At 70.5% G+C, this 54383-nt stretch carries 62 protein-coding genes (1 of these 62 only partly in view); 21 read left to right on the forward strand and 41 right to left on the reverse strand.

What is annotated here, in order from left to right; genetic code table 11:
* Window positions 1-133, reverse strand: partial view of a HAMP domain-containing protein gene (locus M3Q35_RS23060; RefSeq protein WP_476408946.1) — the beginning only. Its footprint begins 3377 nt before the window's first position; the window shows 133 of its 3510 coding nt (coding positions 1-133); the start codon lies at window positions 131-133; the stop codon falls past the left edge of the window.
* A gap of 5 nt (window positions 134-138) precedes the next feature.
* The gene (locus M3Q35_RS49145) at window positions 139-714 is read right to left on the reverse strand and encodes a HAMP domain-containing protein (protein WP_476408947.1); all 576 of its coding nucleotides are present in this window, start codon (window positions 712-714) and stop codon (window positions 139-141) included.
* A 232-nt stretch (window positions 715-946) separates the two neighbouring features.
* On the opposite strand from M3Q35_RS49145, the gene M3Q35_RS23065 reads away from it, so the two are divergent.
* On the forward strand, window positions 947-2503 hold the full coding sequence (locus M3Q35_RS23065) for a PP2C family protein-serine/threonine phosphatase (protein WP_273944104.1): 1557 nt from the start codon (window positions 947-949) through the stop codon (window positions 2501-2503).
* Between the two features lie 84 nt (window positions 2504-2587).
* Here the strand turns inward: M3Q35_RS23065 and M3Q35_RS23070 are convergent, their stop codons facing one another.
* The 4 genes from M3Q35_RS23070 to M3Q35_RS23085 are packed head-to-tail and all read right to left on the reverse strand — an operon-like array spanning window position 2588 to window position 7425.
* Window positions 2588-3793 (reverse strand): D-alanyl-D-alanine carboxypeptidase family protein, encoded by a 1206-nt coding sequence (locus M3Q35_RS23070; protein WP_273944105.1) that lies wholly within the window; start codon window positions 3791-3793, stop codon window positions 2588-2590.
* Between the two features lie 35 nt (window positions 3794-3828).
* A complete protein-coding gene (locus M3Q35_RS23075) occupies window positions 3829-5292 on the reverse strand; it encodes a hypothetical protein (protein ID WP_273944108.1) in 1464 nt (487 codons plus the stop codon).
* A complete protein-coding gene (locus tag M3Q35_RS23080) occupies window positions 5289-6344 on the reverse strand; it encodes a DUF917 domain-containing protein (protein ID WP_273944110.1) in 1056 nt (351 codons plus the stop codon). Before M3Q35_RS23080 ends, M3Q35_RS23075 begins: the two co-directional genes overlap by 4 nt.
* 37 nt (window positions 6345-6381) lie before the next feature.
* Window positions 6382-7425, reverse strand: a complete 1044-nt coding sequence (locus M3Q35_RS23085; protein WP_273944112.1) for an aldo/keto reductase — start codon at window positions 7423-7425, stop codon at window positions 6382-6384.
* A gap of 91 nt (window positions 7426-7516) precedes the next feature.
* On the opposite strand from M3Q35_RS23085, the gene M3Q35_RS23090 reads away from it, so the two are divergent.
* Window positions 7517-8071: a TetR/AcrR family transcriptional regulator gene (locus tag M3Q35_RS23090; protein ID WP_273944114.1), complete on the forward strand. Its 555-nt coding sequence runs from the start codon at window positions 7517-7519 to the stop codon at window positions 8069-8071.
* Window positions 8072-8132: 61 nt separating this feature from the next.
* On the opposite strand, the gene M3Q35_RS23095 is transcribed toward M3Q35_RS23090, so the two are convergent.
* The gene (locus M3Q35_RS23095) at window positions 8133-8417 is read right to left on the reverse strand and encodes a hypothetical protein (RefSeq protein WP_273944116.1); all 285 of its coding nucleotides are present in this window, start codon (window positions 8415-8417) and stop codon (window positions 8133-8135) included.
* A gap of 135 nt (window positions 8418-8552) precedes the next feature.
* Between M3Q35_RS23095 and M3Q35_RS23100 the strand changes: the two genes are divergently transcribed.
* Complete coding sequence (locus M3Q35_RS23100) at window positions 8553-8891, forward strand: hypothetical protein (protein ID WP_273944119.1); 339 nt, start codon at window positions 8553-8555, stop codon at window positions 8889-8891.
* On the opposite strand, the gene M3Q35_RS23105 is transcribed toward M3Q35_RS23100, so the two are convergent.
* Window positions 8878-9306, reverse strand: a complete 429-nt coding sequence (locus M3Q35_RS23105) for a CBS domain-containing protein (protein ID WP_273944120.1) — start codon at window positions 9304-9306, stop codon at window positions 8878-8880. The two genes, M3Q35_RS23100 and M3Q35_RS23105, sit on opposite strands and share 14 nt — an antisense overlap.
* A gap of 60 nt (window positions 9307-9366) precedes the next feature.
* Complete coding sequence (gene nudC, locus M3Q35_RS23110) at window positions 9367-10161, reverse strand: NAD(+) diphosphatase (protein WP_273944121.1); 795 nt, start codon at window positions 10159-10161, stop codon at window positions 9367-9369.
* Window positions 10162-10185: 24 nt separating this feature from the next.
* Here nudC and M3Q35_RS23115 point away from each other — a divergent pair, with 24 nt between their 5' ends.
* Window positions 10186-11196: a DUF2293 domain-containing protein gene (locus M3Q35_RS23115; RefSeq protein ID WP_273944126.1), complete on the forward strand. Its 1011-nt coding sequence runs from the start codon at window positions 10186-10188 to the stop codon at window positions 11194-11196.
* On the opposite strand, the gene M3Q35_RS23120 is transcribed toward M3Q35_RS23115, so the two are convergent.
* The 7 genes from M3Q35_RS23120 to M3Q35_RS23150 form a co-directional block, all read right to left on the reverse strand.
* A complete protein-coding gene (locus M3Q35_RS23120) occupies window positions 11180-11977 on the reverse strand; it encodes a helix-turn-helix domain-containing protein (protein ID WP_273944128.1) in 798 nt (265 codons plus the stop codon). The two genes, M3Q35_RS23115 and M3Q35_RS23120, sit on opposite strands and share 17 nt — an antisense overlap.
* 10 nt (window positions 11978-11987) lie before the next feature.
* Complete coding sequence (locus M3Q35_RS23125) at window positions 11988-12476, reverse strand: GNAT family N-acetyltransferase (protein ID WP_273944130.1); 489 nt, start codon at window positions 12474-12476, stop codon at window positions 11988-11990.
* Entirely contained in the window at window positions 12476-13546 is a 1071-nt protein-coding gene (locus M3Q35_RS23130; RefSeq protein WP_273944135.1) for a nucleotide disphospho-sugar-binding domain-containing protein, read from the reverse strand. Before M3Q35_RS23130 ends, M3Q35_RS23125 begins: the two co-directional genes overlap by 1 nt.
* Before the next feature lie 144 nt (window positions 13547-13690).
* Window positions 13691-14554: an ADP-ribosylglycohydrolase family protein gene (locus tag M3Q35_RS23135; RefSeq protein ID WP_273944137.1), complete on the reverse strand. Its 864-nt coding sequence runs from the start codon at window positions 14552-14554 to the stop codon at window positions 13691-13693.
* A complete protein-coding gene (locus tag M3Q35_RS23140) occupies window positions 14551-14754 on the reverse strand; it encodes a hypothetical protein (protein WP_273944140.1) in 204 nt (67 codons plus the stop codon). Before M3Q35_RS23140 ends, M3Q35_RS23135 begins: the two co-directional genes overlap by 4 nt.
* Window positions 14755-14908: 154 nt before the next feature.
* Window positions 14909-15640: an SDR family oxidoreductase gene (locus M3Q35_RS23145; protein WP_273944142.1), complete on the reverse strand. Its 732-nt coding sequence runs from the start codon at window positions 15638-15640 to the stop codon at window positions 14909-14911.
* 143 nt (window positions 15641-15783) lie between these two features.
* On the reverse strand, window positions 15784-16362 hold the full coding sequence (locus M3Q35_RS23150) for a TetR/AcrR family transcriptional regulator (protein WP_273944143.1): 579 nt from the start codon (window positions 16360-16362) through the stop codon (window positions 15784-15786).
* 96 nt (window positions 16363-16458) lie between these two features.
* On the opposite strand from M3Q35_RS23150, the gene M3Q35_RS23155 reads away from it, so the two are divergent.
* Complete coding sequence (locus tag M3Q35_RS23155) at window positions 16459-16833, forward strand: DUF4267 domain-containing protein (protein WP_273944144.1); 375 nt, start codon at window positions 16459-16461, stop codon at window positions 16831-16833.
* Between the two features lie 5 nt (window positions 16834-16838).
* Here the strand turns inward: M3Q35_RS23155 and M3Q35_RS23160 are convergent, their stop codons facing one another.
* Window positions 16839-17999 (reverse strand): NAD-dependent formate dehydrogenase, encoded by a 1161-nt coding sequence (locus M3Q35_RS23160; RefSeq protein ID WP_273944146.1) that lies wholly within the window; start codon window positions 17997-17999, stop codon window positions 16839-16841.
* A gap of 102 nt (window positions 18000-18101) precedes the next feature.
* Window positions 18102-19019, reverse strand: coding sequence for a LysR family transcriptional regulator (locus tag M3Q35_RS23165; protein WP_273944148.1), 918 nt, complete (start codon window positions 19017-19019; stop codon window positions 18102-18104).
* 59 nt (window positions 19020-19078) lie between these two features.
* Here M3Q35_RS23165 and M3Q35_RS23170 point away from each other — a divergent pair, with 59 nt between their 5' ends.
* Together M3Q35_RS23170 and M3Q35_RS23175 are read left to right on the forward strand one after the other, a co-directional pair.
* Entirely contained in the window at window positions 19079-20056 is a 978-nt protein-coding gene (locus M3Q35_RS23170; RefSeq protein WP_273944149.1) for an aldo/keto reductase, read from the forward strand.
* A 61-nt stretch (window positions 20057-20117) separates the two neighbouring features.
* Window positions 20118-21104, forward strand: coding sequence for a glutathione S-transferase family protein (locus M3Q35_RS23175; protein WP_273944151.1), 987 nt, complete (start codon window positions 20118-20120; stop codon window positions 21102-21104).
* A gap of 2 nt (window positions 21105-21106) precedes the next feature.
* Here the strand turns inward: M3Q35_RS23175 and M3Q35_RS23180 are convergent, their stop codons facing one another.
* From M3Q35_RS23180 to M3Q35_RS23190, 3 genes are all read right to left on the reverse strand, one after another.
* Window positions 21107-22126: an aminoglycoside phosphotransferase family protein gene (locus tag M3Q35_RS23180; RefSeq protein ID WP_273944152.1), complete on the reverse strand. Its 1020-nt coding sequence runs from the start codon at window positions 22124-22126 to the stop codon at window positions 21107-21109.
* 98 nt (window positions 22127-22224) lie between these two features.
* Window positions 22225-23211: an ADP-ribosylglycohydrolase family protein gene (locus tag M3Q35_RS23185; protein WP_273944154.1), complete on the reverse strand. Its 987-nt coding sequence runs from the start codon at window positions 23209-23211 to the stop codon at window positions 22225-22227.
* Window positions 23212-23221: 10 nt separating this feature from the next.
* Window positions 23222-23710, reverse strand: coding sequence for a MarR family winged helix-turn-helix transcriptional regulator (locus tag M3Q35_RS23190; RefSeq protein WP_273944155.1), 489 nt, complete (start codon window positions 23708-23710; stop codon window positions 23222-23224).
* Window positions 23711-23779: 69 nt separating this feature from the next.
* Between M3Q35_RS23190 and M3Q35_RS23195 the strand changes: the two genes are divergently transcribed.
* From M3Q35_RS23195 to M3Q35_RS23205, 3 genes are all read left to right on the forward strand, one after another.
* Window positions 23780-24256: a cupin domain-containing protein gene (locus M3Q35_RS23195; protein WP_273944157.1), complete on the forward strand. Its 477-nt coding sequence runs from the start codon at window positions 23780-23782 to the stop codon at window positions 24254-24256.
* Window positions 24257-24592: 336 nt separating this feature from the next.
* The gene (locus M3Q35_RS23200; RefSeq protein WP_273944159.1) at window positions 24593-25315 is read left to right on the forward strand and encodes a GNAT family N-acetyltransferase; all 723 of its coding nucleotides are present in this window, start codon (window positions 24593-24595) and stop codon (window positions 25313-25315) included.
* A 16-nt stretch (window positions 25316-25331) separates the two neighbouring features.
* Entirely contained in the window at window positions 25332-26351 is a 1020-nt protein-coding gene (locus M3Q35_RS23205; protein WP_273944161.1) for a hypothetical protein, read from the forward strand.
* Between the two features lie 48 nt (window positions 26352-26399).
* Here M3Q35_RS23205 and M3Q35_RS23210 read toward each other — a convergent pair whose 3' ends face one another.
* From M3Q35_RS23210 to M3Q35_RS23240, 7 genes are all read right to left on the reverse strand, one after another.
* Window positions 26400-26828: a cytotoxic translational repressor of toxin-antitoxin stability system gene (locus tag M3Q35_RS23210; protein WP_273944163.1), complete on the reverse strand. Its 429-nt coding sequence runs from the start codon at window positions 26826-26828 to the stop codon at window positions 26400-26402.
* Window positions 26825-27241 carry a type II toxin-antitoxin system HicB family antitoxin gene (locus M3Q35_RS23215; RefSeq protein ID WP_273944166.1) on the reverse strand — a complete coding sequence of 139 codons (417 nt, stop codon included), beginning with the start codon at window positions 27239-27241 and terminating at the stop codon, window positions 26825-26827. The genes M3Q35_RS23210 and M3Q35_RS23215 overlap by 4 nt, the downstream gene beginning before the upstream one ends.
* 74 nt (window positions 27242-27315) lie before the next feature.
* Window positions 27316-27861 (reverse strand): PIN domain-containing protein, encoded by a 546-nt coding sequence (locus tag M3Q35_RS23220; RefSeq protein ID WP_273944169.1) that lies wholly within the window; start codon window positions 27859-27861, stop codon window positions 27316-27318.
* On the reverse strand, window positions 27858-28931 hold the full coding sequence (locus M3Q35_RS23225; RefSeq protein WP_273944170.1) for a helix-turn-helix domain-containing protein: 1074 nt from the start codon (window positions 28929-28931) through the stop codon (window positions 27858-27860). Before M3Q35_RS23225 ends, M3Q35_RS23220 begins: the two co-directional genes overlap by 4 nt.
* Window positions 28932-29054: 123 nt before the next feature.
* Window positions 29055-31838, reverse strand: coding sequence for a vitamin B12-dependent ribonucleotide reductase (locus M3Q35_RS23230; protein WP_273944171.1), 2784 nt, complete (start codon window positions 31836-31838; stop codon window positions 29055-29057).
* Window positions 31839-31922: 84 nt separating this feature from the next.
* Complete coding sequence (gene nrdR / locus M3Q35_RS23235; RefSeq protein ID WP_273944172.1) at window positions 31923-32396, reverse strand: transcriptional regulator NrdR; 474 nt, start codon at window positions 32394-32396, stop codon at window positions 31923-31925.
* A gap of 234 nt (window positions 32397-32630) precedes the next feature.
* Window positions 32631-33056, reverse strand: a complete 426-nt coding sequence (locus M3Q35_RS23240; RefSeq protein WP_273944173.1) for a hypothetical protein — start codon at window positions 33054-33056, stop codon at window positions 32631-32633.
* A 204-nt stretch (window positions 33057-33260) separates the two neighbouring features.
* Here M3Q35_RS23240 and lexA point away from each other — a divergent pair, with 204 nt between their 5' ends.
* Window positions 33261-33977, forward strand: a complete 717-nt coding sequence (gene lexA / locus M3Q35_RS23245) for a transcriptional repressor LexA (protein ID WP_379794341.1) — start codon at window positions 33261-33263, stop codon at window positions 33975-33977.
* A gap of 63 nt (window positions 33978-34040) precedes the next feature.
* On the opposite strand, the gene tatA is transcribed toward lexA, so the two are convergent.
* The 3 genes from tatA to M3Q35_RS23260 form a co-directional block, all read right to left on the reverse strand.
* A complete protein-coding gene (tatA, locus tag M3Q35_RS23250; protein ID WP_273944174.1) occupies window positions 34041-34310 on the reverse strand; it encodes a Sec-independent protein translocase subunit TatA in 270 nt (89 codons plus the stop codon).
* Between the two features lie 67 nt (window positions 34311-34377).
* Window positions 34378-35823 carry a GTPase HflX gene (gene hflX / locus M3Q35_RS23255; protein WP_273944175.1) on the reverse strand — a complete coding sequence of 482 codons (1446 nt, stop codon included), beginning with the start codon at window positions 35821-35823 and terminating at the stop codon, window positions 34378-34380.
* Window positions 35824-35865: 42 nt separating this feature from the next.
* Complete coding sequence (locus M3Q35_RS23260; protein ID WP_273944176.1) at window positions 35866-36381, reverse strand: ArsR/SmtB family transcription factor; 516 nt, start codon at window positions 36379-36381, stop codon at window positions 35866-35868.
* 53 nt (window positions 36382-36434) lie between these two features.
* On the opposite strand from M3Q35_RS23260, the gene M3Q35_RS48550 reads away from it, so the two are divergent.
* Both M3Q35_RS48550 and M3Q35_RS23265 read left to right on the forward strand, forming a co-directional pair.
* On the forward strand, window positions 36435-36695 hold the full coding sequence (locus M3Q35_RS48550; protein WP_337960622.1) for a hypothetical protein: 261 nt from the start codon (window positions 36435-36437) through the stop codon (window positions 36693-36695).
* Complete coding sequence (locus tag M3Q35_RS23265; RefSeq protein WP_337960623.1) at window positions 36659-37663, forward strand: MFS transporter; 1005 nt, start codon at window positions 36659-36661, stop codon at window positions 37661-37663. The genes M3Q35_RS48550 and M3Q35_RS23265 overlap by 37 nt, the downstream gene beginning before the upstream one ends.
* Window positions 37664-37725: 62 nt before the next feature.
* Here M3Q35_RS23265 and M3Q35_RS23270 read toward each other — a convergent pair whose 3' ends face one another.
* Genes M3Q35_RS23270 through M3Q35_RS23280 form a run of 3 tightly spaced genes read right to left on the reverse strand, consistent with a single transcriptional unit; the run spans window position 37726 to window position 39479 of the window.
* A complete protein-coding gene (locus M3Q35_RS23270) occupies window positions 37726-38574 on the reverse strand; it encodes a hypothetical protein (protein WP_273944177.1) in 849 nt (282 codons plus the stop codon).
* Between the two features lie 46 nt (window positions 38575-38620).
* A complete protein-coding gene (locus M3Q35_RS23275) occupies window positions 38621-38890 on the reverse strand; it encodes a hypothetical protein (protein WP_273944178.1) in 270 nt (89 codons plus the stop codon).
* 1 nt (window position 38891) lies between these two features.
* Window positions 38892-39479 carry a TetR/AcrR family transcriptional regulator gene (locus M3Q35_RS23280; RefSeq protein WP_273944179.1) on the reverse strand — a complete coding sequence of 196 codons (588 nt, stop codon included), beginning with the start codon at window positions 39477-39479 and terminating at the stop codon, window positions 38892-38894.
* A 78-nt stretch (window positions 39480-39557) separates the two neighbouring features.
* Between M3Q35_RS23280 and M3Q35_RS23285 the strand changes: the two genes are divergently transcribed.
* The 4 genes from M3Q35_RS23285 to M3Q35_RS23300 all read left to right on the forward strand — a co-directional run bounded on the left by M3Q35_RS23285 (window position 39558) and on the right by M3Q35_RS23300 (window position 43159).
* Window positions 39558-40277 (forward strand): patatin-like phospholipase family protein, encoded by a 720-nt coding sequence (locus tag M3Q35_RS23285; protein WP_273944180.1) that lies wholly within the window; start codon window positions 39558-39560, stop codon window positions 40275-40277.
* Between the two features lie 172 nt (window positions 40278-40449).
* Entirely contained in the window at window positions 40450-41919 is a 1470-nt protein-coding gene (locus M3Q35_RS23290; RefSeq protein ID WP_273944181.1) for a flavin-containing monooxygenase, read from the forward strand.
* Window positions 41916-42761: an SDR family oxidoreductase gene (locus M3Q35_RS23295; RefSeq protein ID WP_273944182.1), complete on the forward strand. Its 846-nt coding sequence runs from the start codon at window positions 41916-41918 to the stop codon at window positions 42759-42761. Before M3Q35_RS23290 ends, M3Q35_RS23295 begins: the two co-directional genes overlap by 4 nt.
* 26 nt (window positions 42762-42787) lie before the next feature.
* Window positions 42788-43159 (forward strand): DUF5958 family protein, encoded by a 372-nt coding sequence (locus tag M3Q35_RS23300; RefSeq protein WP_273944183.1) that lies wholly within the window; start codon window positions 42788-42790, stop codon window positions 43157-43159.
* A gap of 15 nt (window positions 43160-43174) precedes the next feature.
* Here the strand turns inward: M3Q35_RS23300 and dapF are convergent, their stop codons facing one another.
* From dapF to M3Q35_RS23315, 3 genes are read right to left on the reverse strand one after another with little or no spacing between them, the layout of a single operon-like run.
* The gene (gene dapF, locus M3Q35_RS23305; RefSeq protein WP_273944184.1) at window positions 43175-43990 is read right to left on the reverse strand and encodes a diaminopimelate epimerase; all 816 of its coding nucleotides are present in this window, start codon (window positions 43988-43990) and stop codon (window positions 43175-43177) included.
* A gap of 4 nt (window positions 43991-43994) precedes the next feature.
* Window positions 43995-44927, reverse strand: a complete 933-nt coding sequence (miaA, locus tag M3Q35_RS23310; RefSeq protein ID WP_273944185.1) for a tRNA (adenosine(37)-N6)-dimethylallyltransferase MiaA — start codon at window positions 44925-44927, stop codon at window positions 43995-43997.
* Window positions 44924-45631 (reverse strand): class III extradiol ring-cleavage dioxygenase family protein, encoded by a 708-nt coding sequence (locus M3Q35_RS23315; protein WP_273944186.1) that lies wholly within the window; start codon window positions 45629-45631, stop codon window positions 44924-44926. Before M3Q35_RS23315 ends, miaA begins: the two co-directional genes overlap by 4 nt.
* 177 nt (window positions 45632-45808) lie before the next feature.
* On the opposite strand from M3Q35_RS23315, the gene M3Q35_RS23320 reads away from it, so the two are divergent.
* Window positions 45809-47188, forward strand: a complete 1380-nt coding sequence (locus M3Q35_RS23320; protein ID WP_273944187.1) for a DUF349 domain-containing protein — start codon at window positions 45809-45811, stop codon at window positions 47186-47188.
* Between the two features lie 49 nt (window positions 47189-47237).
* Here the strand turns inward: M3Q35_RS23320 and M3Q35_RS23325 are convergent, their stop codons facing one another.
* On the reverse strand, window positions 47238-47711 hold the full coding sequence (locus M3Q35_RS23325) for an Rv2732c family membrane protein (protein ID WP_273944189.1): 474 nt from the start codon (window positions 47709-47711) through the stop codon (window positions 47238-47240).
* Window positions 47708-49171: a tRNA (N6-isopentenyl adenosine(37)-C2)-methylthiotransferase MiaB gene (gene miaB, locus M3Q35_RS23330; RefSeq protein WP_273944190.1), complete on the reverse strand. Its 1464-nt coding sequence runs from the start codon at window positions 49169-49171 to the stop codon at window positions 47708-47710. Before miaB ends, M3Q35_RS23325 begins: the two co-directional genes overlap by 4 nt.
* Before the next feature lie 67 nt (window positions 49172-49238).
* Between miaB and M3Q35_RS23335 the strand changes: the two genes are divergently transcribed.
* A complete protein-coding gene (locus M3Q35_RS23335; protein WP_273944192.1) occupies window positions 49239-50186 on the forward strand; it encodes a TAXI family TRAP transporter solute-binding subunit in 948 nt (315 codons plus the stop codon).
* 47 nt (window positions 50187-50233) lie between these two features.
* Here M3Q35_RS23335 and M3Q35_RS23340 read toward each other — a convergent pair whose 3' ends face one another.
* Both M3Q35_RS23340 and M3Q35_RS23345 read right to left on the reverse strand, forming a co-directional pair.
* Window positions 50234-51637, reverse strand: a complete 1404-nt coding sequence (locus M3Q35_RS23340) for a sensor histidine kinase (RefSeq protein ID WP_273944193.1) — start codon at window positions 51635-51637, stop codon at window positions 50234-50236.
* 1 nt (window position 51638) lies between these two features.
* Window positions 51639-52337: a response regulator transcription factor gene (locus tag M3Q35_RS23345; protein ID WP_273944194.1), complete on the reverse strand. Its 699-nt coding sequence runs from the start codon at window positions 52335-52337 to the stop codon at window positions 51639-51641.
* Window positions 52338-52744: 407 nt separating this feature from the next.
* Between M3Q35_RS23345 and M3Q35_RS23350 the strand changes: the two genes are divergently transcribed.
* Window positions 52745-53473, forward strand: coding sequence for an amino acid ABC transporter ATP-binding protein (locus M3Q35_RS23350; RefSeq protein ID WP_273944428.1), 729 nt, complete (start codon window positions 52745-52747; stop codon window positions 53471-53473).
* 29 nt (window positions 53474-53502) lie between these two features.
* Window positions 53503-54348, forward strand: a complete 846-nt coding sequence (locus M3Q35_RS23355; RefSeq protein WP_273944195.1) for a glutamate ABC transporter substrate-binding protein — start codon at window positions 53503-53505, stop codon at window positions 54346-54348.
* Window positions 54349-54383 lie beyond the last annotated feature (35 nt).

Consider the following 54383-nt stretch of genomic DNA (forward strand, 5'->3'; position numbering starts at 1 on the left):
TGTTCACGGTGTCCTTGAGGCCGAGCATCTCCCCGGAGACCTCGACGGTGATCTTCCGGCTCAGGTCGCCGTCGGCCACCGCCGTTGTCACCTGGGCGATGTCGCGCACCTGGGCGGTGAGGTTGCCCGCCATCAGGTTCACGTTGTCGGTGAGATCCTCCAGATTCCGGCTACTCCGGGCACGACGGCCTGGCCACCGAGCTTGCCCTCGGTGCCCACCTCCCGGGCTACCCGCGTCACCTGCTCGGCAAACACGGAAAGTTGCTCGAGCAGCCCGTTGACCGTCGCGCAGAGCTGAGCGGCCTCGCCGCGCAGCGGTTGTCCGTTGCGGTGCGAGGACATTCGCTGCGACAGGTCACCCTGGGCGACCGCCGCGAGCACGCGCGACAGCTCGGTCGTGGGGTGCAGCAGGTCCTCGAGCACCAGGTTCACCGACTGGCGGGCCACCGCCCAGCCGCCGGTGAACGCCTCGGTCGACAACCGCTCGCCGACCCCGCCCCGCAGCGTGGACAGCTCGCCGACCAGGTCCTGGTTGCGTTCCACGATCTCGTTGAAGACCTCGGCGACCCGGGCGGCCGTGCCGTCGCCGACCGGGGTCAGGCGTCGGCGGAAGTTGCCGTCCCGCACGTCGCGCATGGCGCTGAGCAGGCGGTCAAGGAACGCGTCTTCGCCGGCGGACTGCTTGGTCCCGACCGGCAGCGAGGTGGTGTCCATCTCGGCCTCCCTCGAATCGGCTGCCATCGAATAGCGTGTCGGTGACAGCTAGCCTGCCACGAGACCAGCCAGGGAGTGCAGGCGAGTGAGCAGCCGAGCGCGCCGGGCTAGTCTGAGAACGTCAACCGGCCAGGAGTCTGGAGGTGGCGCGGTGGTCGACCGACACTCCGCACCCGGGATTTCTGAGCCGACCAGAGCGGGCGCGACGCGATCGGGGTCGACCGGAACGGGGTTGGACGGAATACCGCTGAGCAGGCAGGAAACCGTCGGCGTCGCCGTGTGGCAGGCGCTGCTGGACGCTGCCGACGGGGCGGTGCTCGTCCACGACGCCCGGGGCGTGGTGCGGGTGGTGAGCCGCCGCGCGGCCGAGCTCTTCCCCGAGTTGCGGCCCGGTGTCGAGCTGGCCGGTGTGGCCGGATTCACCGGTTCGGAGCAGGGCGAGGTCGAGACCACGTGCCAGGGCCTGCCGTGGCGCTGGGTTTCCACCCGATTGGACGCAGACCATGTGGCGTGGCATGGTGATGCGGCCGAGGCCGACGAGCCCTGGTGTGAAAAGTGCGCGCAGTCACGGTTTCTGGTCAACAGCAGCCGGCTGTTGGGCAGTTCCCTGCGCCGGGACCAGACTTTGCGCAGTATCGTGCAGCTGGCCGTGCCGACGCTGGCCGACTGCTGTGCCGTTGTGCTGCCGGCCAAGCGGGGCCGGGTCGAGTGGTGGCGGTACACCCGTGGCGGCGACACCGAGCACGGGCGGATGGGTCAGCACGTGCTCCGGTCCGTGACGGCGCTGAGTGAGGCTTTCTCGGGTTCGACGACCAAACCCATGCCCGGGCACCCCGTGGCCGGCGCGCGGCTGGACTGGCTGCTCGGCGGCGATTCCGCCGTGCCGGCCAGCGTCGTGGTCGTGCCGCTGCGGCACGAGGACCTCAACGCCGGCGCTTTGGTGTTGGCCAGCAACGACTCTCGCGGTGCCGAATCCCTTGGGGATCAACTGGACGTCCTCCGCGACTACGCCGGCCGGGCCGCCGCCGCGTTGAGCTCCGCGCATTCGTTCAGCGAGCAGGCCCGGGCCACCGAGGCGTTGGAGTCCAGCCTGCTGCCCACGCCGCTGCCCGACATGCCCGGCCTCGCCTGGGCCTCGTGCTACCGGCCGGCGCAGAGCACCATCCGCGTCGGCGGCGATTTCTACGATGTGTTCCCGGAATCCGACGGCCGGGCCCTGTTCCTGCTCGGCGACGTCTGCGGCAACGGCGTCGAGGCCGCGACCCTGGCCGGCCGCATCCGGCACACCGTCGAGGCGCTTCGACTCGTCGAGACCGAGCCCACGAAGCTGTTGCACCTGTTGAACAAGGCCATCCTGACCAGCTCCGACAACCGCTTCGCCACGCTCGTCGTCGGCGCCCTGGAACGCCTCGACTCCGGCGCCGTGCGTTTGCGGCTGGCCTCCGGCGGCCATCCCTCGCCCCTCGTCCTTCGGGCCTCCGGCGCCGTCGAGGAGATCGCCGTGCCCGGCACCCTCGTCGGCGTGCTGCCCGATCCCCACTTCGGCGAGGCCGGCGTCACCCTGTCCGCTGGGGACGTCTGCCTGCTCTACAGCGACGGTGTCACCGAGGCCCGTGGCGGCGGCGACGGCCGGGAGCAGTTCGGCACCCACCGCCTCACCGAGGCCATCGCCGCCGGCGCCGGCCTACCCGCCGCCGACCTCACCCGGCACGTCGAGCACCGCCTCAACGACTGGCTCACCGGCCGCGACCACGACGACGTAGCCCTCCTTGCCCTGCAAGCCATCTAGCCCCCGCGAGTCCCGTTCACAGTCACACCGAACTGCTGAATCCGTTTCACGCATTCGGTGTGACGCTGGGCGGGACTCGCGGGGTCAGCCGATGCGGCGGCGGCGCATGCCGACGTAGACGACTCCTCCGATGACCAACAGCAGGGCCGCTACCGCAACAGCCGTGGCGAAGGAGAAGCCGGAGTCCTCGGACTTGCCGGAGGCGAGGACGTGCTGGGACTCGCCGGGCGGGACGGCGGTGGTGACGGCGGGCCGGGCGGTGGGGTCGGCGTCGACGAGCTGGCCGACGGGCTGGGCGCCGGAGGACTTGAGGGTGAAGCCGTAGTCCATCATCGGCGCGGACTGGCTGTACATCTGCGTCACGGGGCTCATGGTGCCGCGCATGCCGACGAACACGATGCGGGATCCGTTGCGCTGCGCGGCATTGATGTAGGTGTGCAAGGCATCGTCGGTGTAGCCGGTCTTGCCGCCGAGGTCGCCGTCGTAGTTGTAGAGCAGCGGATTGTCGTTGCCGACGACGAAGCCGGGCTTGTCGCCCCAACCGGGGAACGGGATCTGCTGGGTGGCCACGGCGTCGGCGAAACGCTTGTCCTGCATGGCCAAGCGGAACAACACGGCCAGGTCGTAGGCCGACGACACCATGCCGGGCCCGTCGAGCCCGGCGGGAGTGGCGGTGCGGGTGTCCAACGCGCCGACGCTGTGGGCCAACGCGTTCATCTTGGCCACGGTCTTGTCGACGCCACCCAACTGGGTGGCGAAGGCGAAGGCGCAGTCGTTGCCGGAATGCATGAGCAGCGCGTGGAAGATCTGGTCGTTGGTGTACTTGCCGTCGGGCCCGATGCCGACGCGGGTGCCGTCCTGGTTGGCGTCGTCCCAGGTGCCGGTGACGGCGGTGTCCATCTTCAGCTCACGCAGGACGACGAGAGCCAGCAAGACCTTGATCAACGAGGCCGGGCGCTGCCGGGCGTGCGGGTCGCGAGCGGCCAGCACCTGGCCGGTGTCGAGGTCGGCCAGCACCCACGACTCGAACTGGTTGTTCGGCGGGGCAGCGGCGCCGGGCGGGATCACGGGGCCGCACTCGGCCATCCGCGAGCCGCCGACGGGCTGGGCCGGCACGGGCAGCGGCGCGGGCGGCTGCTGACCGGGCGCCGGTTTTTCGGACGAGTCGACGGGCGGCGGCGGCGCGGTGCGGAAGTCACAACCGGCCGGGTCGGCGGCCGCTGTGGGTGCCGCAATCGTGCAGATCAGCACGAACAGGGCAACCAGCAGGCGCAGCAGTCGTCGGGGCACACGGCAGCGTAGCCGGAAATCCGGTCGCGTCGGTGTCAACTCCGCTCGTACGTACGCCGCCAGCCGACGCGCGGCGGACCCTCGGCACGGGCCCGCAGCAACACCGTCGGCTCGGTGACGTACGGGACGGTCGACTCCTCGAAATCGGTCACCGCAACCGTGACCGGATCGGCCCCGGCGTGCACGGCCGCGGCGCGGGCCTGCTCCCTGGTCCGGTGCCGGATGTCGTCGCCGTGCGCGCTGTTGGCGCTGAACATCCGCACCGCCTCACCGCTGATCGGCGCGACGGCCACGCCGACCGCCGCGGCGGCGTCGGCCCGCGGCGGGCAGCACACCAACGTCGTCCCCGGCAACGGCCCCGGCAGCGTGTCGACAAGCTTCTCCGCGCCCGGCCCGATCACCAGCAGCGGCAGGTCACGGGGCGAGCTCTTGGCCCGGTCGACCGCCGCCGCCAGCTGCGGCAGCCCACAGCCGGAACCACCGATCGGCGGCGTCGTCGGCACGAGCGCCACGGTCCGCAACCCGGTCTGCACGCCGGCGATCGCCGTGGGCCCAGCGGCGAGCTGCGCCGAGCCGGCGGTCACGGAGCACACGGCCGTCGGCTCGCCGTCAACGTCGGTGAAGGCGACGAGCGCCTCCGGCTCACCAGCCAGCAACGCCGCCCCGCGCGCACCAAGCGCCGCCGCAGCACCGTGCATGAGCAGCGGCCGGGTCAGGGCGTAGTCCACGGTCATGATGGAGCCGTCGTTACGGGCGAGGAACGGCTCCGCGTGCGACAGCCCCACGTCGACCAGCGACCGACGCAGCCGGTGCGCCGCGCCCCAGGCCCGACGGATCAGCGCCGCCTGCAACACGGTGGCGTTCTCCCGCTCCAACAGGCCGGAGCCGCCCATCTCGTGCGACAGCAGGATGGGCACGGAGTCGCCGAGCTCAGCCCGCAGCAACCCGGCCGCGGCCAGCTCGTGCCCCGGGGCCACGGCGGCGAACACGCTGCTCACCGCGACCGCGTTGACCCGGCCGGAGATCTGCCGCGCGAACGCCACCAGCGCGGCGGTGTCCAGCGGCTCGAAGTCGGTGCCGTCCAGCCGCGCCCCGCCGGCCACGCACGCCTCGGCGATGGACACCGAGGACCGCAGCTCGGCCGGCCACCCGGCCAGCGGCGGCAGCGATGTCGTCGCCGCGCCCAGCCGCACCACGGCCACCGGCCCCAGCTGTCCCGGCCACCGCCGCCAGCCGTCCGACGCCCCGGGCAGCCCGGCCAGGCCGTCGATCTCGCTGACGCCGATCATCACCTGCTGGATGTGCGCGAGGTCGACGCCGCGCGGCCCGGCCTGGGCCATCAGTTCCTCGACGACCACCGGCATCACGGTCGAGGCGGCGGCGGTCGTCAGCGGGCGTTCGATCGAGGCCAGCACGGTGCCGTCGCTCTCCACGAGGGCGGCGGCGAACCGGTCACGCTGCATCGACAGGCCGAGACGGCAGCTCCGGTCGGGGTTCATGACGCGACCACCGGCCGGTACGGCAGGTCGAGGCCGAACGCCGCCGGCCCGACCAGGTCCAGCCCGGCCGGCGTGCGCCACACGTCCGGGCACGGCAGCGCGAACGCCACCACGCGCTGCCCGTATCGCAACTCCTCGGCGCCGAGCGCTTCGCCGGTGTACGTGTCGAACACCGTGATGATGTCCGGCACCGTGGCGAGCACCTGGCCGTCCTCGATCACGGCGAGGTACTCGTGCCCCACTTCCAGCCGCAGCGTGCGGCCCTCGTCCGCACCGGTGCCCTCGATCGTCGCCGGTGTGTGCCGCCCCGGCTCCGGCAGCGCCGCGGTGACGCGCCCCTCGGCGATGAGCACGCCGTCGAACTCGGCCACGATCGCCCGCGCGGCGTCCGGCACCGACGCCGCCGCGCCGATCAACTCGCCGATGCGCAGCGCCTTGCTGACCGAGCCGGTGATGACGGCGTCGGCCACCTGGTCGACCGTCATCACGTACTCGCTGCTGACGCCGCGGTCGCCGAAGCCGACGACCACCGACCGGGCCATCCGCTCGGCCCAGCCGTCGCCGGCGTGCACGGCGACGACCCGGTCGTGCTCGTCGGCCAGGACAACGGGGTCCGGGGTGACGCCGGCCAGGTGCATGGCCACCCGCGACATGCCGGGAAAGGCGCGTCCCATGCCGTCCGCGTCCAGCATCGGCAGCCCGGCGTGGGCGGCAAGCGCCACCGACGCGGCCCCGTGGAAGCCGCCGATCTCGTTGCACAGCATGGCCACCACCGGCTGGCCGAAGTGCCGCTCCACGTGCCCGCGGATCGTCGCGGCCTCGCGGCAGGTGCCGATCCGCTCGGCCCCGATGGCCGGCGCGCCGAGGAACGTGCACGGCATGACCAGGCCGTTCGCCGGCAGCTCGGTCGCCGGCACGACCTGAACCGGGCCGTTCAGTTCGACGGCGTGGACGGCCAGCGGCAGCGCGTAGCGGGCCTGTCCCCCGCCTCCGCCGCCGAGCACGTCGCAGCCCCGCGCGAAGTCGCGCAGACGTCCCCCGGCCAGGTGCATGCCGCGATCGTAATCACCTGGCGACAGCGCGCCAGTGTCAGGCGGCCGAACGGGTTGCGGCGGGGCGGCGGCGCAGGGTGGTCTCGCTGATCTCCCGCGGCGTGTAGAAGGAGTCCTCGGGGTTGATCGCGGTGCCTGGCGCGACCACGGCGTCGATCCGGTCCAAGGTCTCGTCGTCGAGCACGACGTCCGCGCCGGCGAGCAGGTCGTCCAGCTGCTCCCGGGTGCGCGGGCCGATGATCGCCGAGGTGACGCCGGGGTGCGCGATGGAGAACGCCATCGCCAGGTGGGTCAACGAGATGCCGGCGTCGGCCGCGATCTTGGCCAGCTCCTCCACCGCCGCCGCCTTGCGCACGTTCGCCGGCGCCGCCGGGTCGTACATCGCCGGCATGATCGCGGCCCGGCCGGTGCTCATGTCGACGCCGTTGCGGTACTTGCCGGTCAGCCAGCCCATGGCCAGCGGGCTCCACACCAGCACGCCCATGCCGTAGCGCTGGGCCGTCGGCAACACCGCCGACTCGATGGTGCGGTTGAGAATCGAGTACGGCGGCTGCTCGGTGCGCAGCCGCTCGAAGCCGCGCCGCTGCGAGACCCACTGCGCCTCGACGATCTGCTCGGCCGGGAAGGTCGACGAGCCGAAGGCCCGGATCTTGCCGGCCCGCACCAGGTCGGTCAGCGCGGACAGCGACTCCTCGATGTCGGTGTCCGGGTCCGGCCGGTGCATCTGGTAGAGGTCGATGTGGTCGGTGTCCAGGCGCCGCAGGCTGTCCTCGACGGCCCGCACCATCCAGCGGCGCGAGTTGCCCTGCCGGTTGACGTCCTCGCCCATCGGGCCGTGGAACTTGGTGGCCAGCACGACGTCCTCGCGTCGGCCCTTGATCGCCTGGCCGACGATCCGCTCCGACTCGCCGTCCGAGTACCGGTCGGCGGTGTCGACGAAGTTCAGACCCGCGTCCAGCGCGGCGTTGATGATCCGTGAGGCCTCCTCACGATCGGTGTTGGCCCAGGTGCCGAAGTTCATGGCGCCGAAGCAGTACGGGCTGACCTTGATCCCGGTCCCGCCCAATACCCGCATCTGCATCTCTCACGTCCCCTTTGCGGCTTGAGTTGCAACACCAATGTAGCGAGTTTTCCCAAAGGTGCAACCCCATGTCGCCGCCTACCATGGTCACGTGACCCGACCGCTGCGCGCCGACTCCGAACGGACGATGCGCGCCATCCTCGACGCCGCCAACGAGGTGCTGTCCACCAACCCGTCGGCCACGCTCCAGCAGATCGCCGACGCCGCCGGCGTCGCCCGCACCACCGTGCACCGGCGCTTCGCCAGCCGCGAGGCGCTGATCGACGCGCTGGCCCAGGACATGTTGGAGCAGACCGAGGCCGTGCTCGACGACGCCCGTACCGACACCGCGCCGCCACTGGTCGCGCTGCACGAGCTCAGCGCCGGCTACATCCGGGTCAAGAGCCGCTGGCGGCTGTCCGAGGCCCGGCCGTCGGACTCCCACGAGTGCATCATCGAGCGCATCAAGGCCAAGAACCGCGCCCTGTTCCAGCGGCTGGCCGACTCCGGCACCATCGCCCCCGACGCCGACCTCGACTGGGCGATCCAGGTCTACTTCGCCCTGCTGCACGAGGCGATCGAACGCCGCGCCGACACCGGCAACGACCCCGACACCCTGGCCGCCCTGGTCACGTCCACCCTGGTCGGCGGCCTTCGCGGGCTGTGACACCAATGCCAAAATCGCGGCCCTGGCTGACCAGGGCCGCGACTCGGATTCAATTCAACAATCAGCAACCCAGGTAAACCCACGCGACCGTGTTGCCGTAGTGGTCACCGCCACGCCCGGACGCGGTGCGAATGTGCCGCCATCCGGAGACGCATTCGTAGGCCCAGACCTGGTCGGAGCCGCTGATGTGACCGACGACGTAGGTGTCGCCGACAGGCGCCGCATACATCGTGTAGTCCACATTGGGCGACGCGCCGACCGATGCGAAGTTCTGCGCCGCGGGCGTTGACGGGCCAGCGTCGGCCGTCGAGGCCGTCAGTGCCGCGGTTGCCGCCACCAACGCCACGCCGCCCAGTGCGACGCCACACTTTCGAAGATCCACAATTTCCCCCTGTGAGATGAACCGTCGAACCTCGAATTGATCGTGGCATCGCCCCGACCGGATTCACCAGTTCACGAGTACGACCACGGGCGGCCATATATGGCCGATCCGATCGGCCCAGTCGCGGTGCATCCAGGCGCGCCGGTCGCGGTGGCCGCCTTGTCGGCCGGGCTGCTGGCGTCCGGGTTCGGGCTCGGTGTCCAGGGCGTGTGCATCGGCATGGTGTTCGCCCGCACCGTGCCCCGCGAACTCCAATCCCGGACCCGAGGGGTGTACCAGACCGTCAGCTTCGGCATGCGCCCGATCGGCGCGCTCGCCGGCGGCTTCGGGGCCGCGGCGATCGGCGAGCGCCCGGTGCTGCTGGGCGCGGCCGTGCTCGGCGGCCTGGCCTCCCTCTGGCTCCTCCGGTCCTCGCTGCTGCGCGCTAACCCTGGGTGATGTACTGCTCCAGCTGGGCCTGCTCCTCCTGGAGCTGGCTGATCTGGCGCTTCACCACGTCGCCGATGCTGACGATGCCGGCCAGGCGGCCGTTGTCGACCACCGGCACGTGCCGGATGCGGCGCTCGGTCATGAGCACCGAGAGGGTCTCCACGGTGTCGTCGGGGGTGCAGGTGAACACCGAGGTGGTCATGATCTCCGACACCGGGCGGTCCAGCACGGCCGCGCCGTGCTCGGCCAGGCGCCGCACCACGTCGCGCTCGGAGACGATGCCGGCCACCCCCTCGGGAGTCAGCACGACCACCGCGCCGATGTTGTGTTTGGCCAGCTCAGCGACGAGCTCGGTGACCGTGGTCCATGGTGGCACGGTGGCCACGCTCGACCCTTTGCTCCGCAGGACGTCCGCGATACGCATCGTGCTCGCCTCCGATCGGCGCAGGGGCTCTGCCTGAAACGTCCACGGTAGTGGCCGGGGTCACAAAGCGCGCGGGGCCGAGAGCCATGTTTCGATCAAGTGAGCGCCGATCGAGTCCAGGAACCGCGGCAGATGCTGGTCGCGGACCTCCTCCGGGGTCAGCCAGCGGGCCTCGGCCAGCTCGTCACCGTCCACGTTGATCTCCGGGGACAGCGCCTCGGCCCGGAAGGCGATCATCAGGCCGGCCGGGAACGGCCACGGCTGCGAGCCCACGTAGCGGACCTCGCCGACGGCGACGCCGGCCTCCTCGGCGACCTCGCGCCGCACCGCGTCCTCCAGGCTCTCACCGAGGTCGACGAAGCCGGCCAGGGTGGAGAACCGGTCCGAGCGCACGTGCCGGCCGAACAGCGCGCGACCCTCGTGTTCGACGAGCACGATCACCGCGGGCTCGATGCGCGGGAACAGTTCCCGGCGGCAGCCGAGGCAGTCTCGGACGTTGCCGCCGTGCCGGGGCCGGGTCTCGCCGCCGCACGTGCCGCAGAAGTGCTGGTTGCGGTTCCAGTGCAGCAATGCCTTGGCGTACACCAGCATCGCCGACTCCTGCGCGCTGACGTCGCCGAACAGCGACCGCACGTCCACCGCGGACGGCGGCTCCTCGGCCAGCTCCACCGCGAACACGCCCGTGTCGCCGTCGAGGCCGAGGAACACCTCCTCGCCGTGCGGCGGGGCGTCCGGCGCATACCGGTCCCGCCAGAACGGGAGCACACGGGCATCCGTCCGCAGGGAGGCGATCCAGTCCGGGTCGGACCGGCGGTCACTGGCGCGGTCGAGCCGCAGCCCGCTGTAGGGGATCACCGGACCGATCGTATGGTCAGTGCCATGCAGCAGAGCACGCGAGTGAGGACCATCGCGGAAACCATCCTGAGCCGCCGTGGCCGGGTGTCCTTCGTGGAGGTGCTGGTCGAGCTCGGCTGGGTGCACCAGAAGAACGTGGACAGCTGGCGGCGCGGCGAGCTGGACCCGTTGTCCAAGGCCATGTCGGTGAGCGACCAGCAGCTGATCGAGGCCGCGGAGACGTTCAACATCTGGGGCGGCCTGCGGTTCAGCCGGGACACCACACCGAACGTCTCGGCCACCCGCGACCGCCGGACGCTGCGGATCACCGCCGGCAGCGACACGCAATGGGTGCACCTGCGCTTTCGCAAGACGGAGGACCGGGTGCGGCCCCGCGCCGACGAGAAGGTGCCGGACCTGGTCGTGCTGGAGGCTCGTGACGAGTTCGAGTGCGAGGAGTGCGGCGAGCACGACCGGTTCCTGATGATGGAGAGCCAGTCGGCGCTCTGCATGAGCTGCGCCGACCTGGACCACCTGGTGTTCCTCAAGGCCGGCAACGCCACGCTGAGCCGCCGCGCCCGCAAGGAGAGCGGCCTGGCCGCGATCGTGGTCCGGCCGGACGCCCGGCAGCGCAACCGGATCTGGCGGCTGGGCATCCTGGTCGAGCCGGACGCGCTGGAGCGGGCCGAGCAGCAGTGCTTCGACGACGAGGAGATCCGGGCCCGTCGCCGCGTGAAGGACGCGGAACGCCGCGAACTGCTGGACGAGAAGTTCATGGGGCAGTTCACGATCGAGATCCGGCTGCTGTTCCCGAAGATCCCGGCCGAGCGGGCCGAGGCGATCGCCCGGCACGCCGCGCTGCGCGGCAGCGGCCGGGTCGGACGCTCGGCCGCCGGGCAGGCGCTGGACGAGCGGGCCGTCCGGCACGCCGTCGTCGCCTCCGTACGGCATCTCGACACCGACTACGACGCCCTGCTGATGAAGGGCGTGCCCCGTCAGGAGGCCCGGGACCAGATCTGGCAGCGCATCGACCAGGTGCTCACAGGCTGGTCATGAACGCCCGCGTGACCTCGTCGGCCGGGAAGAACGACTCGATCACCAGCTCGGCCACGGTCACGTCCAGCGGCGTGCCGAACGTCGCGATCGTGCTGAAGAACGACAGCTCCACGTCGCAGCGCCGGATCCGCAGCGGCACGATCAGGTTGCTCAGGCCGGGCAGCAGTTCGACGGCCGGCTCCTCGTCGTCGCACGGGTACGACTTCAGCTCCCGGTACAGCTCGACCAACTCCGGATCGGCCACCGCGTCGAGCTGCCGCCGCAGCTGGCCGAGCAGGTGCGCCCGCCACTCCCCGAGGTTGACGATGTGCGGCGCCATGCCGTCCGGGTGCAGGGCCAGCCGCAGCACGTTGGTCGACGGCCCGACCAGGTGCTCGGCCGCGCCCGCGGTCAGGAACGACGCGCTGGCGTTGGCGTCCAACAGGTTCCAGTAGCGGTCGACCACCACCGCCGGGTACGGGTCGTGGCCGGTCAGGATCTGCCGGATCGCCGTGCGGATCTCGGTCAGCTCCGGCGAGTCCAGCGCCGTGCGGGTGTAGACCGGGGCGTAGCCGGCCGCCACCAGCAGCGTGTTGCGCTCGCGCAGCGGCACGTCGAGGCGGTCGGCCAGGTGCAGCACCATGTCCCGGCTCGGCGTCGACCGGCCCGTCTCCAGGAAGCTCAGGTGCCGGGTCGACACCTCGGCCTGGTTGGACAGCTCCAGCTGGCTCAGCCGGCGGTGCTCCCGCCACTGCCGCAGCAGCTCCCCCACCGGCCGCTGCCTGATCTCCGCCGTCGTCATGCCGCCGACGCTACTCAGCGCGGGTCGTCACGGACATTACCTTCGACGTAAGGGTCACGCGTTCCCCCAGCTCGGACAGCCATTTCTCGTGCGCGACCAGTCGCGTCAGCTCCGGGCCGGGCTCGATGACCTCGGTGAAACCGCGGGCGGCGTACCAGGGCGCGTTCCACGGGATGTGCCGGAACGTGGTCAGCGTGACCGCCCGGCCGGCGGCGCGTCGGAAGACGGCCGCCAGCAGGGCGGTGCCCAGACCGCGCCTCTGATGATCCGGATGCACGGCGAGTTGGTGCAGGTGGAGGCCGTCATCGACGTCGCCGACGTAGGCGAAGCCAACCGCTGGGCGGCCGACTACGAACACGTCCTCGGCGGCCGCGATGTCCCCGGTCGCCGGGCTCGGTGGGAACACGATCCCGTACGCCTCGAACAACTTGTCGGCCGCGTCCTCGACGGCCAGCAGGCCGGCCAGCTCGCCGGCCTCGGCCACCCGCACCTCGTCCATCAGCCCTCCACTTGGGACTCCACGATGTCGGCGGCCCGCCGAACACCGCCACTGTCGGCGATTTCCTGCTTCACCTTGGCCAGGTTCGCGGCGATGCCGGCGTCCGTGCTGACATCTAGCAACGCTAGGCGGAGCCGTTCGACCGTGACCTCGTCACGGGGAATATGCCGCCCCAGGCCGAGTTCTTCGATCCGCGGCCCGGTCAGTAGCTGGTCGACGGCCTGCGGCACGGCGATCAGCGGCACCCCTTGCGCCAGCGCCTCCATCACGCCGCCCATGCCGGCGTGCGTGATGAACGTACTGGCCCGCGTCAGCATCGACGCTTGCGGAACCCATTGCCGCACAACGAAATTCTCCGGCAGTGGCCCGAGCTCCGCCGGGTCGGTGAACCGCCCGACCGCCATCTCCACGTGCCAGCCGTTGTCGGCAAACGCCGTGACGCAGTCACGGAAGAAGTCCGGCCGGTCGGTGTAGGACGACCCGAGCGAGATCAGCAGCACCGGCCGATCTGCCGGCCCCGGCCACCGCGGCGGCGATCCCATCGGGCCGACGAACGTAAAGTTGCCCGCCACCGTCTCGCCGGCGAACTGGAACGACCTCGGCATCGCCACCAGGCACGGCCTCGGCACCAGCAGCTCGCTCGGGATCCCATACGCCGCAACGTACTTCGGGAAGTCTTCGGCGTTCGAGTCCGGCAACGCCACATAGCTGGCCGAGATCTGCACCACCGGGATGCCCCACCGGTCGGCCAGCACCGGTCCTTGGAACGCCCCGATATCGCAGACGATCAGATCCGGCCGGTCGTCGGCATAAGCCGCCTCGATCTGCGGGATGACGGCCCGGTATTCGGTGACGAACATGCGAGTGCCGGCATCGCCGTCCTCCGGCATCCGCTCGGGGAACGTCGTCGTGTGCAGCACCGGCGTCGCGCCGGCCTTGGCGACGACATCGGTGAACTGCTCGGTGGTCGCGTAGGTGACCCGGTGGCCGCGGGCCACCAGTTCGGTCACCAGGGGCAGGCCGGGCTGGACGTGGCCGTGCTCGGGCACGGCCATGAACGAGATGTGCATGGCGGAACTCCTGCTGAGTCAGACAAGTGGGTACGCGAGATCCACTCGGCACTCAGTGGTACAGCGGCAGGTGTCCAAAGCCCATGCGCCCAGCATAGGGATGGGCGCGACCGATTTTCGGCCGGGCGACTGCGCTCGCGGCGGCTAGGAGACCCAGCTCGGCAGCGGCTCCCGGGCGGCGAGCCAGTCCTGCGGCACGTCGGCGACCAGGGACACGATGCCGCCGACGATCGCGCCCGTGGTGTCGATGTCGCCGCCGACCTCGACACAGGTCAGCACGGCCCGCCGGTAGTCGTGCACGTTGGTGGCGGCGGCCCAGGTGGTGAACGGCACCGTGTCCTGGGCCAGCACGCGCGAGCCGTTGCCGAGCTCAAAGGCCACTTCGGCGGCCGTGCGGCCGAGAAGCTGCCGGGCGCGGTCGACGCGGCGGCGGACCTCGCTGTCGGGCAGGTGGTCCAGCACGAAGTCGAACAACCGGGCGGCGCTCGGGGGCTCGGCGGCGAGCCGGCACCAACCCGTATAGGCGGCGGCCAGGGCCACGGCGACGCCGCCGGCCACGCCCTCGGGGTGCAGGTGCGTCACCTGACAGGCCAGCGTGGCCTGCTCGACCACACGGTCCGGGTCGTCGGCGTAGAAGGCGCCGAGCGGGGCGATGCGCATCGCCCCGCCGTTGCCGCAGGAGCCGGTGCCGCCGAAGGCGGCGCCGGCCGCGGTCTGCCACGGCACGCCGTCACGGATCCGGTGCAGGATCACGACCGCACCGGGGCCGTAGCCCCGGTACGGCTCGCACCGGTCCGCGAACAGGCCTGCCAGCTCGTCCTGGTCGATCTCGCCGCGATCCCGCAGTTCGGTGAACACCGAGCAGGCCATCTCGGTGTCGTCCGTCCACTCCCAGCGGCCGTCCGGTATGCGCGGCAGGGCATTGCCGGGAACGAAGTACTGCGCGCCGAGGGCGTCCCCGACGGACAGGCCGGCCAGGGCGTCACGGGCGAGGTCGAGCCGGGTCATCCCCCGCTGCGACGGTTGGAGTACTGGCGCTGGTGGCCGGTGCTCGCCGTCTTGATGTGGGGGTTGTAGGACACGCCGTTGGTCTTGTTCGCGGCCTTGCCCTTGTGCCGGCGTTCCGCGCGGTTGGGGCGGACGGCGGCCTCGTCACCGGACTCGGCCTGTTCGGCGGTCGGGTTCTGGTCGGCATGCTGCTCGGGCATGAGTGTCCTCCTGAGGGTTCGTCACGAAGCTTGGGGATGAAATCGCGAAGGCGCGCTCAGAAGATCATGCCGTTGACGGTACCAGCCGATACCGCTTCGCGGCACCTGCATTTCAGCGGGTCTCGACCGCACGAACGCGTGACTCTCGAGGTGGCTACCCGGCCAGGAACTCCTCGAACGTGCGGCGGCCGACCGCCTGCCCCGGCGCCAGGTGGTGCCCCTCGCGATAGGCACGGGCGATGGCCCCGGGCACCGGCACCATCGCCAGCTTCCGCCGCTTGCCGGTGAGCATGAGGTAGGTGTGGGCCAGCTGCCGTATATCCAAGATCTGTGGGCCGCCAAGGTCCGGGACCCGCCCCTGCGGCGGACCAAAAGCTAGCGCTGCTAGCCGGTCGGCGACGTCGCCGGTGTCGATCGGCTGGAACCGGAATCCGGTCGGCAGCGGCATGATCGGCAGCTTGGCGGCCAGGTCCAGGATCTGCGCCACCAGCTCGTGGAACTGGGTCGCGCGCACGATCGTCCATGGCAGGCCGGATGCGGCGATCTCCTGCTCCACGGCCAGTTTCGCCCGGTAGTACGGCATCGGCACGCGGTCGACGCCGACGATCGAGACGTACACCAGGTGCGGGCCGCCGGCCCGTTTCGCCGCCTCGATCAGGTTGCGCGTGGCCACGATGTCGCCGCGGCCATTGGTGGTCGCGCAGTGCACGATCGTGGCGGCACCGGCGATCGCCTGGTCGATGTTCGTGCCCTTGCGCAGGTCCACCGAGACCGTGGTGTTGCGACGGCTGATGGACTGCACCTCGACGCCCCGTTCGGCCAGCCTCTCCACCACCACCTGCCCCAGCCGGCCGGTGCCGCCGGTAACGACGATCCTGCGCCTCATCGCTCTCCCAACCCCGCACCATTCGCCACCGCAAATGTCACATGAGCGTCTTACTTGCCTCTATGCGGCACGTCCGGACCGCATGTGCCAGCCTGCCAGCGCGGCGCGGCTGGCGGGCGGGCGGGCGGGCGGGCGGGCGGGCGTCAGGAGAGCAGGCGGTCGACCAGCATGTCGACCCGGGCGTCGTGCTCGCCGTCGGCCAGCCGGCCGTCCCGGGTCAGGGTGGCCAAGCCGTGCAGAGCGGCCCAGCCGACCTCGGTGAACGTGCCGATCAGGGCCTGGTCCTCGACCACCGCCTCGAAGGCGGCCACGAACTGGCCGAACGCCTCCTTCAACACGGCCGGCGAGTCCGGCCGCGCGAAGCGCAGGCCGACGTCGAGGGTGAACATCGCGTGGTAGAGCGCGGGATTGTCGGCGGCGAAGTCGAGATAGGCGTCGGCCACCGCGCGGAGCAGCGGACGCCGCTCGACGTGCTTGCGCCTGGCCGTCTCGATGGCCGCCGACAGCTCGGCGATGCCCTGCTCGGCGACGGCGGCGATGATGGCGTCCTTGTTGGCGAAGTGGCTGTACAGCACCGGCTGGCTGTACTCGATCCGCTCCGACAGCCGACGCGTGGTCACCGCGTCCCAGCCTTCGGCCTCGGCCATCTCCCGCGCCACCCGCAGGATCAGCTCCCGCCGCTCGGCCTTCACCCGTTCCCGCCTACCCGGTTCGCTAGTCACGCTAGAAATCCTAGCACCGCTAGATTTCCTAGCGCAGCTCCTGCTAGCGTTGCTACGAAACCTAGCAACGCTAGATTCTCGAAGGAGCCACCTCGCATGTACACCGCAACCGTCGTCCTGGCCGCAGTCCTCGGTGTCGCCGTCGTCGTCATGGGCGCCGCCTACCTGCTCGCCCCGGTGGCCAACGCCAAGGGCTTCGGCCTGCCCGACTGGCCCGAGGGCACGCTGACCGCGTGGCTCAACGTCAAGGGCATCCGCGACCTGGCCATGGGGCTGGCGATCCTGGTCCTGCTGGCCACCGCCGGCCCGCACATCTCGGGCTGGTACCTGCTGGTCAGCGCCGTGGTCCCGGTCGGGGACGCGCTGATCCTGCTGCGCCACCGTGGTTCCAAGGCCCTGGCCTACGGCATGCACGGCGCAACCGCGGTGGTGGTCGCCGCGGTCGGCGCCGCGCTCCTGCTGGCCGGCTGACGCTGCTACCTGGTGGTCGAGTACGAATGCGCGCCGGCACCGGCCAGCTTGCCGCCGTCCACGATGAGGTACTCCTCCCGGATCGGCTCGTCGGCGAACCAGTTCTCCAGGATCTCGCGGGTGCCGGCGGCGTAGCGGGCCTGGGCCGCCAGGGTGGAGCCGGAGATGTGCGGGGTCATGCCGTGGTGCGGCATGGCGCGCCACGGGTGGTCGGCCGGCGCGGGCTGCGGGAACCAGACGTCGCCGGCGTAGCCGGCCAGCTGCCCGGACTCCAGGGCCCGCACCACCGCGTCCCGATCGGCGATCTTGGCCCGGGCTGTGTTGATCAGGTACGCGCCGCGCTTCATGGTGCCGATCAGCTTGTCGTCGAACAGGCCCTCGGTCTCGGGGTGCAGCGGCGCGTTGATCGTCACGACGTCGCAGTGCGGCACCATGTCGGCGGCGCTGTCGTGCCAGGTCAGGCCGAGCTCCTCCTCGACCGCACGGGGCAGCCGGTGGCGGTCGGTGTAGTGCAGGTGCACGTCGAACGGCTTGAGCCGGCGCAGCACGGCCGTGCCGATCCGGCCGGCGGCGACCGTGCCGACGTGCATGCCCTCCACGTCGTAGGCGCGGGCCACGCAGTCGGCGATGTTCCAGCCGCCGTCCAGCACCACCTGGTGCGAGGGCAAGTAGTTGCGCACCAACGACAGGATCATCATCACCACGTGCTCGGCGACGCTGATGCTGTTGCTGAAGGTGACCTCGGCGACCGTCACGCCGTGCTCGATGGCGGCGTCCAGGTCCACGTGGTCGGAGCCGATGCCGGCGGTGATGGCCAGCTTGAGCTTCGGCGCACGGGCGATGCGCTCAGCGGTCAGGTACGCCGGCCAGAACGGTTGGGAGATGACGACATCCGCGTCGGCCAGCTCACGGTCGAACTCCGAGCCGACACGGTCCTTGTCCGAGGTGACGACCAGCGTGTGACCCTGGCTCTCCAGGAACTCCCGCAGCCCCAACGCGCCCGACACGCTGCCGAGCAGGTGCCCGGGCGTGAACCCGAGGCCCCGTGGCGACGGCAGCGTCTGGCCGTTCGGATAACCGGGCACCTGCGGCAGATCGTCCCGGGCGTAGGCGCTCGGGTATCCGGTGGTCGGGTCGTCGTACAGCACACACAGCACCTTTGCCATGGCTGTCCCCAATTTCCACGTGACGAGTAGGTACTCGTCGACCTTGCTCGCGGTCCTCGGGGGCCGTCAAAACGTTCTTCGCTATCCCGGGATAGCCCGCTTCTATCGCAGGTAGCCCGCCAGCACCCGGTCCAGCTCGCCGCGCACGTCCACGTCACGGGCGATCTCGACCAGGGCCCGGGCCAGCATCGGCTCCGGCTCGTGACCGGCGACGACCAGCCCGATCCGCGGCGCGTGCGGCGGATCGTCCAGTCGGACCACCCGCATCCCTTGCGGCACACCGAACATGTGCAGCCAGGCATGCGAGATCACGCTGGACCACTGCCGCGAGGCCACATGCGCGTACAGCGCCGACACCGTGTCGGTCTCGATCGCCGGCACCACGCTCGCGCCGACCGCCGCGAACATCTCGTCCAGGATCCGGCGGTTGCGCATCTGCCGTGACAGCAGGCACAGCGGCACCGTCGCCGCCTCGGCCCAGCGCAGGCTCTCCCGCTCCGCGAACTGGCCGTCGTTCGGCGTCAGCAGCAGATACCGTTCCTGGTACAGGGGAATCACCCGGCCCGGCTGATCATCGTCCACATAGGTCATCGCGATGTCCAGCTCGAACTCGGCCAGCCGACGCGTGATCTCCAGCGAGGGCAGGGATTCCAGCGTGATCCGGGCGTGCGGGTGGCGCTGGCAGAACGGCGTCGTCAGCAGCGGGGCCACGGTCAGCGCCGTCGGGATCGCCCCGATGCGCAGCACCCCCGACAGGCTGCCGCGCATCGTCGACAGGTCCTGCCGCAGCCCGTCGCGCTCGGCCAGGATGCGGTGCGCCCACAGCAGCACCCGCTCCCCCTCCGGCGTCAACCCCTCGTACCGTTGGCCGCGCTGCACGATCGGCACGTCCAGCTCGTGCTCCAACTTCCGGATCGCCGCCGACAGCGACGGCTGCGACACGTGACAGGCCGCCGCCGCCCGCGCGAAATGCCGCTCACGGGCGAGCGCGACCAGGTACTCCAACTGACGCAACAGCACGGCACAGCATGGCGTGTGACCGGGACCTGGTGCCACTGGCGGGGAGTAGCGTCGGCGGCATGGAATACCTCCGGTTGGGCAAGAGCGGGCTGTCGGTGTCCAAGGTCGTGCTGGGCTGCATGAGCTTCGGCGACCCGGCCGCCGGCACCCACAAGTGGTCCTTCGGCATCGACGAGTCCCGGCCGTACTTCAAGCAGGCCGTCGAGTCCGGGGTGACCACCTTCGACACCGCCAACGTCTACAGCCTCGGCGCGAGCGAGGAGATCACCGGGCAGCTGCTGCGGGAGTTCGCCAAACGGGACGAGGTGGTCATCGCGACCAAGGTCCGCGGCCAGATGGGCCCCGGCCCGAAGGGCGTCGGCCTGTCCCGGGCGGCGATCTTCACCCAGGTCGACGCCAGCCTGCGACGGCTCGGCACCGACTACATCGACCTGTACCAGATCCACCGGTACGACACGGCGGTGCCGATCGAGGAGACGATGGAGGCGCTGCACGACGTGGTCAAGGCGGGCAAGGCCCGGTACATCGGCGCGTCGTCGATGTGGACCTGGCAGTTCGCGCAGATGCAGCACGTGGCCGACCAGCACGGCTGGACCCGGTTCGTGTCCATGCAGAACCAGTACAACCTGTTGCAGCGCGAGGAAGAGCGGGAGATGCTGCCGTACTGCCTCGACCAGGGCATCGGCGTCATCCCGTGGAGCCCGCTGGCCCGCGGCCGGCTGACCCGCGACTCGGGCGAGGAGACCAACCGCACCGCGAGCGACGGGTTCAGCAAGATCCTCTACGACGCGACGGCCGACGCCGACAAGGCGATCATCGACGCGGTCGGGGCCGTCGCCACGGAACGCGGCGTGCCCCGGGCGCAGGTGGCGCTGGCCTGGATGATGGGCAAGAAATCGGTCACCGCGCCGATCGTCGGCACGACCAAGCCGCACCACCTGACCGACGCGGTCGCCGCCGTCGACCTCAAGCTGACCGCCGACGAGGTGCAGCGGCTGGAGGAGCACTACACGGCCCGCCCCGCTTCCGGGTTCTGACCCGCGGCTGTCCGGAATTCCGTGGTCAGCGGGCGGGATTCCGGGCAGCCATAATGGATCCATGTCGGAGTACAGCCGCGATTCGCGGTACATCACCACCCGGATCACCGCCGACGGCCGCGACGGCTACCCGGTCGAGCCCGGCCGCTACCGACTCGTGGTCGCGCGGGCCTGCCCATGGGCCAATCGCATGATCATCGTGCGGCGGCTGCTCGGGCTGGAGGACGTGCTCTCGATGGGCATCTGCGGGCCCGTGCACGACGAGCGCAGCTGGACGTTCGACCTCGACCCCGGCGGGGTGGATCCGGTGCTGGGCATCGAGCGGATCCAGGACGCGTACTTCAAGCGGTTCCCCGGCTACGAGCGGGGCATCACCGTGCCGGCCATCGTGGACGTGCCGACCGGCGAGGTCGTCACCAACGACTTCGCGCAGATGACCATCGACCTGTCCCTTGAGTGGGCCCGGTACCACCGGGACGGCGCGCCGGCGCTGTATCCCGAGGCGTTGCGGGCCGAGATCGACGAGGTCAACGACGTCGTGTTCCGGGACGTGAACAACGGTGTCTACCGCGCCGGTTTCGCCACCGACCAGGACGCGTACGAGAAGGCGTACCAGCGGCTGTTCGACCGCCTCGACTGGCTCAGCGACCGGTTGGCCGGGCAGCGCTACCTGGTCGGCGACACCATCACCGAGGCCGACGTGCGGCTGTTCACCACGCTGGCCCGGTTCGACGCCGTCTACCACGGGCACTTCAAGTGCAACCGCACCAAGCTCAACGAGATGCCCGTGCTCTGGGCCTACGCGCGGGATCTGTTCCAGACGCCCGGTTTCGGCGACACCATCGACTTCGTGCAGATCAAGCAGCACTACTACGAGGTGCATCGCACCATCAACCCGACCGGCATCGTCCCGGCCGGCCCCGACCTGCGGAACTGGCTCACGTCGCACGGCCGCGAGTCGCTCGGCGGCCGCCCGTTCGGCGACGGCACCCCGCCCGGGCCGCCGCCCGCCGCCGAGACCGTCCCGGCGTCCAACGGCGCCGTCTGATCTCAGCCCACCGCCGCACGCAGGCAGTCGAGCGGGTCCGCGGCGTGGTACGGCCGTTCCGAGGGTTCGATTCCTCGCAGGAACGCGTCGTACACCGCCGCGCCGCGCAGTTTTCCCAGCGGGCGCGTCAGTTCCAGCGCCCGTTCCGGCTCACTTCCCGCGATCTTCTTCCGCCACAGCGCACTCCACTCCCGTTCGAGCTCCGCCTGATCCGGCACGTCCAGCCCCGGGTGACCGATCACGCTGTCCGTCCAGTCCAGGATCACCCGGTTCCTGCCGTCCGACCGCACGTTGCCCGGATGAAAGTCCCCGTGCACCAGGCTGTCCGGGATCCCGCAGGCCGCCAGCGCCTCGAACCTCTTCGGCAGCCCCGCCACCAGCTCGTGCACCGCCGCCCGCTCATCGCGTGCCAGCTGATGCCCGTACTTCCCAACGACTTCGGTCACCCGCTCGACGAACCGCTCCGCTCGCCAGTCCGGCAGCCCCAGCGCCAGCAGCTCGTCGACATGCTCTGGCGCCATCGCCTGGATCTCGAACAGATCCCCCACCATGGCAACGATTTCCGGCACCTCGGCGTCGTACCGGTCCGTTCCCGGCACGTCCGCCAGCAGCATCCGCCCGCCGTCCGCCTTGAGCACCGCCGGAACCAGGCCTGGTACCCGTTTTCCCAGCCATTCCAGCACGATCGGCTCCTGCCGTAGGAACGGCGGCACCTCTTTCAGCCAGGCCCCGTCGAGCCGCCACACCGACGACAGATTCCAGGTCCTCTGCTGCTCCCCGCTCTCCACCCCGGCCCACCGCAACGCTTCCGCCGGTCCCCCTGGCTCCGCCCACCGCATCCGCAGCGGATGCGGCTGCACCCACTCCTCGTCGAACGCCCCCAGCTCCGGCCAAGCGTCTCCGCATTCAGCCAGATAGGTCACCGCGCCCCCGTGCGGTTGCGCCCTTTCCGCCGCCACGAGCCGCAGCACCGTCACCTCGAGGCCGAATTCCGCCCGCGCCCCGGCCACGACCGGAGCCATTTCCTGCCACCACTGGGATGCCACGTCGAACTCCGGCGTGGTCCCCAACGGCGTCCCGTCCGGCGCTAGCAGCGCTAGCGTGACCGTGCGTCCCATGCTCAATCCCACAGGCGGCCGAAGTGGGCCAGCTCGTCGGCGTGCTCGATTCGGTGTGACCACTCGGCCGGCCACCAGTCGAAGCCGTGCGCGGCGCCGGCGAAGGCGCCGGCCAGGCAGGCGATCGAGTCGGAGTCGCCGGAGGTGGTGGCGGCGCGAGCTAGCATCGCTAGCGGGTCGTCGGGGAAGAGCAGGAAGCAGTGCAGGGCGGTGGCGAGCGCCTCCTCGGCGATCCAGCCCTCGCCGGTGCGCAGGCACGGATCGATCTCGCGGTCGGGTGACGTAAGAACGCCGTTGAGTGTGTACAACGCGATCAGACACTCATCCCACCCGCGGGCGATGAACTCCGTCGGGCTGTCCACACCGGGCCGCATCCACAGGTCGGCCAGCCAGTCCTCGTGATACACCGTCCGCTGCTCACGGCACCGGTCAGTCAGCGCACTCGGCAGCTCGGCCGGCGGCATTCCGTTGCGCAGCCAGTGAATCGCCAGCGCGGTCAGCTCGCTGGCCGCCAACGCGGTCGGATGCCCGTGCGTCAATGCCGCCTGGAACTGCGCCCCGGCCGCTCGCTCCACGTCGTTCAGCCCCGGCATCAGTCCCATCGGCGCCACCCGCATGTTCGCCCCGCAGCCCTTCGAGGTCTCCCCCGTCGCTTTGCGCCACGGCAGGCCCGACGCCAACAGCTCGCACGCCCGCAGGCACGTCATCCCCGGCGCACGGTTGTTCTCCGGACTGTCCACCCAGGCCACGAACTGCTCGCGCAGCGCCCGCTCCAGCGCCGTCGGCTCCAGCGGCCCCCGCGTCGGCATCGCCCGCGCGACCGCCAGCGTCATCTGCGTGTCGTCCGTGATCAACACCGGGTCGCCGACCAGCTCCCTCGGCCCGCCCGTGCCGTAGCGCCGCACGATCTCCGCCACCGACAGGAACTCCGTCGGCGCCCCCATGGCGTCGCCGTACGCCAGTCCGAACAGGCTCCCCGTTGCTCTCACCTGCCGATTCTCACATCGTCGACAACCGGATATCGCTCAGCAGCGTGCGCAGTCCCCGTTCCAACCCGGCCCGGTCGCGGTTCGACAGCCCGGCCGCCATCCGCTGCATGTTCGCGGCATGCTCGGTGAGCACGGTATCGATCAGTTCCCGGCCTTGTTCGGTCAGCGCGACCGTGAAACTGCGCCGATCAGCCGGATCCAGCGTGCGCTCGATCAGGCCGGCCTCCTCCAGTCCGTCCAGGCGTTTGGTCATGCCGGAGCGGGACATCATCAGCGCGTCGGCCAGGTCCGACGGCATCGCCGGGCCGGCGCGGCGCAGCGCCGTCAGCACGTCGAACTCGCCCGCGCGCAGGCCGTGGGCCGCGCACCAGTTCTCCATGAACGTCGTCAGCAGCGCCGCGAGCTGCATGATCCGCCCGAACGTACCTAGCGCCGCTAGGTCCAGGTCCGGCCGTTCGTGCCGCCACTGGGCCAGGATCACGTCGATCGCGTCGTCCACCCCGCCCATCCTAGTTCGCCAGGAGATAATTCTCTAGCGAACTATCCTCTGGCGAACTACCCTCGCCGCATGACACTCGTACGGGCCGACGAGGCCGAGCTGTTGGGCACCGACTCCGCCGCCATCAGGCTGCTCGCCGACGGCCGGGACACCGACGGCGCGATCAGCGCCAGCCGCACCACCCTGGCCGCCGGCATCGACGGTCCCCCGCCGCATTTCCACCGCGGCTCCGCCGAGATCTTCTTCGTGCTCTCCGGCTCCTTGCAGGCGTTGGCCGGGGACCGCGTCGTCACCCTCTCCCACGGCGACTTCCTCGTCGTGCCCAGGCTCATGCCGCATGCCTTCCGCACCGTCACCGAGGCCGCCGACGTCCTCATCCTCTTCGCCCCCGGCATGCTCGACCGCCTCGACTACTTCCGCCTCGGCGACCGCGTCCTCAAGGGACAGGCCGATCCACGCGAACTCCTGGCCACCCAGGACCGTTTCGACAACCACTTCACGAAAAGCCCGCTCTGGAGCGCGGCTCGCCCTCACCAGGCGTCATAGATCGCGCCGTGGCGGTGGCGCGTGGGCGTTGCGTCGCCCCAGCGCAGCTCACGCCGGCACTTCCGCCGCGCCTTGCGTTCGGCGATGCGGGCTGCGGACGCTTTCCCTCCACCGCAAGGCATTTCGCGCTGTACCGCAGGTCGTAGACGACAAACTTCCGCCACGGCTGAACCGCGCGGGGCGGTACGTCATGTGATGGGCAGTGCGGGCCATCGGACTCCTTCGGCCACACCACCGGGACTTTCCCGGCGGAGCTAGCCGAATCCCGTAGGCCCGATCCACATGGGGCTCAGAATACGGGCCCTGCCCACCGAGTTTCCGTCCTAGGATCCGGGCGTGCAGATCGTCACCACCGGCGACCGTCCCGACCTGACCGGCACCGCCATGGCCCCGCTTCGCAACGCCTGGCCCACTTTTGCCCTGCATGACCCGATTTCCCGCGAGTATCGCGACGCGTTCGAGCGGCATTTCGCCCAGTTCGACGTGCTGCTGGTGGAGGGAGATGAGGTCCTGGCCCACTCCGGCGCGGTCGCCCTGAGCTGGAACGGCGATCCCGCAACGCTTCCCGCCGGCTACGACGGGGCGATCGTCCAGGCCGTCACCGAGCACACCAGCGGCGTCCCCGCCGACACCCTGTGCATCATGTCGGCCACCGTCCACCCCGCCCACGCCGGCCGTGGCCTCGCCGGCACGATCCTCACCGCGCTCCGCGATCGGGCGTCGGAATCGGGGCTGCACAAGGTGATCGTCCCCGTCCGTCCGACACTCAAGGCCAGCTACCCGCTGACGCCCATGGCCGACTTCATGACGTGGACCCGCCCCGACGGCCTGCACCTCGACCCGTGGATCCGCACCCACCAACGCCTCGGCGCCACCATCCTCGGCCCCGCACCAAGGTCGATGGTCGTGACCGGAACCGTTGCGGAATGGGAGAAATGGACCGGCATGGCCTTCCCTCAATCCGGACTCTACGTCGTCCCCGGAGCACTGGACCTGGTTCACATCGACGGCGGCGAAGGCGTCTACGAGGAGACCAACCTCTGGATGCGCCACCGCTGATCTCTACACTGCGCCGGTGTCTTCCTTAGATGAGGCGGTCGCGGCCGTCGAAGCCGCGGTCTCGGCGCGGGACATCCCGCAGCTCGAGGCCGGTTACGAGGCATTGAGATCGGTGCCAAGGGACGAATTCATGGCCCGGTCGCCTGAGATGGGGCCACGGCTGGCCGGCCTGCTCTCAGGCATGCCCGTCTGGCACGCGTCGGTCTACGCCGTTGCGGTCGGCGCGCTGGTCGAGTGGCAGGCCGATGCGACGGCCTGCGCACCGGCGATCCTGGACGGCCTACGCGACAGCCTGGCCGGTGCCGTCGAGTTCGCCCGGCTGTGGCACGAGAAGTTCGCCGACGAGGAGTTGCCCGACCCGCACGGTATGCCCAGCGCTGACGTGCAGGACCCCGCGTGGCACACCGTCGACAAATGGGAGATGGCGTCGGTCGCCGTCCTCGCCGACGCCCGTGTACGGCGCGCCGTCACCAACCGTGCCGAACTGCTCGCGCTGATCGACCAGCTCGAGCCCGACTACGGTTCGCTGGCCTGCGTCCAACGCGCCTTACTACTGCTCGACGACGAGCCGCTGTTGGTCCTCGACCGCGCTTCCGGCCGTGCTTTCCGGATGCGGATGAGCGGCATCGCCGACAACTTCCAGCTCCAGACCATGATGGCCGGCGTCCTCATCGGCGGTGGCCACCTCCCCGGCGAGGCCCCCAGCCCCGAGGCGCTCGCCCTCTGCACCGCCGACCACATCGACGTCAACGCCGCTCGCGCCTTGCCGCCCACCAGCCGGGCCTTCAACTTCGTCACCCCGGCCGGCCAGTGGATCTGGTCCGAAGGCGTGCCCAGCGACATCCCCGTCGTCGACGGCATCCGCCGCCTCGTCCTCGATCCCCCGCCCTACCAGCACTCCTTCGGCGCCGGCCGCTTCTTCCCCCGCGTCCCCGGCCGCCTCGACCTCGAAGCCGTCCTCGAACCAGCCGACGCCGCCCCGTACTTCGCCGACGTCCAGGAAGCCTTGTCCGTCACGGATTCCGTGCAGCGCTGACCACAGTGGGGTAGCCGCCCCAGGCCGGCTACCCCACTGCCGCGGAGATCACGCGCCTTCGGTCCAGTACGCCTGCAACCGGGCGATCGCTTCGTCCTTGGTCATCGCGGCCACGTCGGACTCGGCGACACCGACCTTCGCTATCAGCAAATGCACCAGATCAGCCGGCAAAGCCTGTTTCGGCGGTGCCGGTTCGCCCCGGTCCGGCCGGACGCCGTCCTGCACGCAGGACCAGAACGACGCCTCGTCGACATCCAGCTGATCGCGGAGGATGTGCTTCCAGATGCTCGGCCCATAATCGGTCCGGTCCACCGGATGCGAAATGCGGGCCCGCAGGATCCGACCGTCCACGAGGCCAAGCTCATAGGTGACGTGGTGCGTGCCGGTACGCCCGCGAGCGTCACGGACCCGTTGCCATTGCTCGACTTCGCAGAAGGTCTCGTGGTCCTTGCGGGTCGGTGGCGGCCAGGAGCTCACCGCGGCGTACCGACCAGCCAGTCGTGGAGCTGCTCGTCGTCGCTGAAGCTGATCAACTGCACCAGTCCCCAGTTGTCACGATGGTTCGGGGCGTCGAGCAGTCGCTGCTGCCAGTCCTCGGCGTACTCCCGCAACGCGTCCACCATCTCGGCGATCGCCTCTTCGAACGAGGATCCATCGGCGGCGACCGGCACGCCCGGGATGAACACCGACCACCCGCCGGCCTCGGCCACGACCTGGGCCTGCGACGGGATGATCGACGCGAGGAAGTGGCGCAGCCGTTCGACGTCGACAACGGCGGTCGTCACCGAATCTCGCCGCACCGTGGCAACGCGTCCGCGCTCGGCCGCATCCAGCAGATCCTTCAGGTGCGCACGAGCATCGGTGTAGCTGTCGTAGTGCACAGCAGACATGGCGGCAACCTCCCCGGTCGCCACCAGCATGCCCACTGGCCGTAAGTACGTCAAGTACGTCAAGTACTTCGTGCTCACAGCAGGGCGCGTTGACGGGTCCAGGTCTCGAACTCGGGCCCGGTGCAGGGCAGCCGCATGCCGGTCGACCGCAGCATGTCGACGAGGTTGCCGGCCGCCGCCACGGTCAGCTTGCCGGCCCGGCAGGCCCGACAGAGCAGCCAGATCGTGCCGTGCACGGCAAGCCCGAACTTCCGGGCTACGCGGGTCGCGGACTGGTCGTCGGTGATCGCCGTGCCACCGCACAGCTCGGCCACGGCGAACACGCTGGCCTCGCCCAGATCCCTTGTGCCGGCGCCGATCCGGTCCACCCACTTGGCGAAGCAGTCCAGTTCGGGCAGGGACTCGAGTCGAACGGGCCGGACCCAGTCGAGCTCGAGCGCGGCCTGGAGGTCGGGATGGATGGACGCCCCGGTCCGCAGCTCGTCCAGCACCACGTACGTCGTACGGCACTCGTCGCCGATCAACAGGTCACGGAGCACATCGAGGCGATCGATACGAGCGAAGTGGTTGAGGCACATGGCATCCAGGACCAGGATGGCCGGCATGCCGACGTCGCTCACGGCTCGATCTCCGGCTTGGCCGGTAGGTCGTCGATCGCGATCTGTCCGTGCATGAGCTCGACGGCCCGGTCGGAGGTGACGAAGTCCTCCCGCCACGCCTGCATCACGGCATGCGCGTAACTCGGCGGTACCCGTACGGCGTCCAGGTCGGCCTGGGGCGCCCACCCGACGGCTTCCCGCAGCTCGGCCCGGGTCGGCGCCACCGAGGACCACCGACCGACCTCGCCGGCCTCGATGATTCCGGCATGGCAGGCCTGGCGTACCGCGAGCGACCAGGAGGTTCGGTAGCGGGCCGCGAGGCTGGTCAGCGCGTCCCGCGGATCACGCCCGGCGGCCTCCTTGGTTACGACATCGGTCGGCAGCAACAGTTCCGCCGCGAATACGTCCACCACGTGCTCCCGGTCGGCCCGGGATGTGGCCACGCCGAGGTCGCTGGAGTACTCGTCGCCGAGCACCATGTGCCCGAGTTCGTGGGCCGCGGTCGTCCGCCGCCGGCCAGGATCGGGCTGACGGCTGACTACCGCTACGGCCACGTCCCCGTCGATCACGGACGCACCCTCGCCGGCGAGGTCCGTCACGAGTACCAACTGGCCGGCTCGTTCGCAGGCCGACATCAAAGTCTCGATGGGTTCGAGCGCAAAACCGAGCTGCCCTCGTACCCACAACGCGGCGTCCCGCGCGGCGTCCGCCTCGCGTACCGCATTCGTGTACGTGAGCGTTGGCCGCAGCCGCAGGTGGCCCAGCTCGACCAGCTGACGTACGTCGCGCAGCCAGGCCAGCAGCTTGGCCTCGATGCGGTACGCCTGCCGCGCGGCGTCCGTGTCGGTGTCGTCGACGAGCTGCGCACGCCGGGACAGCACCTGGGGCCGCCGGTGCAGGAAGTGGCTCATCGGCACGCCGAGCGCGGCGGACAGGCGGGCGAGCTCGAGCGCGTCGACGCGCCGGTCGCCGGATTCGATCTTCGCTACCTTGGTGCGCTCCAGCCCGACCTCACGGCCGAGGTCCTCCTGGGACCAGCCGGCGGCCAGCCGGCACTCGCGCACGCGCTCGCCGATGTCAGACCATTCCACACCCTCCATCATCGTGCGATTTTCGCACGAGTCAAGCGGGAAGGCGGGGACGAGCCGATCGAGCGGGGCGCCACCCGGTCGAGGCGGGGGCGACGCCCCCGCCTCGACCAGCGGATATGCCGATCAGCTGCAGCCGGAGGTGCTGCCGCAGCCTTCGCAGACGTAGCAGGAGCCGGCGGGGCGCATCTTGGTGCCGCAGGTCATGCACAGCGGCGCGTCGGCGGCCTTGCCCAGGGTGAGCTCGATGAGCTCGGTGGAGCTGTGGGCCTCGGTGACCGGCTTCGAAGCGGCGACGGCCTCGGTCTTGGCCGCGGGCGCCTCGACACCGACCTGGAGGGCCTCGAGGTCGACCTGGCCGTAGTCGGAGCTGACCTGGGCAGTGCGCTCGTCGGCGGTGAAGATGCCGAGCTCGGCCCGCTTCTCGTACGGCAGGTAGTCCAGCGCCAGCCGACGGAACAGGTAGTCGACGACGCTGGTGGCGATGCGCACGTCGGGATCGTCGGTCATGCCGTTGGGCTCGAAGCGCTGGTTCTGGAACTTCGAGACGTAGAACTCCAGCGGAATCCCGTACTGCAGACCCACCGAGATGGACATGGAGAAGGCGTCCATCACACCGGCCAGCGTGGAGCCCTGCTTGCCGAGCTTGATGAAGATCTCGCCGAGGCCGTCGTCGGGGTAGGAGCCGGCGTGCAGGTAGCCCTCGGCCCCGCCGACGGTGAAGGAAACGGTCTGCGACGGGCGCTTCTTGGGCAGGCGCTTGCGAACCGGGCGGTACTCGATGACCGTCTCGGCCGGGGCCACAGCCGACGCGGACGACGAAGCGCCCTTGCCGGCGGACAGCGGCTGCCCGACCTTGCAGTTGTCGCGGTAGATGGCCAACGCCTTGAGACCGAGCTTCCAACCCTGGAAGTAGATCTCCTCGACCTCTTCGACCGTCGCCGCCTCGGGCATGTTGACGGTCTTGGAGATCGCACCCGAGATGAACGGCTGCACGGCGGCCATCATCCGGACGTGGCCCATGGGCGCGATGGAACGCTCGCCCATGGCGCAGTCGAACACCTCGTAGTGCTCGGGGCGCAGCCCGGGCGCGTCGATGACGTGCCCGTGCTCGCCGATGAACTCGACGATCGCCTCGATCTGCTCCTGCTGGTAGCCAAGAGCCTTCAGCGCCCGCGGCACGGTCTGGTTGACGATCTGCATGGAGCCGCCGCCGACCAGCTTCTTGAACTTGACCAGGGCCAGGTCGGGCTCGATGCCGGTGGTGTCGCAGTCCATCATCAGACCGATGGTGCCGGTGGGCGCGAGCACGCTGGCCTGCGCGTTGCGCCAGCCGTTGCGGGCGCCGATCTCCAGGCCGTGCTGCCACTCGGTGGTGGCCAGCTTCTGCACGGCGGCGTCGTTGGAGTGGTACGTGCGCACGAGGTCGTTGGCGGCGGCGTGCTTGCGCATGACCCGCTGGTGCGCCTCGGCGTTCTGCTTGTACCCGTCGTACGCGCCGACGACGCCGGCCAGCTCGGCCGAGCGGCGGTAGGCGGTGCCGGTCATCAGCGAGGTGATGGCGGCGGCCAGCGCACGGCCGCCGTCGGAGTCGTACGCGTGGCCGGTGGCCATCAGCAGCGCGCCGAGGTTGGCGTAGCCGATGCCCAGCTGGCGGAACTTGCGCGTGGTGTCGGCGATCGGCTCGGTCGGGAAGTCGGCGAAGCAGATCGAGATGTCCATCGCGGTGATGACGACCTCGACGGCCTTGGCGAACCGGGCCCCGTCGAAGGTGCCGTCCTCGCGCAGGAACTTCATCAGGTTCAGCGAAGCCAGGTTGCAGCTGGAGTTGTCCAGGTGCATGTACTCGCTGCACGGGTTGGACGCGGTGATCCGGCCCGACTCGGGGCAGGTGTGCCAGTCGTTGATGATGCCGTCGTACTGGATGCCCGGGTCGGCGCAGGCCCACGCGGCCTGCGACAGCTTGCCGAACAGCGACTTGGCGTCGACGTGCTCGATGACCTCGCCGGTCTGCCGGGAGCGCAGCCCGAACTGGCCGCCGGACTCCACGGCGTGCATGAACTCGTCGGAGACGCGCACCGAGTTGTTGGCGTTCTGGTACTGCACGGACACGATGTCCTTGCCGCCCAGGTCCATGTCGAACCCGGCGTCCCGCAGCGCGCGGACCTTGTCCTCCTCGCGCATCTTGGTCTCGATGAACTCCTCGACGTCGGGGTGGTCCACGTCGAGCACGACCATCTTGGCCGCCCGGCGGGTGGCGCCGCCGGACTTGATGGTGCCGGCGGACGCGTCGGCGCCGCGCATGAAGGACACCGGGCCGGACGCGGTGCCGCCGGAGGACAGCAGCTCCTTGGACGACCGGATCCGGGACAGGTTCAGGCCGGCGCCGGAGCCGCCCTTGAAGATCAGGCCCTCTTCCCGGTACCAGTTGAGGATCGACTCCATGGTGTCGTCCACGGCCAGGATGAAGCAGGCGCTGACCTGCTGCGGCGAGGCGGTGCCGACGTTGAACCACACCGGCGAGTTGAAGCTGAACACCTGGTGCAGCAGCATCCAGGTGAGCTCGTGCTCGAAGATCTCGGCGGCCTTGTCGTCGGCGAAGTAGCCGTGGTCGACGCCGGCCTTCACGTACTTGAGCACCACTCGGTCGATGAGCTGGCGCAGGCTGCGCTCGCGCACATCGGTGCCAACGGCGCCGCGGAAGTACTTGCTGGTCACGATGTTCGTCGCGTTGACCGACCAGAAGTCGGGGAACTCGACGCCGCGCTGCTCGAAGTTGACCGAGCCGTCGCGCCAGTTCGTCATGACGACGTCGCGGTGCTCCCAGGTCACCTCGTCGTAGGGATGGACGCCCTCGGTCGTGTAGACCCGCTGCACGTTCAGCCCCGACTTACTGACGGCCTTCGTCATGACCGTGCCCTCTCGTTCCAGTTTCTTGCGCGTCAACATGACCGCCCCGCGCGCGGGGCGGCGAAACCTGCGTCTGCTCATCGGTTAGGTCGCAGACTCCCGATCTGCGTCGAACTCGGCGCGCTTCAGCTCGGCGATCTCCTTCTCGAAGTCCTCGACCGAGGAGAACGAGCGGTAGACGCTGGCGAAGCGCAGATAGGCGACCCCGTCCAGGTCACGCAGCGGGCCGAGGATGGCCAACCCGACCTCGTGACTGGGGATCTCGGCGCAGCCGGTGGAGCGGATCGACTCCTCGACCCGCTGGGCCAGCTGCTGCAGGGCGTCCTCGTCGACCGGGCGGCCCTGGCACGCCCGGCGCACGCCGGTGACCACCTTGTCCCGGCTGAACGGCTCGGTGACCCCGGACCGCTTGACGACGGCGAGCACCGCCTCTTCGACGGTGGTGAAGCGGCGGCTGCACTGGGAGCAGGAGCGGCGGCGGCGGATCGCCTGGCCCTCCTCGACCTCCCGGGAATCCACCACCCGGGAGTCCGGGTGCCGACAGAACGGGCATCGCACGGCGACCCAACTCCTCCCCGACCTGCACAACGGCTCAAGTCATCCACAGGTTGGGGGCGGTTACCCACAACTTGTGGACAGCTTCAGCGCTGCGAACCACTAGATGTAGGGGTAGAAGGTATGCCTCGCCGGGCCGCTACGCAAACCGCGACACGCCGTCCGACCACGTGTTGAGAGAGATGGTGCGCCAAATGTCACTCGGGCACTCGGGTGAAACACCGATCGGGTGATGTGCTACGCGGGGACCTGGAGCGGCTGGCCGGCGTGCAGCGCGCGGTCGCCGAGGTGGTTGAGCGTGACGATGCGGTCCACGACCTCGTCGACCGGGCTGTTCGGGACGACCCGGTGGGCCAGCTCGGGCAGGGTCTCGCCGTCCTGCGCCTGCACGGTGGCGACACCGGAGGGCACCGGCGCGGAGCCGGTCGAGGACAGGCCGTTCACGGCGGCAAGGCCAAGGCACGCAAGGAAGGTCAGCAGGCCGACCAGGGCCAGCTGCACGCCGCCGGACATCTGCTTGGGGCCGCAGGCGGCCGCGGTGGCGACACCGGGGGCATGGACGGGGCGGGGACGGCCAGGAGGGCGGCGGAAGTCGCCCGCGCCGGTGCGCAGCACCCGGGTGCGGCGGGTGCCGGGCCTGATCAGCAGCTCCTGGGTCGCCATGACGCCTCCCATGATCGAACAGGCGTTCTATCGAACGTCCGTGCGAAGATGTACCACACGAGACCGGCCGGGTCGAGTGTTCGACGGCGTGTCCTTCGAACAGGTGTTTGATCGAATCGGCCCGCCGGGCTACCGTGGGAGCCTGAAGATCACTGGGCATGGGGCGCCGCCGGGGAGGTCGGCGTCGAGGAGGAGGGCAGCGTGATGGCACGCAAGAGCGCCGAAGGCGACGTAGGAGGTCCTGTGGCCGAGGTCGAGGTGATGGACGAGGCGGACGACTCGCCGTCCCAGGACCCGCGGCTGACCCCGCGTCAGCGCAAGGTGCTGCGCGTCATCCAGGAGTCGGTCGAGCGGCGGGGCTACCCGCCGAGCATCCGCGAGATCGGCGACGCGGTCGGCCTGACCTCGACCTCCTCGGTGTCGCACCAGCTGAAGATGCTCCAGCGCAAGGGCTACCTGCACCGCGACGCCAACCGGCCGCGGGCGGTCGGCATGCTGAGCGGCGAGGCCGCCATGGGCGGCGGGGCCGCGGCCACGCCGGGCGTCCAGCCGGTGTACGTGCCGCTGGTCGGCCGGATCGCCGCCGGTGGGCCGATCCTGGCCGAGCAGTCCTTCGAGGACGTGTTCCCGCTGCCGAAGGAGATCGTCGGCGAGGGCTCGCTGTTCCTGCTGAAGGTGGTCGGCGACTCGATGGTCGACGCCGCCATCACCGACGGCGACTTCGTGGCCGTGCGCCAGCAGCCGACCGCGGAGAACGGCGACGTGGTGGCCGCGATGATCGACGGCGAGGCCACCGTGAAGACGTTCAAGCGGCGTGACGACCACGTGTGGCTGATGCCGCACAACGAGGCCTACCAGCCCATTCTCGGCGACGAGGCCGAGATCCTGGGCAAGGTGGTCGCGGTTCTCCGCCGCCTCTGACGACAGCCGAACGGCCCCCGCCCCGACAGTGTCGGGGCGGGGGCCGTTCGTGTTTGCGACGCCTCAGGCCGTGGTGTGCGGCTGCTGTGCGGGAGTCGTCGGCGTGGTGACCGGCGTGGCCGGGAGCGGCTCGGCGAACTGCGCGGTCGACGCCGGCTGGGCCGGGGTCTCGGCCGGCTTGGGGTCGCCGTCGATGCCCGCCTTCATCTCCGCCTTGAAGATGCGCAGGGACTGGCCGATGCCGCGAGCCGCGTCAGGCAGCTTGCGCGCGCCGAACAGCACGACGAACACCAGTGCCACGATCGCCAGGTGCCAGGGGCTGAACTCGCCCATAGCCGTTCCTCCTCACCGCATGAACCTCGTCCCCCCTACAGTAACCGCCGCGGCGGACCAGGGGTACCTACGCCGGCGTCCCATCCACCGCGAACGCCTCGAGAGCGCCCGCGAGGTCACCGCGGACCCGGGCCTTGAGCGCGGTGCCCTCCGGGGTGTGATCCTCGGCCAGCACCTCGCCTTCGGCGTGCACCCGGGCCACCAGCTCGCCCCGTGTGTACGGCACCAGGACCTCGACCAGCAGGTTCGGCGCCGGCAGCCGGCTCGCGACCGCCTCACGCAGCGCGGCCACGCCGTCACCGGTGTGGGCCGACACGAACATCGCCCCCGGCAACAGGTTGCGCAGCCGGGCCAGCGCGACCTCGTCGGCGGCGTCGATCTTGTTGACCACCACCAACTCGGCCGGCATCGACCGGTCGAGCTCGCCGCCGATCTGGCCGAGCACCTCGCGCACCGCGCTGACCTGCCACTCCGGCCGGGCGTCGGATCCGTCGACCACGTGCAGCAGCAGGTCGGCGTCGGCGGCCTCCTCCAGGGTGGAGCGGAACGCCTCGACGATCTGGTGCGGCAGGTGCCGGACGAAGCCGACCGTGTCGGTCAGCGTGTACGGCAGGCCGTCCGGGGTCTGCGAGCGCCGGGTGGTCGGGTCCAGGGTGGCGAACAGCGCGTCCTCCACCAGCACACCGGCCGACGTGATGGCGTTGAGCAGGCTGGACTTGCCGGCGTTGGTGTAGCCGACGATGGCCACGTTGGGCACGTCGTTGGCCACCCGCCGGCCGCGCTTGGTGTCCCGCACCACGCTCATCGCGGCGATCTCCTTGCGCAGCTTGGAGATCCGCTTGTGGATGCGCCGCCGGTCGGTCTCCAGCTTGGTCTCACCGGGACCACGCAGACCGACACCGCCGGTCGCGCCGCCGGCCCGTCCGCCGGCCTGCCGGGACATCGCCGAGCCCCAGCCGCGCAGGCGCGGCAGCAGGCACTGGAGCTGGGCCAGCTCGACCTGCGCCTTGCCCTCCTTGGACTGGGCGTGCTGGGCGAAGATGTCCAGGATCAGCGCGGTCCGGTCGACCACCTTGACCTTGAGCCGGTCCTCCAGGTTGCGCAGCTGGCCGGAGGACAGCTCGCCGTCGCAGATGACCGTGTCGGCGCCGGTGGCCACGACCACGTCCCGCACCTCGCGGACCTTGCCGGAGCCGACGTAGGTCGCCGGGTCGGGGCGGTCGCGCCGCTGGATCAGGCCCTCCAGCACGTGCGAGCCCGCGGTCTCGGCCAGTCGGGCCAGCTCGGCCATGGAGGCGTCGGAGTCGGCGGCACTGCCCTCGGTCCACACCCCGACGAGCACCACCCGCTCCAGCCGGAGCCGTCGGTACTCGACCTCGGTGATGTCCTCGAGTTCGGTGGACAGCCCTTGGATGCGGCGCAGCGCCGCGCGGTCGGCGAGTTCGAGCTCGCCTGTCGACAACAGCTCGTCGTCGGCCGTGTCGTCAGGATCGAATGCGTAGGTTTCCGTCATCTTGACATCCAGTGTCCCACGTGCTGTCCACTCCGTTACCGATCAGGCGCCGCGGTAGCTGGCCAGGAAGATCGCGGTGCGCTCGGCGGCCGGGTCGAACGGCAGGTCGACGTACTCGGCCAGGACCGAATGCAGCCTGGTCAGCAGCTGTTCGGTCTGCTCGGCCGGCAGCTGGTAGACGACGCGCGTGAGGTTGGCGGCGGCCACCCCGAGGTCGGCGATCTCGCCCAGAAAGGCGCCGAGCGCTGCCTCGGCGACCGCCTCCCGCTCCTCGCCCTCGTCGATGCTGAGCTCGATGGACAGCTGCGTGCCCAGGTACGGCTTCTCCCGCGAGCCGCGGGTGCCGCGGCGGGACGGCCGCTCGATCAGGAAGCCCGTGTCCACGAGCTTGCGCACGTGGTGCAGCGTGGTCGCCGGGTCCTTGCCCAGCGCCGCCGCCAGCTCCTTGTTGGTCATCTCGCGGCCCTGCGTGAGCCGGATGATGCGCAGGCGCACGTCCGAGGCCAGGGCGGCGGCTTCTGCCCTGGTCGCGGGGCGCTTCTTGACGGCGAGCGGCACCCGTCCAGAGTAACTGATTGACAGTTTCCAATCAGTCGTTGAGGCTGTCGCGCATGTCTCTGCGGCAGCATCGCGACTTCCGCCAGCTGTGGGCCGGCGACACGCTCAGCCAGTTCGGCGCCTCCATCGGCCAGTTCGCGATTCCCGCGCTCGCCGTCACCCAGCTCGCCGCGACGCCGTTCGAGGTCGGCGCCCTGACCGCCGCCGAGACCGCCGCGTTCCTGCTGGTCGGGCTGCCGGCCGGGGTCTGGGTCGACCGGTTGCGGCGAAGACCCTCATGCTGCGGGCCGACTTCTGCCGGTTCGCCCTGCTGACGACCATTCCCGTGGCGTGGTGGCTGCACGTGCTGACCGTGTGGCAGCTGATCGTCGTCGCGCTGCTGGTCGGGCTGCTCACGGTGTTCTTCGACGTGGCGTACCAGTCGTATCTGCCGTCGCTGGTCGGGCGGGAGCACATCGTCGAGGGCAACGCCAAGCTCCAGTCCAGCCAGTCCGTCGCCCAGGTCTCCGGCCCCGCGCTGGCCGGTCTGCTGGTCCAGGCCATCGGCGCCGCGACGTCGGTGCTGTCGACCGCCTTGGGCTTCCTGGCTTCCGCGTTGTTCCTGCTGCGGATCCGGGCCGAGGAGCCTTCGCCCGTGCGGACCGAGCGGCGGAGCATGCGCCTCGAGATCGCCGAGGGCCTGCGGTTCGTGCTCCATCAGCCGACGTTGCGGGCCATCACGTTCTGCACCGGGACGTCCAACCTGTTCAGCTCCGTCTCCGTGGCGGCCACGATGCTGTTCCTGATCCGGCAGCTCGGCGTCGGCACCGGTCTCGCCGGCCTGCTCATGACCGGTGGCGGCATCGGTGGTGTGGTCGGCAGCCTCGTCGCCACGCGGTTGAGCCGGGCGGTCGGACAGGCCCGGATCATCTGGCTGAGCATGCTCGTCGCCGGACCGTTCACGCTGCTCATGCCGCTGACCGAGCCGGGCTGGCGGCTGGCTCTGTTCCCCGTGGCCGGGCTGGCCTTCAGTTTGAGCGCGGTGGTCTACAACGTCGCTCAGGTCAGCTACCGGCAGGCCATCTGCCCTGATCACCTGCTGGGGCGGATGAACGCGTCGGTGCGGTTCCTGATCTGGGGCACCATCCCCATCGGCGGGCTCATCGGCGGCGCCCTGGCCGCGTGGCTCACCCCACGCGGCGCGCTGTGGGTGGGGTCGGTCGGCGAGATGCTCGCCGTGCTCTGGCTGCTCGCCTCCCCGTTGCGCACCATGCGCGACCTTCCGACCTCGCAGGTCGTCTGACCTGCGCGGACGCCCGTGCGGGCGGTCGCCGGACTAGCACCTGGCGGCCACCCGCACGTGGCTCACACCCGACCCGCCCGTGTGAGCGTCGAGACCGCCATAACCGTTGCGTAGCCACGCCATTCCAGCGCCGCCGCCGGCGAGAAACTGGCGAAGTCCACCGTCCAGCCGCCGTCCTCCTGCTGTCGGCTTTCCAGCCGATCCAGCTCCGCTTCGATCACGTCTTCGCTCACCACCGGCGCGAAGTCCAGTCCGCGCAGCGTTTCCCCTTCACTGCCGCCCGCCACCGGCACCAGCCCGTCGGCCGGCACGAACCTCCCCAGCCGGGTCAGCAGCTCCTTGTCCCCCGCCGCGTCCAGGAATTTGACCGCGAACGACAGTTCGATGGCGTGCGGCTGCTTCTCCATCGCCGCAATGGCTTCCAGGCAGTACCCGGTCGCTTTCGCCAGCCAGGGATGCTTCGCGACGGCCGGGTCGTGCTTCGCCACCCGGTGCGCCATTCCCGCCGCGAACGCCGTGCTCTGCAACGTGGAGACCGTCGGGTCCGCCTGCGCCCAGAACGGCGCACACCCCGTCGGGTCTTGCGTTGGGAGGGCAAACGGCAGTCCTCCGTCTTCCAGCGTCACCTCGTCCAGCCAGTCGCACAGCTCTTTCGCCCTCGGCGTCGTCACCGGCCCCACTTCCGCGAACACCTCGAACGCGTGCAGCGCCCCCGCCGGTTGACTCTCCCCCGCCCGCAGATCCGGCTCCAGCCCCCAGCCGTACCCACCGTCCGCGTTCCGATACCCGTCCACCGCCGCCAGCACCGCCTCGGGATTCCCTTGGCCCACCAGCAGTTCGAACCTCCGCCGGTCCAGCACCCGCCCGTGCCCGGCCAGAAAGGCCCCCGCTCGCTTCAGGTCAACGCTCATGTCTCCAGCATGGCCCCCGCGTCTTGAACGGAACGGACATCGCGGATCAGCCGGCGGACCGCCGGACGATGTGACCGACGCCGACGACACCACGGTCGACGTCGCTGAGCAGGAGGCTGAGGCGGCGAGGATGGTCCGGACGCCAGATCAGCTCGAACCACGCGGGCGTGGTGGCGATCAGGTGATCGCCGGCCCACACGCCGACGGTCTGGCCGCCGCGGAGCACGCCCGACTCGACGGTTCCCACCACGACCGTGCCTCGGCCAGGGATGGTGAACACCTCGTGGATCGTCAGCACGAAATCCCGGTCGTCCACCTCAGATCTGGAACGCCAGGGTGGCGCGGAGGAGGTGCTCCACGCGGTCGAGCGGGGCGGCGGGGTCGATGATGCGGCGGATGGCGAAGCCGATGAGCAGGTCGATGACGGCGTCGGCGATGGCGTCCAGCGGCAGCACGGCGGTGAGCTCGGCGGGCAGGCGCTCCCGGATGATGCCGGCGACCAGGTTGGCGCCATAACGCTGGCGTTCGACGAAGAACTCGACGGTCTGCGGGTCGGATCGGGTGTCGAGGGCGAACTCGAGCTCGAAGCGGGGCCAGCCGGAGGCGAAGGCGGCCTCGGCCCAGTCGCGCAGACCGCGGGCCAGCGCCTCGGGCGTGCGGGCGTGGTCGAGCGCGCCGCGGACCGCCTCGGTGTGTTCGGCCTGAAGTCCTTGCACCACAAGCAGAGCGAGCTCGGGTTTGCCGCTGAAGTTGGAGTACACGACGCCGGTGGAGAAGCCGGCGGCGTCGGCCACCGCGGCCAGTGAGGTCGCCCGGTAGCCGTCCCGCAGGAACAGTTCCCGCGCGGCGGCGAGCACCTGTTCGCGGTTGCGGGTCTGGGACTCGGCCCGGGTCAGTCGCGGCACGGCGAAATCCTACCTGTTGACACTATCGAGATACCATGCTTACTTGGATAGTGTCATTATCTCAAATCCGGAGGCGACATGAGACGCGGTCTGGTGCTCGGGTGCGGCGGCACGGTCGGCGGGGCCTGGCAGGTCGGCGCGCTGGCCGCCGTGTCGCGGGCGTGGGACTGGGATCCGCGGACGGCGACGGCGATCGTCGGCACCTCGGCCGGCGCGAGCCTGGGCGCGATGCTCGGCGCGGGCGTCGGCGTGGACGAATTGCTGGCCGCGCACCGTGACGACCCGCCGGCACGGCCATCGGTCCGCCGCTTCTTCACCCAGCCGCCGGCCCCACGTCCGGCCTTCCCCTTCGGCCGTCCTTCGTGGCGGCTAGCGTTGCTAGGTTTACGGCGGCGTGAATACCTAGCAGCGCTAGCCGGATTGGCCCCGCCGGGACGCACCGATCCCGGCTTTCTCGACCGGCTCACGGACGACCTGACACTGGATCACCCGGCGGTGTGGTCCGTCGCCGTCGACGCTCGTAGCGGCGAGCGGGTGGCCTTCGGCGCACCCGGGGCACCGGCCGCCTCGCTACGGGACGCCGTGCGGGCGTCGTGGGCCGTCCCCGGCTGGTATCCGCCGGTCACGATCGACGGTCGGCGCTATCTGGACGGCGGCGTCGCCTCGACCGCGTCCGCCGACCTGGTCGCCGGCCTCGACCTTGACGAGGTAGTAGTCATCGCGCCGATGGCCTCCCTGACGGCGCTCGAGTCGGCGGGCTCGGCGGACGCCTGGAGTCGTTGCTACGCAAGCCGATGACTCGCGGCCTGGCCCGCGAGGCCGCGCTGCTGGAGTCGGTCGGCACCCGGGTGGTGCTGGTGTGCCCGTCGATGTCGGAACTGGCCGGGATGGGCCCGAATTTCATGGAGCCACGACGGCGGCTGCCCGCCCTGGAGGCAGCGCTTTCGACGGCACGACAAGGAGCACGGCGATGACAACGGACGAGTTCGAGGTCGTGGTGATCGGCGCCGGCGCGTCCGGCATCGGGGCCGCGGTGCGGCTGCGCCAGCAGGGCGTACGCGACTTTGTCGTGTTGGAGAAGGGAAACTCCGTCGGCGGCACCTGGCGGGACAACACCTACCCCGGCTGCGGCTGCGACGTGCCGTCGCGGCTGTACTCCTACACCTTCGCGCCCAATCCGGACTGGAGCCGCGTCTTCGCCAAGCAGCCGGAGATCCTGACCTACCTGGGCGACACGGCCGACCGTTTCGGCGTCACCGAGCACGTGCGGCTGGGCGTCGAGGTGTTGGAAAGCCACTGGGATCCAACAATGTCCCGGTGGCGTCTGTCCACAATCGACGGTGACATCACCGCGCGGGCGATCATCGCCGCCGCCGGGCCGTGGCACACGCCCAACCTGCCGGACATCCCCGGTCTGGCCGAGTTCTCCGGGCCGGTGTTCCACTCCTCGCGGTGGGATCACGACGTCGACCTGACCGGCAAACGGGTCGCCGTGGTCGGCAGCGGGGCGTCGGCCGTGCAGTTCGTGCCGGCGATCGCCCCTGCGGTGCAACGGTTGCACCTGTTCCAGCGGACGCCGCAGTGGGTGCTGCCCAAGCCCGACCACCACATTCCCACCGTCGAACGGCAGTTGCTCCGTCGGCGGAGCTTCCGAAACGCCTTGCGCAGCCTGGAATATCGGGCTTTGGAGGGTCTCGGCTTCGCCTTCCGCCGGCTGAGGACGCAGCCGCTGTTGCGCGCCATCGCCGAGGCCAACATCCGGCGGGCCATTCGCGATCCCCAGCTGCGGCGCAAGGTCACGCCCGACTATCCCGTCGGCTGCACCCGTCCGCTCGTCTCCAACGACTACTACCCTTCTCTCACGCGAGCCAACGTCGACGTGCACGCCACCGGCGTCGCCGAGATCCGGGGCAACACCGTGATCGGCGTCGACGGGACGTCCGCCGAGGTCGACGCGATCATCCTCGGCACCGGGTTCCGCATCCTCGACCTGCCCATCGCCGGCCGGGTCTTCGACGCCGACGGGGCCAGCCTGGCCGATCACTGGCAGGGCAGTCCGCAGGCTTACCTCGGCACCACCATCGCCGGCTTTCCCAACCTGTTCCTCGTGCTCGGTCCCAGCCTCGGCACCGTCAACTCGGCTTTCGTCATCATCGAGGCACAGCTGGCCTACATCATGTCCGCCTTGCGGCACCTGCGTTCCGTCGACAGCCTCGAAGTACGCCGCCCCATCCAGGACGCCTTCAACGCTCGCGTGCAGGCCGCCCTGCCCGGCACCGCCTACTCCGCCGGCAGTTGCCGCAGCTACTTCATCGACGCCAACGGCCGCAACAGCTTCTCGTGGCCTTGGGCCACCGACCGCATGATCCGCTCGCTCAGCCGCTTCGACCCGTCCGACTACCGCGTCGGCGACCGAGTTCGAGAGGACACCCGCGCGTGACCTACCCAGCCATCGACCCCCACGGCGCCGTCGTCCTCATCACCGGCGGCGGCCGCGGCATCGGCCTCGCCACCGCCGAGCTCTTCGCCCGGCACGGCGCCATCGTCTGCGTCGCCGACCTCGACGGCGCCGCCGCCACCGAGGCCGCCCAGTCCATCGGCCCTCAGGCTTTCCCTTACACCGCAGACGTTTCTTCCGCCGGCTCGTTCTCCGACTGCGTCCGCGCCGTGCTCGATTCCTTCGGCCGCATCGACGTTCTCGTCAACAACGCCGGCGTCATGCCGCTCGGCGACTTCCTCGCCGAGCCCGAGGCCACCTCCCGCACCACCATCGACGTCAACCTCTGGGGACCGGTGCACGGCATGCGCCTCGTGCTCCCCCACATGATCTCTCGCCGCCGGGGCCACATCGTCAACGTCGCCTCCATGGCCGGCAAGATCCCCATTCCCGGCATGGCCGTCTACAACGCCAGCAAGTTCGCCGCCGTCGGCCTCTCCGCCGCCGTCCGCGCCGAGTTCGCCCCCACCGGCGTCAGCGTCAGCACGGTGTTGCCTTCCGCCGTCCGCACCCGCCTCTCGTCCGGCGTCCCCCTCGGCCGCGGCCTTCCCACCGTCTCCCCCTCCACCGTCGCCACCGCCATCTTCCGCACCCTCGCCACCCGCCGCGCCGAGGTCCCCGTCCCTCGCTACCTCGCCGCTTGGGACCTCCTCAACGCCCTCACTCCCGAACCCCTCATGCGTTCCGCCCGCCGCCTCATCGGCGACCGCCGCGCCCTCACCTCCGTCGACCCCACCGCCCGCGCCGCCTACGAGCAGTCCATCGCCGACCAGGCCGCCGGCTGACGATCCCGGTTCGGCAGGATGCCGGCATGGACGAGCAGGCGCTCCGGCTCAACGAGTTGGCTCAGGGTCTTCGGCCGTTGGACGAAGGTGCGGCCTGGTTCGCCGGGCTGACCGCCGACCACCGGTCCGAGGTCCTGCTGCGCCTGACGGAGTTCTGCGTCCAGGCTCGCGCCGTCCCGGACGACATGCCGGAAAGTGTTCGCCGGGCTGGACTTCTCACCACCCACACCCCGGCCGTGCTGCTGGCCCGAGGACGGCTGGCGAAGATCGCCGGCCTGCCGCCGGACGAGTGGGCAAAGTCGTTCCGGCTACTCGTGTCCTTGCTCGGCGTCGCGGACGAACGACGGCGGGCCAGGTCCTGCGCCGCCGGCTGCGCGCACGCCTGGCATCACCTGTGAACGGTCAGGTGCCCGTCAGCGGGAAGCCCACCAGGCGTCGCTGAGTTCGCCGCGGGCGACGAGGACGGCGGGGCCGGTGAGGGTGCTGTCGGCGGCGTCGATGGTGACGGTGACCTGGCCGCCGGGGATGGTGACGGTGGCGGAGCCGGTGGGGAGGCCGAGGAGGTGCAGGTGGGCGGCGACGGTGGCGACGGTGCCGGTGCCGCAGGAGCGGGTCTCGCCGACGCCGCGTTCGTGGACGCGCATGGCGAGGGACGTGGGCGAGAGGCGGTTGACGAACTCGACGTTGACGCCGTGCGGGAACAGGGACTGGTCCCGGCCGGGGGCGACGGAGAGGTCGAGGGAAGCGACGGGGACGTCGGTGACGCAGACGAGGTGGGGATTGCCGACGTCGACGGCGACGCCGGGGAAGTTGACGCCGCCGAGCGTGGCGACGGACTCGCCGAAGACGCGGGTGGGGCCCATCTGGACGGTGACGGAGCCGTCGGGGTGCACGACGACGGGACGGTCGCCGGCCCGGGTGCCGACGACGAACTCGCCGGGTGAAGCCAGGCCGGCGTCGACGAGGTAGGTGGCGAAGACCCGAACGCCATTGCCGCACATCTCGGCGATCGAGCCGTCGGCGTTGCGGTAGTCCATGAACCAACCGTCGCCGGAACCGGAGAAGAGCTTGTTGGGCACGACGCGCAGGACACCGTCGGCGCCGAGCCCGCGCTGACGGTCACACAGGGCCTGCACGCGAGACTCGGTCAACTCCAGCGTGCCGTCGGGATCGGGCAGCACGACGAAGTCGTTCTCGGTGCCATGCCCCTTGACGAACTCGATACCCACCCGTTCAGAGTATCGCGCCGACGGCCTCGAACAGATCGGGGCGGGCGCCGTCGAACCAGGTGATGCGGTGGTCGCGGCGGAACCAAGAGCGCTGGCGGCGGACGAAGCGGCGGGTGGCGCGGGCGGTGTCAGCCGCGGCGGTGGGGAGGTCGCAAGAGCCGTCGAGGTAAGCCAAGGTCTGCTGGTAGCCGAGGGCGCGGGAAGCGGTGAGGCCGGAGCGGAGGCCGAGGGGCTCGAGGGACTGGACCTCGGCGACCAGACCCGCGGAGTACATGAGATCTACGCGGAGGTCGACGCGGGAGTCCAACTCCGCTACGTCGCGGTCGATGCCGATCTGGACGGTGCCGAAACGGGGCTCGCCGCGCTTGGGCATGGTGGCCGAGAAAGGGCGGCCGGTGAGCTCGATGACCTCTAGGGCCCGGACGACGCGACGGCCGTTGGAAGGGAGGATGGCTGTCGCTGCCAGGGGATCTAGCGTTGCTAGCTTTGTGTGCAGTGCTTCGGAACCTAGCGTTGCTAGGTCCGCTTCGAGACGGGACCGGATGGCGGGGTCGGTGCCGGGGAACTCGAGCTCGTCGAGGACGGCCTGGATGTACAGGCCGGAACCGCCGACGAGGATGGGGGTCACGCCGGAGGCGATGAGGCGCTCCATCAACTCCCGGGTCTGGCGCTGGTAGGCGGCGACGGAAGCGGTCTCGGTGACATCCAGGACATCGAGCATGTGATGGGGCACGCCGCGACGCTCGGCCATGGACAGCTTGGCCGTCCCGATGTCCATCCCCCGGTACAGCTGCATGGCGTCGGCGTTGATCACCTCGCCGCCGAACCGCAGGGCGAGCTCGACGCCGAGGTCGGACTTGCCGGCGGCGGTCGGACCGACCACCGCGATGGGACGCACGGTACTGCGTGGAATCGGTTCGCTCGCAAGCTCGCTCACGCCGGCTCCCAGCAGGCCACGTGGTACCCGACACCGAACGGGGAGTCGGAGTACAACAGCTCGCCCCGCCACGAACGGCCCGCTGCGGCCCCGGCCAACGCCTGCCACGCCGCCCGGCCGGACACGTCCAGCTCGGCCGCCAGCGGGACGTCCAGCCCCAGCAAGGCGTCCACATCGGCGGCGGCAAGAGCGTCCCGCACCGACGCGTCGTAACCGATCGATCGCTCGTCGGGGTGACCGGCCGGCCCGGGATGCCGGCTCGACCCGTCGCCCAGCACGAGCAGCCCGACCGGACGGTCCTGTCGGGCCAGCCGTTCGCCCACTCGCCGACTGTCGTCGACCGAACCCCGCGGATCGACCGTCTCGACGACGACCCGGGCCGCCCCGGCCTGCTCCCGCAGCCACCCGGCGACCAACACCGGCAGCGGAAGCGCCGGATCGACCTCGCCCGTAGCCGAGGCCTCGGACAGGGAGACGATCTTGTCAACGCCGTAGCCACGAAAGGAGCCGACGGCATCCGCGCTGGTCAGGCCGCAGAAATCAACCGATCCGGCGATGGCCAGCCACTCCCGGCTTAGCGCTGCTAGCCGCTTGCCGGCGGCCACACAGGCGCGTCTGACGGCCTCCGTCTCGGCCACCGCGCCGGCCACCAGTTCGGGTACCAGCAGGGGCGGATGGGGCACCACGGCAACGCCTACGATCACGATACGGCACGCTACCTGCCGACTCGGAGTACACAGCCGAGCCCTGACCTGTTTGAATGCCCGGCGAAGGTATTCGGACCACGCGTTCGGAGTACCCGGTCGTTTGGGCCTCGCCGGTGTGCGGGGCGCTCGTGCCCCGGCACGGGCTCATGGTGGCAGGCGAGGAGGAAGCCGGCGATGACGGACCAGGAGACGGCCCCGGTGGACGGGGTCGAGCAGGCGGCGGCGGAGCAGGTGGCCACGGAAGTGACGCCGGTGCCGCAGCCCGAGGCGGGCCAGTCCAGTGGGGGCGGCGCGGGGGCGACGGCGGGGTCCACGCCGCCGCCGGTGCCGGTCGCCTCGGATGATCCGACCCGGTGGGGCCGGGTGGACGAGGCCGGCAAGGTCTATGTCAAGGGCGAGGACGGTGAGCGCGAGGTCGGGTCCTGGCAGGCCGGCGAGCCGGCCGAGGGGCTGGCCCACTTCGCCCGCCGCTTCGACGACATGCGTACCGAGGTCGAGCTGCTCGAGGCGCGGCTGAAGTCCGGCGCCGGCGACCCGAAGCAGGCGCTGACCAGCGCGAAGCACGTCCGTGACGGCCTGACCGACGCGGCCGTCGTCGGCGACCTCGCGGCGCTGCGGGCCCGGGTGGCGCACGTGATCGCCACCGCCGAGAAGGCCGTCGACAAGGCCAAGGTGGCTCGCGACGCCGCCCGCGCCGAGTCGGCCCAGCGCAAGCAGGCGCTGGTCGAGGAGGCCGAGACGCTGGCCAACGAGTCGACCCAGTGGAAGTCCGCCGGGGACCGGCTGCGGGCCATTCTCGACGAGTGGAAGACGATCCGCGGCGTCGACCGCAAGACCGACGAGCAGCTGTGGCGCCGGTTCTCCAAGGCACGGGACGCCTTCAACCGCCGCCGTGGCGCGCACTTCGCCGATCTCGACCGGCAGCGGGCGACGGCCAAGACCCGCAAGCAGGAGCTGGTCGACGAGGCCGAGGCGCTCGCGGGCTCGGACGACTGGGGCGTGACCGCCGGTCGCTACAAGGACCTGATGGTCGAGTGGAAGGCCGCGGGCCGCGCGCCCAAGGAGTCGGACGACGCGCTGTGGCAGGCCTTCCGGGCCGCGCAGGACAAGTTCTTCGCGCGGCGGTCGGCCGCCTTCGACGAGCGGGACGCCGAGTTCGGCACGAACGCCAAGCTCAAGGAAGAGCTGCTGGCCGAGGCCGAGGGCATCGACCCGGGCGCCGGCCTGGAGGCGGCCCGCAACGCCCTGTACAAGCTCCAGGAGCGCTGGGACCAGATCGGCAAGGTGCCGCGCGAGCGGGTCCGTGAGCTGGAGGGCCGGCTGCGGTCCATCGAGGAGAAGGTCCGCGGCGCGGTCGACGCCCAGTGGCGCCGCACCGACCCGGAGGCCGAGGCCCGGGTGGCGCAGTTCCGCGAGCGCGTGACCCAGTTCGAGGCGCAGGCGGCGAAGGCCCGGTCGGCCGGCGACAAGCGCCGCGCCGAGCAGGCCGAGGCCCAGGCGGCGCAGTGGCGTGAGTGGCTGGCCGCGGCCGAGCAGGCAGTCGCGACCCGCTGAGCAACGAAAAAGGCCCCCACCGTTCGGTGGGGGCCTTTTTCGTACGCGATCAGTCCCGGGCGAAGGTCAGCTTCACCCACTGGAAGGTCAGCACGATCAGGGTCAGCAGGCCCAGGATGATGCCGATGCCCGGGCCGGGACCCGGCTCGTGACTGGACGTCGACTGCTGCGACCAGACGGCCAACAACGACGTCACCAGGCTGAAGCCGCAGCCCGCCGCGGCGGCGAAGGACAGTGCCCACAGGCGGGTGACCAACGCGGCGCCGGACACCAGGACGCCGAAAAGCATGGCGCAGAAGGCGAACAGCACCGGCACGAGCCCGATCGGGGTGCCCTTGGGGGCCAGGCCGAACAGCACCTGCCAGCCGCTGGCCGACTGGACCCAGGGCAGCAGCGCGGACACGATCATGAGCATCACGCAGACGGCGATGACCATGGCCCGGGCGCCCGGGTCGATCTGACGGAACGCGCGGCGCGGGGCCTTGGGCACCTCCACCTGGAGGTCGGACAGGTCGTCAGTCACTGGATCGCACATCCTTCGGCCGGCGCGAGCGGGGCCGGCGTGCCGAACGAGGGCAGCCCGAGGCTGACCCCCGAGGTCTTGGGCCGCAGACCGGCCTCGGTGTTGTCCCCGGCCCTGGTCCGCCGGTGGGACAGGAGTGCCCCGTCGGCGACCAGGTAATGCGGCGCCGCGTAGGTGACGACGGTGTGCACGACGTCGCCGGCGCGCACGCCGGGCGTGGCGGCGAAGTGCACGAGCCGGCCGTCACGGGCCCGGCCGCTCATCCGCTGCGTCTCCTCGTCGCGCCGGCCCTCCCCCTGCGCCACCAGCACCTCGATCTCCCGCCCGACCTGGGCCTGGTTGCCGAGCAGCGAGTTCTCCTCCTGCACGGCGACCAGCCGGTCGAACCGCTCCTGCACGACCTCCTTGGGCAGCTGGCCGTCCATCGAGGCGGCCGGCGTGCCGGGGCGCTTGGAGTACTGGAACGTGAAGGCGCTGGCGAACCGGGCCTGCCGCACCACGTCCAGGGTGCCCTGGAAGTCCTCCTCGGTCTCGCCGGGGAAGCCGACGATGATGTCGGTGGTGATCGCGGCGTCCGGCATGGCCGACCGCACCTTGTCCAGGATGCCCAGGTACTTCTCGGTCCGGTAGGACCGCCGCATCTCCTTCAGCAGACGGTCCGAGCCGGACTGCAGGGGCATGTGCAGCTGGGGGCAGACCGCCGGTGTCTCGGCCATCGCGGCGATCACGTCGTCGGTGAAGTCCTTGGGGTGCGGCGAGGTGAAGCGGATCCGCTCCAGCCCGTCGATCTGGCCGACCGAGCGCAGCAGCTTGCCGAAGGCCAGCCGGTCGCCGAACTCGACGCCGTAGGAGTTGACGTTCTGGCCGAGCAGCGTCACCTCGAGCACGCCCTCATCGACCAGCGCCTGCACCTCGGCCAGCACGTCGCCCGGCCGGCGGTCCTTCTCCTTGCCGCGCAAGGACGGAACGATGCAGAAGGTGCAGGTGTTGTTGCAGCCGACGGAGATCGACACCCAGCCGGAGTAGGCGGAGTCGCGGCGCGCCGGCAGCGTGGACGGGAAGGTCTCCAGCGATTCGAGGATCTCGACCTGGGCCTCGTTGTTGTGCCGGGCCCGCTCCAGCAGCGTCGGCAGCGAGCCGATGTTGTGGGTGCCGAACACGACGTCGACCCACGGCGCCCGCTGGACGATGGTGCTGCGGTCCTTCTGGGCCAGGCAGCCGCCCACCGCGACCTGCATGTCGGGGTTGGCCGTCTTCAGCGGCCGCATGTGCCCGAGCGTGCCGTACAGCTTGTTGTCGGCGTTCTCGCGGACCGCGCACGTGTTGAACACGACCAGGTCGGGCGGCGAATCCTGGCCGGCGGGCGTGTAGCCGGCGTCCTCGAGCATGCCGGCCAGCCGCTCGGAGTCGTGCACGTTCATCTGGCAACCGAACGTGCGAATCTCGTAACTCCGTGTCACTGCATCTACCTCTTCCCGACGACCGCTCGGTCCCCAGGGTAGAACCCCCTGCTGGCAGGATGGACAGGTGCCACTGACACGACGGGCCCTGATCATGCTAGGGGCCGCTGCGACGCTCGCCGGGCCGACCCTGGCGGCCTGCGGCTCCAGCCTGTCCGGCGTGCAGCTGCGCATCGCCACCGGCGGTCCCGGCGGCGTCTACTTCACGCTCGGCTCGCGGCTGGCCGACCTGTGGCAGGAGCAGCTCGACCTGACCAAGAAGGTGCTCCAGACCAACGGCTCGGTGGACAACCTGGTCGCCCTGCACAACAACCACGCCGACATCGCGTTCGTGGCCGCCGACGCGGCCGCTCGCGGCTCGGCCGGGCTGCGCGCGCTGGCCCGCATCTACGACGACTACATCCAGGTCCTGGTGCGCAGCGACTCGCCGATCCAGAAGCTGGCCGACCTGGCCGGCCACCGGGTGTCCATCGGCAGCCTGAACTCGGGCGTCACGGTGGTGGCCCGCAACCTGCTCAAGGCGGCCGGCCTGCCCGAGTCGAGCGACTCGTACAAGCAGCAGAGCCTGCGCGACTCGCTGCCCGACCTGATCACCGGCGGGGTGGACGCGCTGTTCTGGTCCGGCGGCCTGCCGACGCCGGACATCACGGCCACCATGAAGGCGCACCCGGACCAGCTCCGCATGCTCGACCTGACCACCGTGAACCTGAAGGACCTGCCCTACTACAACGTGGAGACGGTGCCGGCGACCGCCTATCCGCAGCTGCGGCAGGGCGACAAGCCGGTGAGCACGCTGGCCGTGCACAACCTGCTGATGGTCCGCGAGGACATGCCGTCCGACGAGGTCCAGGGCCTGCTGCGGACGTTGTTCGACGCCCAGCCCGACCTGGCCACCGACCGGGACCAGGTGGTGGCGCTGGCCGCGCAGCTGATCGACCGCCGCTCGGCCATCGAGACCCGTCCCATCCCCCTCCACGACGGCGCCCTGGAGTACTACCGCTCAGCGAAGGTGTGAACGGACCGTTCCAAAACTCCGAGTAGAGGAATGGTCCGTTCCGAACTTCAAAGGGCAGGGATGTCGAAGGCTACGCGGAGGCCGCCGCCGTCGGGGAGGGAGAGGTCGACGGTGCCGCCGACGCGTTCGACGAGTAGGCGCACGATGGCCAGGCCGAGGCCGGAGCCGCGGACGTTCTGGTGGCCGGCGCTGCGCCAGAAGCGGTCGGTGGCCCGCTCCAGCTCGTCGGGGTGCAGCCCGGGCCCGTGATCGCGCACGGCCAGCCGCACCCGGTCGTCGACGCGGTGCACCTCGACCATCACCAGGGTGTCGTCGCCGGTGAACTTCAAAGCGTTGTCCAGCAACGCATCCAGCACGGTCTCCAGGCCGCGCGGCGGGGCCAGCGACATGCCGCCGGGCTCGCCGTCCAGCACGAGGGCGACGCCCTTGGCGGTGGCCACGGCCTGCCACGCCCGCAGCCGCGCGCTCACGACCTGGTCCACGTCGACCGGAACCGGGTCGACGGAGGAACTTTCGGCCCGGGCCATGGCCAGCAGCTCGTCCAGGATCCGGTTGAGCCGGTCGGCCTCCTCCAGCGCGGCGGCCTGCTGCTCCTGCACGTCGGGATCGACGTGACCCTCCAGATTGGACAGACGGATTCGCAGCGCCGTCAAGGGATTGCGCAGCTGGTGCGAGGCGTCGGCGACGAAGGCCCGCTGCGCGGCGAGCACGTCGCTGACGCTGACGGCCATCTGGTCGAAGGAGCGGGTGAGCCGGCGCAGCTCGGGCGGGCCGATGTCGCCGCCGACCGGATCCACCTTGCGCCCGTTGACGATCGCCGGCAGCAGCGCGGCGGTCGCGTTGTCCAGCAACAGAACCGGCCGCAGCATCCAGCGTACGAGCGGCAGCGCGACCAGCACGGCCAGCCCGACCGCCAGCACGCCACCGACCAGGATTGCCGCCCAGGACAACCAGATCAGCGTCCGCGTCCGGTCGGTCGGCGATGACGTGACGACGACGCCGCGCACCTCGCCGTTGACCAGCACCGGCTCGGCCACGACCATCGGCGCGCCGTTCCACGGCAGCAGCAGCGCCCCCTGCTGGGTGCCACGGCCGGCGCGGGCGTTGACCAGATCGTCATGGACGTCGGCGTCGGTCTGGTCGATCAGCGAACCGGCCCGGGCCAGCGCTCGAAACGAGCCGTCGGACGCCTGGTCGCCGCGGTCGAACACGGCCACCTCGATGTCGTACACGTCGTGATAGCTGGCCAGCTGGTCGTTCAGGCCGGGGTCGTCGCCGCCGTTGACGAGCAGCCGCTGCGACAGCGAGGCGTAGCGGCTGGTGTCGGCCGCCCGGTCGGCGAACTGCACGCTCTGGAAGTTCTGCGCGAACGTCAGCGCCAGCGGAATCCCCAGGCCCAGCACCAGGATCGCGACGACGATGACAAAGCTGCCGAGCAGCCGCGTACGCACCTCAGCCGGCCCCGGCCCCGGCGTGCCCGTCGGCGGTCAGCCGGTAGCCGACGCCACGCACGGTCTCCACCAGCGCCGGCCGGCCGAGCTTGGTGCGCAGGGTGGCCACGTGCACGTCCAGCGTCCGGTTGGCCCCGGCCCAGCTGCGGCCCCACACCTCGGCAATGATCCGCTCCCGTGTGCACACCGCGCCGCCGGCCCCGACCACCAGGGCCAGCACCTGGAACTCCTTGCGGGACAGGGTGATCGCCTCGTCGGCCACGGTCACCTGGTGGCGAACCAGGTCGATGTGCACGTCGCCGACCTGGACCACGCCGGCGGTGCCGCCGCCGGCCCCGGGCACGGCGTCGCCGCGACGGCGTCGCACCGCGTGCACCCGGGCCACCAGCTCGCCGACGTCGTACGGCTTGACCAGGTAGTCGTCCGCGCCGGCGTGCAGACCGAGGATCCGGTCGTCGACCTCGCCGCGCGCCGACACCACGATGATCGCCACGTCGCTGGCCGCCCTGATCTGCCGGCACAGCGTGATCCCGTCGATGTCGGGCAGGCCGAGGTCGAGCAGCACGACGTCGACGCCGGTGAGCCGGTCGAGCACGCCGCGCCCGGTGGCCAGCCGCTCCACCGTCAGCCCCCGCCTGGCCAGGGCCGGCAGCAACGCCTCGGCGACCCGGTCGTCGTCCTCGACGAGCAGTACCCGCACCAGTGGCACCTCCCCGCGTGTCCCTCCCCGGCCGGTGCGGCGGGGTCGACAGCAACTCTAGGTGGCTGGGGTCACACGCCGGCGGGGCGGTCCCCGAGGGCATTACTCCGAACGAGTGAAGCTGATCGATTTCACCGTGCAGAGTTTGCCGAGTCTTTACACTCGGCTGTCTTGACAGCCGACGGGTCCGTTCCTCCACTGTGGACACGCCGGTCGATGTCGAGCGTCCGTCACACCCGGGGCGAACGGCCGGTGCCACGCCGCTAGGCTGCGTGACTGAGCTGCAACCCTAAGACTTGGTCAAGCTGCCTGGACTGGTGTCGACGGTGAACCCTAGGTTTCCCGCCAACACCCGCCCCCTTTGTCGTCGTGGAGGATCGATGTCTGCTGCCGGCGCCACGCCGCCGATGATCAGGATGGCGGGCGTGGACAAGTTCTTCGGTCCGCTGCACGTGCTCAAGAACATCGACCTCGAGGTCCCCAAGGGCCAGGTGGTCGTGGTGCTCGGGCCGTCCGGGTCGGGCAAGTCAACGCTGTGCCGCACGATCAACCGCCTCGAGCCGATCGACAAGGGCGCCATCGAGGTGGACGGCGTGCCCGTGCCGGCCGAGGGCAAGGCGCTGGCCCGGCTGCGGGCCGATGTGGGCATGGTTTTCCAGTCCTTCAACCTGTTCGCGCACAAGACGATCGTCGAGAACGTCATGCTGGCCCCGGTGAAGGTGCGCGGCGTTTCGTCGGCCGATGCCCGCAGGACCGGCATGGAGCTGCTGGAGCGGGTCGGCATCGCCAACCAGGCCGACAAGTACCCGGCCCAGCTGTCCGGCGGCCAGCAGCAGCGGGCCGCCATCGCCAGGGCGCTCAACATGAAGCCCAAGGTGATGCTGTTCGACGAGCCGACCTCGGCGCTGGACCCCGAGGTGGTCAACGAGGTGCTGGACGTGATGACGTCGCTGGCCCGCGACGGCATGACGATGCTGGTGGTCACGCACGAGATGGGCTTCGCCCGCCGCGCGTCCGACCGCGTGGTGTTCATGGCCGACGGCGAGATCGTCGAGGACGCCGCGACCGAGGAGTTCTTCACCGCGCCCCGCTCCGAGCGGGCGCGCGACTTCCTCGGCAAGATCCTCAGCCACTGAAGTACCGACCGTCCGAGAGGAAAGACATCATGCGGTTGAGCCCGGTTCTGCGCGCGGGCGCAGTGGTGGCGGCGCTGGCCCTGGCCGTGACCGCCTGCGGTGGCAAGAGCCAGCAGGCGGCCGCCGGCAGCGACTCGCTGGTCGACCGAGCCAAGACGGCCAACAAGCTGACCGTCGGCATCAAGTTCGACCAGCCCGGCCTCGGCCTGAAGACGGCCGACGGCTACACCGGCTTCGACGTCGACGTGGCCAAGTACATCGCCAAGAAGCTCGGCGTCGACGAGAAGAACATCGTCTTCAAGCAGGCCCCCTCGGCCCAGCGCGAGGACCTGATCGCCCAGGGCGACGTCGACCTGGTGATCGCCACGTACACGATCAACGACAAGCGCAAGGCCAAGGTCTCCTTCGCCGGCCCGTACTTCGTCGCCGGCCAGGACCTGCTGGTGAAGTCGGACAACACGGCGATCACCGGTCCGGAGACGCTCAACGGCAAGAAGCTCTGCTCGGTGACCGGGTCCACCTCGGCCCAGAACATCCAGAGCAAGTTCGCCAACCAGGTGGCCCTCCAGCAGTACGGCGGCTACTCGGAGTGCGTCACCGGCCTGCTCAACGGCGCCATCGACGCGCTGAGCACGGACGACATCATCCTTCAGGGCTACGCCGCGGCCAACGCCGGCAAGCTCAAGGTCGTCGGCAAGCCGTTCTCCACCGAGCCCTACGGCGTCGGCCTGAAGAAGGGCGACACCAAGACCCAGGCCGCCATCGACAGCTACATCCAGGAGATGGAGAAGGACGGCTCCTGGGCCGCCGCGCTGAAGAAGAACTTCGGCGACAACTACAAGGTGCCGGCCGAGCCGCCGATCACCGAGAAGTGATCTTCTGAAGTCGGGGGCGCCGGACGGTTGTCCGG

Source organism: Kutzneria chonburiensis, from assembly GCF_028622115.1.
In the GTDB taxonomy this organism is placed as follows: Bacteria; Actinomycetota; Actinomycetes; order Mycobacteriales; family Pseudonocardiaceae; genus Kutzneria; species Kutzneria chonburiensis.

What these genes read in the sequence shown, in the direction of transcription:
- M3Q35_RS49145 (WP_476408947.1), bottom strand. Translation starts at nt 714, where the DNA reads ATGGACACCACCTCGCTGCCGGTCGGGACCAAGCAGTCCGCCGGCGAA.
- M3Q35_RS23075 (WP_273944108.1), bottom strand. Translation starts at nt 5,292, where the DNA reads ATGAACCCCGACCGGAGCTGCCGTCTCGGCCTGTCGATGCAGCGTGAC.
- M3Q35_RS23080 (WP_273944110.1), bottom strand. Translation starts at nt 6,344, where the DNA reads ATGCACCTGGCCGGGGGACGTCTGCGCGACTTCGCGCGGGGCTGCGAC.
- M3Q35_RS23085 (WP_273944112.1), bottom strand. Translation starts at nt 7,425, where the DNA reads ATGCAGATGCGGGTATTGGGCGGGACCGGGATCAAGGTCAGCCCGTAC.
- M3Q35_RS23100 (WP_273944119.1), top strand. Translation starts at nt 8,553, where the DNA reads ATGGCCGATCCGATCGGCCCAGTCGCGGTGCATCCAGGCGCGCCGGTC.
- M3Q35_RS23105 (WP_273944120.1), bottom strand. Translation starts at nt 9,306, where the DNA reads ATGCGTATCGCGGACGTCCTGCGGAGCAAAGGGTCGAGCGTGGCCACC.
- M3Q35_RS23115 (WP_273944126.1), top strand. Translation starts at nt 10,186, where the DNA reads ATGCAGCAGAGCACGCGAGTGAGGACCATCGCGGAAACCATCCTGAGC.
- M3Q35_RS23120 (WP_273944128.1), bottom strand. Translation starts at nt 11,977, where the DNA reads ATGACGACGGCGGAGATCAGGCAGCGGCCGGTGGGGGAGCTGCTGCGG.
- M3Q35_RS23125 (WP_273944130.1), bottom strand. Translation starts at nt 12,476, where the DNA reads ATGGACGAGGTGCGGGTGGCCGAGGCCGGCGAGCTGGCCGGCCTGCTG.
- M3Q35_RS23130 (WP_273944135.1), bottom strand. Translation starts at nt 13,546, where the DNA reads ATGCACATCTCGTTCATGGCCGTGCCCGAGCACGGCCACGTCCAGCCC.
- M3Q35_RS23135 (WP_273944137.1), bottom strand. Translation starts at nt 14,554, where the DNA reads ATGACCCGGCTCGACCTCGCCCGTGACGCCCTGGCCGGCCTGTCCGTC.
- M3Q35_RS23140 (WP_273944140.1), bottom strand. Translation starts at nt 14,754, where the DNA reads ATGCCCGAGCAGCATGCCGACCAGAACCCGACCGCCGAACAGGCCGAG.
- M3Q35_RS23145 (WP_273944142.1), bottom strand. Translation starts at nt 15,640, where the DNA reads ATGAGGCGCAGGATCGTCGTTACCGGCGGCACCGGCCGGCTGGGGCAG.
- M3Q35_RS23155 (WP_273944144.1), top strand. Translation starts at nt 16,459, where the DNA reads ATGTACACCGCAACCGTCGTCCTGGCCGCAGTCCTCGGTGTCGCCGTC.
- M3Q35_RS23160 (WP_273944146.1), bottom strand. Translation starts at nt 17,999, where the DNA reads ATGGCAAAGGTGCTGTGTGTGCTGTACGACGACCCGACCACCGGATAC.
- M3Q35_RS23170 (WP_273944149.1), top strand. Translation starts at nt 19,079, where the DNA reads ATGGAATACCTCCGGTTGGGCAAGAGCGGGCTGTCGGTGTCCAAGGTC.
- M3Q35_RS23175 (WP_273944151.1), top strand. Translation starts at nt 20,118, where the DNA reads ATGTCGGAGTACAGCCGCGATTCGCGGTACATCACCACCCGGATCACC.
- M3Q35_RS23180 (WP_273944152.1), bottom strand. Translation starts at nt 22,126, where the DNA reads ATGGCTCCGGTCGTGGCCGGGGCGCGGGCGGAATTCGGCCTCGAGGTG.
- M3Q35_RS23195 (WP_273944157.1), top strand. Translation starts at nt 23,780, where the DNA reads ATGACACTCGTACGGGCCGACGAGGCCGAGCTGTTGGGCACCGACTCC.
- M3Q35_RS23215 (WP_273944166.1), bottom strand. Translation starts at nt 27,241, where the DNA reads ATGTCTGCTGTGCACTACGACAGCTACACCGATGCTCGTGCGCACCTG.
- M3Q35_RS23230 (WP_273944171.1), bottom strand. Translation starts at nt 31,838, where the DNA reads ATGACGAAGGCCGTCAGTAAGTCGGGGCTGAACGTGCAGCGGGTCTAC.
- M3Q35_RS23240 (WP_273944173.1), bottom strand. Translation starts at nt 33,056, where the DNA reads ATGGCGACCCAGGAGCTGCTGATCAGGCCCGGCACCCGCCGCACCCGG.
- lexA (WP_379794341.1), top strand. Translation starts at nt 33,261, where the DNA reads ATGGCACGCAAGAGCGCCGAAGGCGACGTAGGAGGTCCTGTGGCCGAG.
- tatA (WP_273944174.1), bottom strand. Translation starts at nt 34,310, where the DNA reads ATGGGCGAGTTCAGCCCCTGGCACCTGGCGATCGTGGCACTGGTGTTC.
- hflX (WP_273944175.1), bottom strand. Translation starts at nt 35,823, where the DNA reads ATGACGGAAACCTACGCATTCGATCCTGACGACACGGCCGACGACGAG.
- M3Q35_RS48550 (WP_337960622.1), top strand. Translation starts at nt 36,435, where the DNA reads ATGTCTCTGCGGCAGCATCGCGACTTCCGCCAGCTGTGGGCCGGCGAC.
- M3Q35_RS23265 (WP_337960623.1), top strand. Translation starts at nt 36,659, where the DNA reads ATGCTGCGGGCCGACTTCTGCCGGTTCGCCCTGCTGACGACCATTCCC.
- M3Q35_RS23270 (WP_273944177.1), bottom strand. Translation starts at nt 38,574, where the DNA reads ATGAGCGTTGACCTGAAGCGAGCGGGGGCCTTTCTGGCCGGGCACGGG.
- M3Q35_RS23285 (WP_273944180.1), top strand. Translation starts at nt 39,558, where the DNA reads ATGAGACGCGGTCTGGTGCTCGGGTGCGGCGGCACGGTCGGCGGGGCC.
- M3Q35_RS23290 (WP_273944181.1), top strand. Translation starts at nt 40,450, where the DNA reads ATGACAACGGACGAGTTCGAGGTCGTGGTGATCGGCGCCGGCGCGTCC.
- M3Q35_RS23300 (WP_273944183.1), top strand. Translation starts at nt 42,788, where the DNA reads ATGGACGAGCAGGCGCTCCGGCTCAACGAGTTGGCTCAGGGTCTTCGG.
- M3Q35_RS23320 (WP_273944187.1), top strand. Translation starts at nt 45,809, where the DNA reads ATGACGGACCAGGAGACGGCCCCGGTGGACGGGGTCGAGCAGGCGGCG.
- M3Q35_RS23350 (WP_273944428.1), top strand. Translation starts at nt 52,745, where the DNA reads ATGATCAGGATGGCGGGCGTGGACAAGTTCTTCGGTCCGCTGCACGTG.
- M3Q35_RS23355 (WP_273944195.1), top strand. Translation starts at nt 53,503, where the DNA reads ATGCGGTTGAGCCCGGTTCTGCGCGCGGGCGCAGTGGTGGCGGCGCTG.